General features: G+C 72.7%; 54 protein-coding genes, 1 pseudogene and 1 riboswitch (1 of these 56 only partly in view). Of the genes and pseudogenes, 31 read left to right on the top strand and 24 right to left on the bottom strand.

Annotated features, from left to right (window positions below; translation table 11 throughout):
* Nucleotides 1-103 precede the first annotated feature (103 nt).
* From AB0Q90_RS10465 to AB0Q90_RS10435, 7 genes are all read right to left on the bottom strand, one after another.
* Nucleotides 104-871 carry an urease accessory protein UreD gene (locus AB0Q90_RS10465; protein WP_363162248.1) on the bottom strand — a complete coding sequence of 256 codons (768 nt, stop codon included), beginning with the start codon at nucleotides 869-871 and terminating at the stop codon, nucleotides 104-106.
* A complete protein-coding gene (gene ureG, locus AB0Q90_RS10460; RefSeq protein ID WP_363162247.1) occupies nucleotides 859-1536 on the bottom strand; it encodes an urease accessory protein UreG in 678 nt (225 codons plus the stop codon). Before ureG ends, AB0Q90_RS10465 begins: the two co-directional genes overlap by 13 nt.
* Nucleotides 1537-1678: 142 nt before the next feature.
* Nucleotides 1679-2353 carry an urease accessory UreF family protein gene (locus AB0Q90_RS10455; protein WP_363162246.1) on the bottom strand — a complete coding sequence of 225 codons (675 nt, stop codon included), beginning with the start codon at nucleotides 2351-2353 and terminating at the stop codon, nucleotides 1679-1681.
* Nucleotides 2353-4074, bottom strand: coding sequence for an urease subunit alpha (locus AB0Q90_RS10450; protein WP_363162245.1), 1722 nt, complete (start codon nucleotides 4072-4074; stop codon nucleotides 2353-2355). The genes AB0Q90_RS10455 and AB0Q90_RS10450 overlap by 1 nt, the downstream gene beginning before the upstream one ends.
* A complete protein-coding gene (locus AB0Q90_RS10445) occupies nucleotides 4067-4378 on the bottom strand; it encodes an urease subunit beta (RefSeq protein ID WP_266580711.1) in 312 nt (103 codons plus the stop codon). Before AB0Q90_RS10445 ends, AB0Q90_RS10450 begins: the two co-directional genes overlap by 8 nt.
* Before the next feature lie 9 nt (nucleotides 4379-4387).
* The gene (locus tag AB0Q90_RS10440; protein WP_010988499.1) at nucleotides 4388-4690 is read right to left on the bottom strand and encodes an urease subunit gamma; all 303 of its coding nucleotides are present in this window, start codon (nucleotides 4688-4690) and stop codon (nucleotides 4388-4390) included.
* A gap of 130 nt (nucleotides 4691-4820) precedes the next feature.
* The gene (locus AB0Q90_RS10435) at nucleotides 4821-5450 is read right to left on the bottom strand and encodes a TetR/AcrR family transcriptional regulator (protein WP_363162244.1); all 630 of its coding nucleotides are present in this window, start codon (nucleotides 5448-5450) and stop codon (nucleotides 4821-4823) included.
* Nucleotides 5451-5586: 136 nt separating this feature from the next.
* Here AB0Q90_RS10435 and AB0Q90_RS10430 point away from each other — a divergent pair, with 136 nt between their 5' ends.
* On the top strand, nucleotides 5587-6618 hold the full coding sequence (locus AB0Q90_RS10430) for an ABC transporter permease (RefSeq protein ID WP_363162243.1): 1032 nt from the start codon (nucleotides 5587-5589) through the stop codon (nucleotides 6616-6618).
* A 75-nt stretch (nucleotides 6619-6693) separates the two neighbouring features.
* Here AB0Q90_RS10430 and AB0Q90_RS10425 read toward each other — a convergent pair whose 3' ends face one another.
* Nucleotides 6694-6972, bottom strand: coding sequence for a type II toxin-antitoxin system Phd/YefM family antitoxin (locus AB0Q90_RS10425; RefSeq protein WP_363162242.1), 279 nt, complete (start codon nucleotides 6970-6972; stop codon nucleotides 6694-6696).
* A gap of 83 nt (nucleotides 6973-7055) precedes the next feature.
* Here AB0Q90_RS10425 and AB0Q90_RS10420 point away from each other — a divergent pair, with 83 nt between their 5' ends.
* From AB0Q90_RS10420 to AB0Q90_RS10410, 3 genes are all read left to right on the top strand, one after another.
* Nucleotides 7056-7709, top strand: a complete 654-nt coding sequence (locus AB0Q90_RS10420; RefSeq protein ID WP_363162241.1) for an ATP-dependent Clp protease proteolytic subunit — start codon at nucleotides 7056-7058, stop codon at nucleotides 7707-7709.
* A 7-nt stretch (nucleotides 7710-7716) separates the two neighbouring features.
* A complete protein-coding gene (locus AB0Q90_RS10415; protein WP_363162240.1) occupies nucleotides 7717-8025 on the top strand; it encodes a hypothetical protein in 309 nt (102 codons plus the stop codon).
* A 364-nt stretch (nucleotides 8026-8389) separates the two neighbouring features.
* A riboswitch (cyclic di-AMP (ydaO/yuaA leader) is annotated at nucleotides 8390-8576 on the top strand.
* Nucleotides 8577-8579: 3 nt separating this feature from the next.
* The gene (locus AB0Q90_RS10410) at nucleotides 8580-9053 is read left to right on the top strand and encodes a C40 family peptidase (RefSeq protein ID WP_363162239.1); all 474 of its coding nucleotides are present in this window, start codon (nucleotides 8580-8582) and stop codon (nucleotides 9051-9053) included.
* 52 nt (nucleotides 9054-9105) lie between these two features.
* Here AB0Q90_RS10410 and AB0Q90_RS10405 read toward each other — a convergent pair whose 3' ends face one another.
* Nucleotides 9106-9720 (bottom strand): LysE family translocator, encoded by a 615-nt coding sequence (locus AB0Q90_RS10405; RefSeq protein WP_363162238.1) that lies wholly within the window; start codon nucleotides 9718-9720, stop codon nucleotides 9106-9108.
* 84 nt (nucleotides 9721-9804) lie between these two features.
* Between AB0Q90_RS10405 and AB0Q90_RS10400 the strand changes: the two genes are divergently transcribed.
* Nucleotides 9805-10713, top strand: a complete 909-nt coding sequence (locus tag AB0Q90_RS10400; RefSeq protein WP_363162237.1) for a LysR family transcriptional regulator — start codon at nucleotides 9805-9807, stop codon at nucleotides 10711-10713.
* A 4-nt stretch (nucleotides 10714-10717) separates the two neighbouring features.
* Here the strand turns inward: AB0Q90_RS10400 and AB0Q90_RS10395 are convergent, their stop codons facing one another.
* Nucleotides 10718-11176 (bottom strand): ATP-binding protein, encoded by a 459-nt coding sequence (locus AB0Q90_RS10395; RefSeq protein WP_363162236.1) that lies wholly within the window; start codon nucleotides 11174-11176, stop codon nucleotides 10718-10720.
* 212 nt (nucleotides 11177-11388) lie between these two features.
* Between AB0Q90_RS10395 and AB0Q90_RS10390 the strand changes: the two genes are divergently transcribed.
* The gene (locus tag AB0Q90_RS10390) at nucleotides 11389-12255 is read left to right on the top strand and encodes a helix-turn-helix transcriptional regulator (RefSeq protein WP_363162235.1); all 867 of its coding nucleotides are present in this window, start codon (nucleotides 11389-11391) and stop codon (nucleotides 12253-12255) included.
* Nucleotides 12256-12264: 9 nt separating this feature from the next.
* The gene (locus tag AB0Q90_RS10385) at nucleotides 12265-12495 is read left to right on the top strand and encodes a DUF397 domain-containing protein (protein WP_363162234.1); all 231 of its coding nucleotides are present in this window, start codon (nucleotides 12265-12267) and stop codon (nucleotides 12493-12495) included.
* Nucleotides 12496-12536: 41 nt separating this feature from the next.
* Here the strand turns inward: AB0Q90_RS10385 and AB0Q90_RS10380 are convergent, their stop codons facing one another.
* On the bottom strand, nucleotides 12537-13664 hold the full coding sequence (locus AB0Q90_RS10380; protein WP_363162233.1) for an 8-amino-7-oxononanoate synthase: 1128 nt from the start codon (nucleotides 13662-13664) through the stop codon (nucleotides 12537-12539).
* A 147-nt stretch (nucleotides 13665-13811) separates the two neighbouring features.
* On the opposite strand from AB0Q90_RS10380, the gene bioB reads away from it, so the two are divergent.
* From bioB to bioD, 3 genes are read left to right on the top strand one after another with little or no spacing between them, the layout of a single operon-like run.
* Nucleotides 13812-14981, top strand: coding sequence for a biotin synthase BioB (gene bioB, locus AB0Q90_RS10375; protein ID WP_363162232.1), 1170 nt, complete (start codon nucleotides 13812-13814; stop codon nucleotides 14979-14981).
* A complete protein-coding gene (locus tag AB0Q90_RS10370; protein WP_363162231.1) occupies nucleotides 14974-16254 on the top strand; it encodes an adenosylmethionine--8-amino-7-oxononanoate transaminase in 1281 nt (426 codons plus the stop codon). Before bioB ends, AB0Q90_RS10370 begins: the two co-directional genes overlap by 8 nt.
* A gap of 1 nt (nucleotide 16255) precedes the next feature.
* Nucleotides 16256-16972, top strand: coding sequence for a dethiobiotin synthase (bioD, locus tag AB0Q90_RS10365; RefSeq protein WP_363162230.1), 717 nt, complete (start codon nucleotides 16256-16258; stop codon nucleotides 16970-16972).
* Nucleotides 16973-16976: 4 nt separating this feature from the next.
* Here the strand turns inward: bioD and AB0Q90_RS10360 are convergent, their stop codons facing one another.
* Complete coding sequence (locus tag AB0Q90_RS10360; protein WP_363162229.1) at nucleotides 16977-17471, bottom strand: hypothetical protein; 495 nt, start codon at nucleotides 17469-17471, stop codon at nucleotides 16977-16979.
* Nucleotides 17468-19801 carry a helix-turn-helix transcriptional regulator gene (locus AB0Q90_RS10355; protein WP_363162302.1) on the bottom strand — a complete coding sequence of 778 codons (2334 nt, stop codon included), beginning with the start codon at nucleotides 19799-19801 and terminating at the stop codon, nucleotides 17468-17470. The genes AB0Q90_RS10360 and AB0Q90_RS10355 overlap by 4 nt, the downstream gene beginning before the upstream one ends.
* A 118-nt stretch (nucleotides 19802-19919) precedes the next feature.
* Here AB0Q90_RS10355 and AB0Q90_RS10350 point away from each other — a divergent pair, with 118 nt between their 5' ends.
* Together AB0Q90_RS10350 and AB0Q90_RS10345 are read left to right on the top strand one after the other, a co-directional pair.
* Nucleotides 19920-20606, top strand: coding sequence for an alpha/beta fold hydrolase (locus AB0Q90_RS10350; protein ID WP_363162228.1), 687 nt, complete (start codon nucleotides 19920-19922; stop codon nucleotides 20604-20606).
* A gap of 112 nt (nucleotides 20607-20718) precedes the next feature.
* Nucleotides 20719-21405: a class I SAM-dependent methyltransferase gene (locus AB0Q90_RS10345; protein ID WP_363162227.1), complete on the top strand. Its 687-nt coding sequence runs from the start codon at nucleotides 20719-20721 to the stop codon at nucleotides 21403-21405.
* On the opposite strand, the gene AB0Q90_RS10340 is transcribed toward AB0Q90_RS10345, so the two are convergent.
* Nucleotides 21406-21780 (bottom strand): fic family toxin-antitoxin system, toxin component, encoded by a 375-nt coding sequence (locus AB0Q90_RS10340; RefSeq protein ID WP_363162226.1) that lies wholly within the window; start codon nucleotides 21778-21780, stop codon nucleotides 21406-21408.
* A 4-nt stretch (nucleotides 21781-21784) separates the two neighbouring features.
* A complete protein-coding gene (locus AB0Q90_RS10335; protein ID WP_363162225.1) occupies nucleotides 21785-22033 on the bottom strand; it encodes a toxin-antitoxin system HicB family antitoxin in 249 nt (82 codons plus the stop codon).
* Between the two features lie 174 nt (nucleotides 22034-22207).
* On the opposite strand from AB0Q90_RS10335, the gene AB0Q90_RS10330 reads away from it, so the two are divergent.
* The 8 genes from AB0Q90_RS10330 (at nucleotide 22208) to mug (ending at nucleotide 31549) form a co-directional block, all read left to right on the top strand.
* A complete protein-coding gene (locus AB0Q90_RS10330; RefSeq protein WP_363162224.1) occupies nucleotides 22208-23035 on the top strand; it encodes an ABC transporter ATP-binding protein in 828 nt (275 codons plus the stop codon).
* Nucleotides 23036-23039: 4 nt separating this feature from the next.
* Nucleotides 23040-25607, top strand: coding sequence for an ABC transporter permease (locus AB0Q90_RS10325; RefSeq protein ID WP_363162223.1), 2568 nt, complete (start codon nucleotides 23040-23042; stop codon nucleotides 25605-25607).
* A gap of 65 nt (nucleotides 25608-25672) precedes the next feature.
* Nucleotides 25673-26098 carry a GNAT family N-acetyltransferase gene (locus tag AB0Q90_RS10320; protein ID WP_363162222.1) on the top strand — a complete coding sequence of 142 codons (426 nt, stop codon included), beginning with the start codon at nucleotides 25673-25675 and terminating at the stop codon, nucleotides 26096-26098.
* Nucleotides 26099-26243: 145 nt separating this feature from the next.
* Nucleotides 26244-27593 carry a hemolysin family protein gene (locus AB0Q90_RS10315; RefSeq protein WP_363162221.1) on the top strand — a complete coding sequence of 450 codons (1350 nt, stop codon included), beginning with the start codon at nucleotides 26244-26246 and terminating at the stop codon, nucleotides 27591-27593.
* Nucleotides 27590-28603, top strand: coding sequence for a hemolysin family protein (locus AB0Q90_RS10310; protein WP_363162220.1), 1014 nt, complete (start codon nucleotides 27590-27592; stop codon nucleotides 28601-28603). Before AB0Q90_RS10315 ends, AB0Q90_RS10310 begins: the two co-directional genes overlap by 4 nt.
* Nucleotides 28604-28682: 79 nt before the next feature.
* The gene (locus AB0Q90_RS10305) at nucleotides 28683-29459 is read left to right on the top strand and encodes an SGNH/GDSL hydrolase family protein (protein ID WP_363162219.1); all 777 of its coding nucleotides are present in this window, start codon (nucleotides 28683-28685) and stop codon (nucleotides 29457-29459) included.
* 73 nt (nucleotides 29460-29532) lie between these two features.
* Nucleotides 29533-30975: an adenylosuccinate lyase gene (gene purB / locus AB0Q90_RS10300; RefSeq protein ID WP_363162218.1), complete on the top strand. Its 1443-nt coding sequence runs from the start codon at nucleotides 29533-29535 to the stop codon at nucleotides 30973-30975.
* 13 nt (nucleotides 30976-30988) lie between these two features.
* Complete coding sequence (gene mug, locus AB0Q90_RS10295; RefSeq protein WP_363162217.1) at nucleotides 30989-31549, top strand: G/U mismatch-specific DNA glycosylase; 561 nt, start codon at nucleotides 30989-30991, stop codon at nucleotides 31547-31549.
* Between the two features lie 40 nt (nucleotides 31550-31589).
* Here mug and AB0Q90_RS10290 read toward each other — a convergent pair whose 3' ends face one another.
* Genes AB0Q90_RS10290 through AB0Q90_RS10280 form a run of 3 tightly spaced genes read right to left on the bottom strand, consistent with a single transcriptional unit; the run spans nucleotide 31590 to nucleotide 33666 of the window.
* On the bottom strand, nucleotides 31590-31973 hold the full coding sequence (locus AB0Q90_RS10290; protein ID WP_363162216.1) for a hypothetical protein: 384 nt from the start codon (nucleotides 31971-31973) through the stop codon (nucleotides 31590-31592).
* A gap of 41 nt (nucleotides 31974-32014) precedes the next feature.
* Nucleotides 32015-32743, bottom strand: a complete 729-nt coding sequence (locus tag AB0Q90_RS10285) for an ABC transporter permease (protein WP_363162215.1) — start codon at nucleotides 32741-32743, stop codon at nucleotides 32015-32017.
* A gap of 2 nt (nucleotides 32744-32745) precedes the next feature.
* Complete coding sequence (locus AB0Q90_RS10280) at nucleotides 32746-33666, bottom strand: ABC transporter ATP-binding protein (protein WP_363162214.1); 921 nt, start codon at nucleotides 33664-33666, stop codon at nucleotides 32746-32748.
* A gap of 108 nt (nucleotides 33667-33774) precedes the next feature.
* On the opposite strand from AB0Q90_RS10280, the gene AB0Q90_RS10275 reads away from it, so the two are divergent.
* From AB0Q90_RS10275 to AB0Q90_RS10265, 3 genes are all read left to right on the top strand, one after another.
* Entirely contained in the window at nucleotides 33775-34941 is a 1167-nt protein-coding gene (locus tag AB0Q90_RS10275; RefSeq protein ID WP_363162213.1) for a histidine kinase, read from the top strand.
* A gap of 14 nt (nucleotides 34942-34955) precedes the next feature.
* A complete protein-coding gene (locus tag AB0Q90_RS10270; RefSeq protein ID WP_363162212.1) occupies nucleotides 34956-35618 on the top strand; it encodes a response regulator transcription factor in 663 nt (220 codons plus the stop codon).
* 121 nt (nucleotides 35619-35739) lie between these two features.
* The gene (locus AB0Q90_RS10265; protein ID WP_363162211.1) at nucleotides 35740-36897 is read left to right on the top strand and encodes an ROK family transcriptional regulator; all 1158 of its coding nucleotides are present in this window, start codon (nucleotides 35740-35742) and stop codon (nucleotides 36895-36897) included.
* A 55-nt stretch (nucleotides 36898-36952) separates the two neighbouring features.
* Here the strand turns inward: AB0Q90_RS10265 and AB0Q90_RS10260 are convergent, their stop codons facing one another.
* Nucleotides 36953-37714, bottom strand: a complete 762-nt coding sequence (locus AB0Q90_RS10260; protein WP_363162210.1) for a GntR family transcriptional regulator — start codon at nucleotides 37712-37714, stop codon at nucleotides 36953-36955.
* A 244-nt stretch (nucleotides 37715-37958) separates the two neighbouring features.
* Complete coding sequence (locus AB0Q90_RS10255) at nucleotides 37959-38843, bottom strand: RNA polymerase sigma-70 factor (protein WP_363162209.1); 885 nt, start codon at nucleotides 38841-38843, stop codon at nucleotides 37959-37961.
* Between the two features lie 130 nt (nucleotides 38844-38973).
* On the opposite strand from AB0Q90_RS10255, the gene AB0Q90_RS10250 reads away from it, so the two are divergent.
* On the top strand, nucleotides 38974-39804 hold the full coding sequence (locus AB0Q90_RS10250) for an alpha/beta fold hydrolase (RefSeq protein WP_363162208.1): 831 nt from the start codon (nucleotides 38974-38976) through the stop codon (nucleotides 39802-39804).
* Between the two features lie 45 nt (nucleotides 39805-39849).
* On the opposite strand, the pseudogene AB0Q90_RS10245 reads toward AB0Q90_RS10250, so the two are convergent.
* A pseudogene (locus AB0Q90_RS10245) lies at nucleotides 39850-40686 on the bottom strand (DMT family transporter); the annotation flags it as partial.
* Nucleotides 40687-40733: 47 nt separating this feature from the next.
* Between AB0Q90_RS10245 and AB0Q90_RS10240 the strand changes: the two are divergent.
* The 5 genes from AB0Q90_RS10240 (at nucleotide 40734) to AB0Q90_RS10220 (ending at nucleotide 50008) form a co-directional block, all read left to right on the top strand.
* Nucleotides 40734-42176: a PLP-dependent aminotransferase family protein gene (locus AB0Q90_RS10240; protein ID WP_363162207.1), complete on the top strand. Its 1443-nt coding sequence runs from the start codon at nucleotides 40734-40736 to the stop codon at nucleotides 42174-42176.
* 438 nt (nucleotides 42177-42614) lie between these two features.
* Nucleotides 42615-44189, top strand: a complete 1575-nt coding sequence (locus AB0Q90_RS10235; RefSeq protein ID WP_363162206.1) for an alkaline phosphatase D family protein — start codon at nucleotides 42615-42617, stop codon at nucleotides 44187-44189.
* A 128-nt stretch (nucleotides 44190-44317) separates the two neighbouring features.
* A complete protein-coding gene (locus AB0Q90_RS10230; RefSeq protein WP_363162205.1) occupies nucleotides 44318-45724 on the top strand; it encodes an SWIM zinc finger family protein in 1407 nt (468 codons plus the stop codon).
* Nucleotides 45721-48384, top strand: coding sequence for a DUF6493 family protein (locus AB0Q90_RS10225; protein ID WP_363162204.1), 2664 nt, complete (start codon nucleotides 45721-45723; stop codon nucleotides 48382-48384). The genes AB0Q90_RS10230 and AB0Q90_RS10225 overlap by 4 nt, the downstream gene beginning before the upstream one ends.
* Before the next feature lie 199 nt (nucleotides 48385-48583).
* The gene (locus AB0Q90_RS10220; protein ID WP_363162203.1) at nucleotides 48584-50008 is read left to right on the top strand and encodes a GNAT family N-acetyltransferase; all 1425 of its coding nucleotides are present in this window, start codon (nucleotides 48584-48586) and stop codon (nucleotides 50006-50008) included.
* Nucleotides 50009-50011: 3 nt separating this feature from the next.
* Here the strand turns inward: AB0Q90_RS10220 and AB0Q90_RS10215 are convergent, their stop codons facing one another.
* Entirely contained in the window at nucleotides 50012-51199 is a 1188-nt protein-coding gene (locus AB0Q90_RS10215) for a PLP-dependent transferase (protein ID WP_363162202.1), read from the bottom strand.
* A gap of 60 nt (nucleotides 51200-51259) precedes the next feature.
* Between AB0Q90_RS10215 and AB0Q90_RS10210 the strand changes: the two genes are divergently transcribed.
* Both AB0Q90_RS10210 and AB0Q90_RS10205 read left to right on the top strand, forming a co-directional pair.
* Nucleotides 51260-51751: an Lrp/AsnC family transcriptional regulator gene (locus AB0Q90_RS10210; RefSeq protein ID WP_363162201.1), complete on the top strand. Its 492-nt coding sequence runs from the start codon at nucleotides 51260-51262 to the stop codon at nucleotides 51749-51751.
* A gap of 32 nt (nucleotides 51752-51783) precedes the next feature.
* Nucleotides 51784-53472, top strand: coding sequence for a DUF885 domain-containing protein (locus AB0Q90_RS10205; RefSeq protein ID WP_363162200.1), 1689 nt, complete (start codon nucleotides 51784-51786; stop codon nucleotides 53470-53472).
* A gap of 40 nt (nucleotides 53473-53512) precedes the next feature.
* Here AB0Q90_RS10205 and AB0Q90_RS10200 read toward each other — a convergent pair whose 3' ends face one another.
* Both AB0Q90_RS10200 and AB0Q90_RS10195 read right to left on the bottom strand, forming a co-directional pair.
* A complete protein-coding gene (locus tag AB0Q90_RS10200) occupies nucleotides 53513-54346 on the bottom strand; it encodes an SDR family oxidoreductase (RefSeq protein WP_363162199.1) in 834 nt (277 codons plus the stop codon).
* A gap of 54 nt (nucleotides 54347-54400) precedes the next feature.
* On the bottom strand, nucleotides 54401-54692 hold the 3' portion of the coding sequence (locus tag AB0Q90_RS10195) for an immunity 21 family protein (RefSeq protein ID WP_363162198.1). It continues 218 nt past the right edge of the window; 292 of the gene's 510 nt are visible here — the last part of the coding sequence; its start codon lies beyond the right edge, outside the window; the stop codon is at nucleotides 54401-54403.

Raw genomic sequence — 54692 nt, 5'->3', positions numbered from 1 at the left:
GAGGCCGGCGGGGGCGTCCCAGCCGCCGGGGGCGCCGGGCCGCAGGGCCACCGCGTGAAGGCCAGGGGACGAGCTCCAGCCGCTCGGCCGAAGCGGGCGGAGGCTATCCGAGCGAAGCGAGTGCCTCGTCCAGTAGGTGGCGTAGCACCAGGGCGTTCGGGGCCACGGCCGTTACCAGGGCGGCGGGGCCGGGCAGGGGGACGAGGGTGGCGTGCTCCGTGAGGACGCGGGCCGGCACCGGGTGGGTGGCGAACTCCGGGCGGGCGATGACGAGTTGGCCGACGGCCCGGTGTCCGGCGAGGCCGGCGGGGCCGTCCCAGCCGCCGGGGGCGCCGGGGCCGCAGGCCAGCTCCTGGTCGAGGACGGGCCGTCCGGCGATCCGCAGCGTCAGCCGGCTGGTGAGCCGTCCGGGTTGTTCGCCGGCGCGGCCGAGCACCTGCTCCTCGCGCAGCACGAGCCGGGCCGTCGCGCCGAGGTCGACGCGTGTCGTGACGTACAGATCGCTGCCCTGCGCGGAGATCAACTGCTCGGGGAGCCAGTGCAGTTCGCCCCCGTCCGCCACGTCGAGCCGCACGTCGTAGTGGGCCTCGCCCTTGGCCTGCCCCGGCAGCGCGATGGTCGCGGCGGCCGATCCGACGCGCAGCCTGGCCCCCTCGGCCACGTCGGCCTCCACCGCGAAGCGGTCACCACCGAGCGGCCCGCTCATCGCGCCGACGAGCATGACCCGCGCCTCGGCGCCGCTGCCCCGCGTGCGCCGCAGCGCCAGCGGCCCGTCGCCCTCCAGCACCGGAAGGGACGTACCGCCCCGGCCGTCGGCGCGCGCGCCGATTCGCGCGGTGGCGGCGACCCCGGTCGCGATCACGCCGACCACGCGGCGAGCTGCGCGCGCACCCAGTCGGCGACGTCCCCGACCCCGTCCTCGGTCCGCAACGACTGGAAGACGACCGGGAGTTCGGCGCGCTGCGCCTTGGCGTCGGCCGCCATCCGGCCGAGGTCGGAGCCGACGTAGGGAGCGAGGTCGGTCTTGTTGACCACGAGCAGGTCGGCGGTGGTGACACCGGGACCGCCCTTGCGCGGGATGTCGTCCCCGCCCGCGACGTCGATCACGAAGATCTGCGCGTCCACGAGCCCCTTGGAGAAGGTCGCGGTGAGGTTGTCCCCGCCGGACTCCACCAGGATCAGATCCAGCGGCCCGACCTCGTCCTCCAGGTCCTCCACCGCTTCGAGGTTGGCGGAGATGTCGTCCCGGATCGCGGTGTGCGGACAGGCTCCCGTCTCCACGGCGGTGATCCGCTCGGGCGGCAGCACGGCCTCGCGCAGCAGGAACTCGGCGTCCTCGCGCGTGTAGATGTCGTTGGTGACGACGGCGAGCGACAGCTCGTCGCGCAGCGCCCGGCACAGCGCCGCCACGGTGGCGGTCTTCCCGGACCCGACGGGCCCCCCGAGCCCGATCCGCAGGGCCCGGCGGGCCCCGTCGGGACGGTGGGCATCGGCGCTGACGGCGGCGGGACCGTCGTGGGAGTGGTCGAGGTGCATGACTACGGCTCCTATGTCAGGCGGGGGCTGCAATATCCAGCCCGTCCGGCGTTTGAGGACGAGGCCGTTCAGGCCGAAGCGGGGGTCTGGGGGCGGCAGCCCCCAGGGTCGGGAACGGGAAGGGGCGGCGGGGGCGAAGAACTCACGAAGCGAACAGCCGCACAGGCCACGCGGCATGCACCTCCGCCGAGATCTCCAGCAATGGAGCAGACGCAGCGGGCAGAGCACCGACCCCGTCGTCGGCAACCCTCCGCGCCGCCTCCACCGCGGCGTCCGCGACAAGGTCCACCTCCGGCGCCAACCGAGCCAGCACCGCCGTGGCGTCGAACGGATCGAGACTCAGCAACCGCACGGTCGCCGACGCGGGCCCGCTCACACTCTCGTACGCCGCGCAGTACGCCGCGTCCAGAGCTCCCAGCCCCGCGGCCCGAGCCGCAAGCCCCAACACCACGGGCTGATGGGCCCCCTTGGGGAACTCCCGCATCAGCGCGTCGAGTTCCGCCGACGGCCACGTCGCCCGCGCGGCCCGCATCAACTGCCGCCCCAGCTTCCGCGCGGCGACCCGCAGGGCCGGCGACGGCGTCCGCGCGTCCGCCGCCGCGTCCAACTCCACGGGATCCGCCCCGAGTACGGCCGCCGCGGCCAGCGCGGCAGCGACCCGCCCCGCCGTGTGCAGCCGCCCCCGGCAGAACTCCTCCAGGCTCGCGGCCCCGGTGATCCGCCCGGCCTTGACGGCCGCCTCCGCCCCGCCGGAGTGCGCATGCCCTCCGGCGGGAAAGCGGCCGTCGGCCAGGACGAGTAGCGCTGCCCTGGACATCAGAAGAGGAAGTACCGCTGGGCCATGGGCAGTTCGGCGGCCGGGGTGGCCTCCACCAGCTCCCCGTCGATGTGCACGGCGAAGCTGTCGGGATCGACCCGCACCTCCGGACGGGCGTCGTTCTCCCGCATGTCGGCCTTGGTGACACCGCGCGTGGACTCGATGGCGACGAACTTCTTCCTGAGCCCGAGCCGCTCCGGCAGCCCGTCCTCGATGGCGAGGGGTGCCACGAAGTTCACGGAGTTCGAGCCCGGCGCCCGCCCGATCGCGCCGAACATCGGCCGCGGCAGGATCGGCTGCGGGGTGGGAATGGAGGCGTTGGCGTCGCCCATCTGCGCGTACGCGATCTGCCCGCCCTTGACGACGAGGTGCGGCTTGACGCCGAAGAACGCCGGCTCCCACAGCACCAGGTCGGCGAGCTTGCCGGTCTCCACGGAGCCGATCTCGCCCGCGAGTCCCTGCGCGAGCGCGGGGTTGATCGTGTACTTGGCGACATACCGCCGTACCCGCAGGTTGTCCGCGCGCCCGTCCCCCGGCAGTGCCCCCCGGCGCCGCTTCATCACATGGGCGGTCTGCCAGGTCCGCATGATGACCTCGCCGACCCGTCCCATCGCCTGCGCGTCGGAGGAGATGATCGAGATGGCGCCGAGGTCGTGCAGTATGTCCTCGGCCCCGATGGTGGAGGGCCGGATCCGGGACTCGGCGAAGGCGAGGTCCTCGGGGACCGCGGGGTTGAGGTGGTGGCACACCATCAGCATGTCGAGGTGTTCCTCGGCGGTGTTGACGGTGAACGGCCGCGTCGGGTTGGTGGAACTCGGCAGCACATGCGGCTCGGAGACCACGGTCATGATGTCCGGCGCGTGTCCGCCGCCCGCGCCCTCGGTGTGGTAGGCGTGGATGCCGCGTCCGGCGATCGCGGCGAGCGTGTCACCGACGAACCCGGCCTCGTTCAACGTGTCCGTGTGGATGGCGATCTGAATGCCCGTCCGGTCCGCCACGGTCAGCGAGGCGTCGATGACGGCCGGCGTCGACCCCCAGTCCTCGTGCAACTTCAGCCCCAGCGCACCGCCGCGGATCTGGGAGAGCATCGCCTCGTGCGAGACGGTGTTGCCCTTGCCCAACAGGCCGAAGTTGACGGGGTGTTCCTCCATCGCCTCCAGCATCCGGGCCAGGTGCCAGGGGCCGGGCGTGACGGTGGTGGCCTTGGAGCCCTCGGCCGGTCCGGTGCCGCCGCCGATGATCGTGGTGACGCCCGCGGCGAGCGCCTCGTCGGCGATCTGCGGGCAGATGAAGTGGACGTGGGCGTCGACGGCGCCGGCGGTCAGGATGCGCCCGTTGCCGGCGATGACCTCGGTCTCCGGTCCGATGACCAGGTCGGGGTGCACCCCGTCCATCGTGTCGGGGTTGCCGGCCTTGCCTATGCCGGTGATCCGGCCGTCGCGGATGCCGACGTCGGCCTTGACGATGCCCCAGTGGTCGATGATCACGGCGCCCGTGATGACCGTGTCGGGGGTGCCGTCTGCGCGCGTAGCACGCGACTGGCCCATGGACTCGCGGATGACCTTGCCACCGCCGAACACGGCCTCGTCACCGGCGAGTCCGGGGCCGCCGGAGCGGTCCTCCTCGATCTCCACAAGCAGGTCGGTGTCGGCGAGCCGGATGCGGTCACCGGTGGTCGGGCCGAACAGGTCGGCGTAGGCGGCACGCGATATCTCAGGCATCGAGGGCACCTCCGGTCTCCCCGCGCAGACCGGGCACGACACGGGCGCCGGCGAGCGGGACGAGTTCGACGTCGACGGGGATCCCGGGCTCGAAGCGCACGGCGGTGCCGGCGGCGACGTTCAGCCGCTTGCCGCGGGCGGCGGCGCGGTCGAAGTCCAGGCCGGGGTTGGCCTCGGCGAAGTGGTAGTGGGAGCCGACCTGGACGGGCCGGTCGGCGGCGTTGAGGACGGTCAGCCGGGTGACCTCACGGCCCTCGTTGAAGGCGACGGGGCCGTCGGCGAACAGGATCTCTCCGGGAATCATCGCGGCCCCTCAGACGATCGGGTCGTGGACGGTGACGAGCTTGGTGCCGTCCGGGAAGGTCGCCTCGACCTGGACGTCGTGGATCATCTCGGGGATGCCTTCCATGACGTCGTCACGGGTGAGCAGCTTGCGTCCGGAGGACATCAGCTCGGCGACGGTGCGGCCGTCCCGGGCGCCTTCGAGGATGTGCGACGTGATGAGGGCGACCGCTTCGGGGTGGTTGAGCTTCAGTCCGCGGGCCCGGCGCTTCTCGGCCACGTCGGCCGCCACGTGGATCAGCAGCCTCTCTTGCTCGTGCGGGGTCAGTTGCACGTCCCACCTCACAGTCCTCGCTCCGGACCGTGCGGGGTCCGGTTGCCTCAGCCACGGGCAAAGTCCCTGGTGGCGTGGAGGGAGGCTAGTTGGACCGAGTTTCAAGCAAGTTAACCGAGCTGTGATCCGGTCAGGCGCCGGGCCGCGGCTCCCCCATGCTCATCAACGCGCGCAGACCGTCCTGGAGAGCCTCGACGGGGGCCGGCCCGAACAGGGACTGCTGGGCGATGAACCCCTGCACGACGGCGATCACGGTCCGGGCGACATGGTCGGCGGGGACGTCCGACCGCATCATCCCGGCCTCCTGGTAGGCCTCCACGACCGCCACCCAGGCCTGGCGGACCACGGCGTATCCCTCCTGCAGGACGGCCGCCAGTTCGCGGTTGCGTACGGTCTCCGCCCAGACCTGCATGATCAACTGTGGGAAGACGGGCTCGCCGTCGACGGACAGCGTCGCCCAGATGCCGAGGGTGCGGCCGAGCACCTTGCCGACGAGCAGGTCCGGGGGCGGCGGCGGGCTGTGCCGGGTGACCTCCTCGAAGGCGTCGCGGACCTCGCTCAGCACTTCGTTGGCGATCGCGGCGATCAGTTCGTCCTTGCTGCTGAAGTAGCGGTAGACCGCTCCGGCGGAGAGGTCGACCTCCTTCAGCACGTCCTGCATGGAGGTGGCATGGAAGCCGTTGCGGGCGAAACAGCGGGCGGCGCCGTCGAGGATCTGCCGGCGGCGGGCGTCGAGGTGCTCCTGGGATACGCGGGCCATGCCTTCAAAAGTAAAACGAACGTTCCTTCTTGACAAGAGGCACTGATCGCAGGACGGTGGTGGCTCAACAAAAACGAATGATCCTTCTCTTTAACGCCTCAGCGCCCGAGGCCATGAACCACGCAAGGGGAACGTCATGTCCACCGCCTCCGCAGCAGCTGCCCGAGGCCCGGCCGCACGCCCGACCACCACCCCGCGTCACCTGATCGCGGTCATCGTCGTCGTCCCGATCATCGCCGCCCTGGCCCTGTGGGCCTTCGCCTGGCCCGCCGCCCGCACCGCACCCCGTGACCTGCCGCTCGGCGTGGCAGGCCCGGCCACCGCCACGGCCCAGCTGGAGCAGCGGCTGGACCGGCACGAGGGGGCGTTCGAACTCCACCACTACGCCGACGAGGCCGCCGCCCGGGACGCCGTCGAGGACCGGACCGTATACGGCGCGGTCGTCGTCACCCCCGAGGGCACGCGGCTGCTGACCGCGACGGCGGCGAGCCCGCTCGTCGCCCAGCTGCTCCAGCAGCAGGTGGCCGGCCAGGCCGCGGCCGAGGGCACCCCGGTCACGACCGTCGACGTCGTGGCCGCACCCGCGAACGACCCGCGCGGCGCGGCCCTCAGCGCGAGCGTGCTGCCGCTCGCCCTGGCCGGCATCGCCGCCGGCGCGGTGGTGACGCTGCTCGGACTGCGCGGCACCCGGGCAGTGGTCGCGCTGCTGGGTTCCGCCGCGCTGGTCGGCCTCGCGGCGACCGCGGTCGCGCACAGCTGGCTTGAGGTCATCGCGGGCAACTGGTGGGCGGAGGCCGGGGTGTTCGCGCTGGCGACGCTCGCGGTCGGCGCGGCGGTCGCCGGTCTGGCCGCCCTCGTCGGGACCGCCGGCGTGGGGATCACGGCAGGCATCGTGATGCTGTTCGGCAACCCGTTCTCCGGCGCGGCCTCGGCGCCGGAGATGCTGCCCGAGCCGGTCGGCGCCCTCGGCCAGTGGCTGCCGCCGGGCGCGGGCGCGAGCCTGCTGCGTTCGACGGCCTTCTTCGACGGCGCCGCGGCGACCGGCCCCGCCCTGACGCTGGCTTGGTGGGCGGCGCTCGGCCTGGGAGCCGTCGTGCTGGGCGCCCTGCTGAAGCAGCGTGCGCAGAGCGAGCCGGCGCCGGAGAGGGAACTGACCCCGGTCGGCTGACCGGCACCACGACTCGAAGGACCGTGCGCCGACGGCGGCGCACGGTCCTTCGTCATGCAACTGCGGGCTGCGGGCCTAAGAAGCGCCCGGCCCCCGATGCTCCGCCGCAATCCCGAAGCGCTGCTGCTCGCGGGGCGCGGCGGCGACTTCGCGGACGGTGGACACCGCGCTGATCACCTGCTCGTCCGCGGGATCCGGGAGCTGTTCGAGCCGTTCGAGGTCGGCTGCGGAGACAAGGGCGACGAGGGGCTTGCCGTGCCGCGTCACGACGACGCGCTCACCGCCGTACACCACCCGGTTGATCAGGTCGGCGAGCTCAGCCCTGGCTTGCGTCACCGGAATCTCGTAGGCCATACCCCCATCATAACGTCATGTACGTCCTGTACATTTTTTACAGAGACAGCTCTGTCAGCTCTGTCGCGAGGAGGGGGTTCCCCATGACCCGACCGTCCGCACCGTCCGCACCGTCCGCCCGCTACGTCCTGCCCGAGTTCACGGAACGCACCAGCTACGGGAGCCGGACGATGGATCCGTACTCGAAGCTGCTGGAGGAGCGGATCGTCTTCCTCGGGACGCAGGTCGACGACGCCTCGGCGAACGACGTGATGGCGCAGTTCATGTATCTGGAGCACAAGGACCCGGACCGGGAGATCTCCCTGTACGTCAACTCTCCCGGCGGCTCGTTCAGCGCCATGTCCGCGATCTACGACACCATGCAGTACGTCGCCTGCGACGTGGAGACGATCCTGCTGGGGCAGGCCGGGCCGACCGCCGCGGTGCTGCTGGCCGCGGGCACTCCGGGCAAGCGGTACGCGCTGCCCGACGCGCGCGTGGTGATCAGCCAGCCCGCGCTGCCGGAGCCGGTGCAGGGTCAGGCGAGCGACCTGGCCATCCAGGCGGACGAACTGACGCGCATCCGGACCCGCCTGGAGGAGATGCTCGTACGCCACACCGGGCGCAGCCCGGAGCAGGTGAGCGCGGACATCGAGCGGGACAAGGTGCTGAACGCGCAAGAGGCGCTGGAGTACGGGCTCGTGGACGGCATCATCCCCAGCCGCAAGGCCTCCCGCCCCGCCCCCGGCGCGAGGTGAGCCGCGGATGCTGCCACCGGAGCTGCCGCCCCTGCCCGCACTCACGCGCGCGGAGGGCGAGTTGATCGACCGTTACCTCGATGTGGTCGACCTGCTCGGCAGGATCAACCCCGCGCACCACGGGGACACCTACCGCGGACTGCGCGCCGCCCAGGCCCTGGTGAGCAGGGCGGCCGAGCTGCGGGACGCGCTGACGCTGATGCACCAGCGCGGCGAGACCGAGCTGCACGCCCCCACGCTGGCGCGTGCGCTGCGGGTGCTGGACGGCGAGCGCCGCACCGCTCGCGTCACCGTGCCCCCACGCCCCGACAGTTGACGGGGCGCGACTCCGGTCCGGAGCGTCCGGCGAGCTGACGAGACGTCCGGACCGGAGTCGAAACGGACCAAAAGAGGTACCCCCTTTCGGCGTAGTCGCCCGTCCTCTTGCAGGCCCGTCAAGGTTGCGCAACGCGCGTAGCCCCGCGGCGGAATTGGTCGTTCCGGTGCTGGTCCGGGCATCCCCAGCACCCTCGACAGTCATTCGAACAGCCCAGTGTCCACCCGAACGGGTGAGTGGTGACTAACACCACAAATCCTCGGTTCTGTTGGGCTTTTCGGACATCCGTGAGTCAAGATCCCTGTCTGACGACAAGCCCCCGCCGCAGCGGCGGGGCGGTCCGGGCGGACGCCGAGTCCTGCCGCCGCCCGGATGACCGAGTCGACAGGAGTGGATCGGCAGGAGTGGAGGACCCAAGCATGACGGGTCGCCGGCACGGACGACTGTCCGGACCGAGCAGCCCTTGGGGTGAAGCCGCGGCAACGCGGCCGGGCCACTTCGCCAGCCCGAATCCGACAGGTCATCCTTCACAGGCGGCTGACGAAGGGTTGCGCATGACTGCGCTCAATCGTGTCCCGTCGCTGATGGCCCGGGCCGGTACGGCCTCGGCACTGACCATCGCCGCCGTGGGCGGCTCGATCGTGGCCCCCGGCTTCGCCGCCGAAGCAGAGGCGGCCACACCGGCGACGAAGGCACTCCAGGTCGCGGAGTCCAAGAAGGGCTCCCCCTACAAGTACGGCGCCACCGGTCCACGCCGCTTCGACTGCTCCGGGCTCACGCTGTACTCGTACAAGAAGGCGGGCAAGAGCCTGCCGCGCACAGCGGCCCAGCAGTACAACAAGACCCGCCACATCACCGCCAAGAACCGCAAGGCCGGCGACCTGGTGTTCTTCCACTCGGGATCGAACGTCTACCACGTCGGTATCTACGCCGGGAAGGGGAAGATCTGGCACGCCCCCAAGACCGGGGATGTGGTGCGTCTGCAGAAGATCTGGACCAGCAGCGTCTGGTACGGCCGGGTGAGCTGACCGGCGCCCGAGGGACGGCGGCGACCTGACCCGCCGCCGTCCCGACGGGCCCTCATACCACCGTCTCCAGGAGCAGCGCCGCCCCCAGAGCCGTCAGCGCGGTGCCCGTGACGGCCTCGACGACCCGGGCGGCACGCGGCCGGCGCAGCCACCGGCCCAGCCGGTCCACCAGCAGGGCCACCGCCGGGAACCACAGCAGGGCGAACACCACCACGATCAGTGCCAGCAGCAGCGTCCGGGGCAGCGCGGGAGCGCCCGCGGGCACGAACTGCGGCAGCAGGCTCAGGAAGGTGATCGGCGCCTTGGGGTTCAGGGCGTTGGTGACGAACCCCTGCCGCAACGGACGCGCGGCCGGCGGCGCCTCGTCGGGTGCGATGGTCCGCGGCCGGCGCAGATCCAGCAGGGTCCGGGCGCCCAGGTACAACACATAGGCGCCGCCGAGCAGTTGGAGCGTCCGGAACAGCGCGGGCACGGCGGTCAGCACGGCGGCGACCCCGGCCACCGCCAGTGCCGTGTGCAGCAGCAGCCCGCCCGCGATGCCGAGCGCGCAGGCGATGCCGGCCCGGCGTGAGACCAGGGCGTTGCGTACGACGACGGTGAAGTCGGCGCCGGGCATGGCGACCATGCCGGCCGCGACCCCGGTGAAGGCGATGAGCTGTCCGTCCATGACGCCAGCCTGCCGCGCCGGAGCCTTCAGCAGGTATTACGAGTATTCTGGGTCTTCCTTAAGCAATGCTTTAGGCAGGACGCCATGTACGACCCCACACGGCTCGCCGCGCTGGTCGCCGTCGCGGAGGCCGGCTCCATCACCCGGGCCGCGGAACGCCTCGGCTACACCCCGCCCGCGCTCTCCCAGCAACTGGCCAAGCTGGAGCGGGAGGCGGGCACCACCCTGCTGGTCCGCCACCACCGCGGCACGCGGCTGACCGGGGCGGGCGAGCTGCTGGTGGCCCGGGCCCGCCGGGTGCTGGACGAGCTGGAGCAGGCGCGGCACGAACTGGCCCGGCTGACCGGGCTGTCCGGCGGCACGCTCCGGCTCGGCACCTTCCAGACCGCGGGCGTGCATCTGCTGCCGCCGGTGCTGAGCGCGTTCCGCCGGGCCCATCCGGACGTGGAACTGACCGTCGCCAACCATGAACCGCCGGCCGGGGTCGCCGCGGTGGCCGCCGGTGAGATCGATCTGGCGCTGACCCACACCTATGAGCCGGCCGAGCCGGTGCCGCTGCCGGCCTCCGTCACTCTGGAGCCGCTGCTGGTGGAGGAGTTGGTCCTGGTGACCGCCCCCGGCCATGTCCTCGCCTCGGGCGGCGCACGGCTCCCGCTGGCCGAGCTCGCCGGGCAGCCCCTGATCAGCATGGCGCCGGACCATCCGGCCCGGCAGGGCGTGGAGGCGGTGCTGGCGCGGGCCGGGGCGACGCCGTCGGTGCTGGTCGCGACGCCCGTGTACGCGCTGGTGTGCGCGCTGGTCAGCGCCGGCCTCGGGGTCGGGGTGGTACCGGAGATGGTGGCGCGGACCGCGGCCACGCCGGTGGGGGTGCGGCCGCTGGAAGGGGGCGGGTTGCGTCGTACGATCTCTCTCGCCCGTCGGACCGACACGACGTCACCGGCCGTGGACGCGTTCCGGGCGCTGCTGCGGGGGGCCTTCGGCCGGGCGCATTAGACCTTCACGGCTCCTGCTGTCCCGCCGCTGTCACCGGCTGCGCCGGTACCGTCCACGGCAGTTCGATGGAGACCGTCTTGCCGCCCTCGCGGGTGGGCCGGACTCTGAGTCTGCCGCCGCACTCGGCGGTCAGCCAGCGGATGATGACCAGGCCGCGGCCGTTGTCCTGCTGGACGGCGGCGGGCAGGCGCTTGGGGAAGCGCGGGTGGCTGTCGGTGACGCCGATGCGCAGCTGTTCGTCACGGTGCAGCTCGATGTCCACCGTGAAGGTGGGTGACTGGCCGAAGGTGTGCTGTACGGCGTTCGTGGCGAGTTCGGAGACGATCAGCCGGATGGTGTCGACGACTTCGGTGTCCCCCGCCAGGCCCCACTCCGCGAGGGTGCCGACGACATAGCCGCGGGCCGCGGAGACCGAGGCGGGATCGCTCGGCAGAGTGACGGATGCTTCCAGATGGTCTGCCATGGCGACGTCGTCCCTTTCCCACGGGACCGGAGTCCGACACGGAGCGGATGGTTCGAGTACGGTCCCGGACTGGTGCTTCTTCGCCAGACTGCCATTACCCCGCCGGTCACGGTGGCGATCCACCAAGATATGCATATATCTGTCGCTCGAAGCGGTGAACTCTGCTACGCGAGACCGTATTTGGGCGGCCCGGTTGGAGTAAGGAGTAGCGCATGCAGCACGGTCCCGCGGTGCGCCGCCGCAAGTTGGGCGCAGAACTGCGCGCGTTGCGCACCGGTGCGGGGCTCACCAGTGGCGAGGCGGCGCGGCTGGTGGGCTGGCACCAGTCGAAGGTGAGCCGGATCGAGACCGGCGCCAGCGGCGTGAAATCGGCCGATGTGCGGTTACTGCTGGACGCCTACGGCGTCGGCGACTCCCAACTGCGCGAGCTGCTTCTGGTGTTGGCGGGCGACGACGCGGGCGGCGGCCGGCACCACTGGTGGCATGCGTACCGCGGGGTGCTGCCGCCGACGTACCGGGACTTCATCAGCCTGGAGTCCCAGGCCAGCGCGATGCGCACCTTGGAGACCTCGGTGGTGCCGGGGCTGTTGCAGACTCCCGAGTACGCACGTGCCGTGACCAGGGCCGCGGTGGGCGGACTTGAGGACGCGGACGAGCGTCTGGACGCCCTGGTCGAGGTGCGGCTGGCCCGGCAGACGGTGCTGCGGGGCGCGCCGCCGCTGGAGCTGAGCGCGGTGCTGGACGAGGCGGTGCTGCACCGGGAGATCGGCGGTCCGGACGTCATGGCGCGACAGCTGGGACGGCTGGTGGAGGCGGGGCGGTTGCCGCAAGTGCGCCTGCAGGTCCTGCCGTTTGCGGCCGGTGCGCACGTCGGCATCACCGGGCCTTTCGTTATCTTCTCATTTTCGCGCACTTCTGATCTGGACGTGGTTGTTCTCGACCATTTGACGAGTAGCCTCTACCTCGAACGGAAAGAAGACCTCCGGGCCTATACGGAGGCGTTCAACACCCTTCAGATCCACGCCCTTTCGCCCGAGGACTCGTTGGATTACATCGCCGGGATAGCTGACGGCGCGTAAGGAGGCACCATGTCTGCACTGCCTCGGAACGTACCTTCCAGTACCGATCTGCACGGCGTGCGGTGGCTGCGCAGCAGCTACAGCACGGGAGCGAACAACTGCGTCGAGACCGCTCGGCCCCTGACCGGCCCGTGGGCCGGACTGCTCGCCGTACGCGACTCCAAGGACCAGGCCGGACCCGCGCTGCTCTTCTCCCCCGAGAGCTGGGCGGAGTTCACGGCCGCGGCCCACCAGGTCTGATCAGTCCCGCAGCCCGCGAGCCACGGCCGTGTCACGCCGACTCATGGTCGTGTTTCGCCGATCACCCGTACAGCGCGTTCGATCTGCCCCTCGGAGAGGTCCGCGCGGGCGGTCAGCCGCAGCCGGGAAATGCCGTCGGGAACGGAAGGAGGACGGAAGCAGCCCACGGCAAGACCCGCGCCCCGGCAGTCCGCCGCCCACCGCACGGCGCTCTCCGGGGACGGCGCGCGCACCGAGACCACCGCGGCGTCCGGCCGCACCGCCTGATGGCCCGCGGCCGTCAGCCGGGCGTGCAGTTCGCCCGCCACCGCGCGCGCCCGCGCCGCCCGCTCCGGCTCGCGGCGCAGCAGCCGCAGTGCCGCCAGGGCCGCCCCCGCAGCCGCGGGGGCGAGTCCGGTGTCGAAGATGAACGTCCGGGCCGCGTTGACCAGGTGCTCGATCACCCGGGCCGGGCCGAGCACGGCTCCGCCCTGGCTGCCCAGCGACTTGGACAGGGTGACCGTGACGACCACGTCCTCGGCGCCCGCGAGACCCGCCGCGTGCGGGGCGCCGCGTCCGCCGTCGCCGAGCACGCCCAGGCCGTGCGCGTCGTCGACGACCAGTCCCGCGCCGTGCTCCCGGCACGCCGCGGCGAGCGCGGCCAGCGGGGCGGCGTCGCCGTCGACCGAGAAGACCGTGTCGGAGACCGCGACGGCCGGCCCGTCGTGCGTCTGGAGGGCCTTACGCACGGCGTCCGGTTCGGCGTGCGCCACCACCTGCGTGGTGCCGCGCGCCAGTCGGCAGCCGTCGATCAGCGAGGCGTGGTTGCCCGCGTCGGAGACGATCAGTGACCCGTGCGGTCCGAGCGCGGTGACCGCGGCGAGGTTGGCCGCGTAACCGGAGGAGAAGACCAGGGCCGCCTCGAACCCGCAGAAGTCCGCCAGCTCGCGTTCGAGCTCGGTGTGCAGCTCGATCGTGCCGGTGACGAGCCGGGAGCCGGTCGCGCCGCCGCCCCAGGTCCGCGCGGCGCGGGCCGCCGCCTCGGTGACCTCCCGGTGGTGGGCCAGGCCCAGGTAGTCGTTGCTCGCGAGGTCCAGCAGCGGCGAGTCGGCGGGGCGGGGGCGCAGGGTCCGTACGAGTCCGGCGCTGCGGCGCAGCTCCGCCTCCTCGTCGATCCAGCCGAACGCCATGGGTCCTCCGGGGATTTTGTAGGCAGTGGACAGACACTAGCGGGACGACCAGCCGCCCAGGGTGTGGCAATACCCACACCTCAAAGCGCCGGTGTTGTGCGAACTCTCCTTGGCCAGGGACCCCTCCGTAGGACAGGATCAGCTCTCATGGACCTGCTGAACACGCTGGTGGACAAGGGGCTGCGGCGCGAGCTGCCGACCCGCGAGGAAGCCCTGGCCGTCCTCGCCACTTCCGACGACGACCTGCTCGATGTGGTGGCCGCGGCCGGCAAGGTGCGCCGGCAGTGGTTCGGCCGCCGGGTGAAACTGAACTACCTCGTCAACCTCAAGTCGGGCTTGTGCCCGGAGGACTGCTCCTACTGCTCCCAGCGGCTCGGCTCCACGGCCGGGATCCTGAAGTACACCTGGCTCAAGCCGGACGAGGCCTCCCAGGCCGCCGCGGCCGGCCTCGCGGGCGGCGCCAAGCGCGTCTGCCTGGTGGCGAGCGGGCGCGGTCCGACCGACCGGGACGTGGACCGGGTGTCGGACACCATCAAGGCGATCAAGGAGCAGAACGAGGAGGTCGAGGTCTGCGCCTGCCTCGGTCTGCTCTCCGACGGCCAGGCCGAGCGACTGCGCGAGGCGGGCGCGGACGCCTACAACCACAACCTGAACACCTCCGAGTCCACCTACGGCGAGATCACCACCACCCACACCTACGCCGACCGGGTGGACACGGTGCAGAAGGCGCACGCGGCCGGTCTGTCCGCCTGCTCCGGGCTGATCGCGGGCATGGGCGAGAGCGACGAGGACCTGGTCGACGTCGTCTTCTCACTGCGTGAGCTGGACCCGGACTCGGTGCCGGTCAACTTCCTGATCCCGTTCGAGGGCACCCCGCTGGCCAAGGAGTGGAACCTCACCCCGCAGCGCTGTCTGCGGATCCTGGCGATGGTGCGGTTCGTCTGCCCGGACGTCGAGGTCCGCATCGCCGGCGGCCGCGAGGTCCATCTGCGCACCATGCAGCCCCTCGCCCTGCACCTGGCCAACTCGATCTTCCTCGGCGACTACCTCACCAGTGAGGGCCAGGCCGGCAAGGCCGACCTGGAGATGATCGCGGACGCGGGCTTCGAGGTGGAGGGCGCCGACCAGGTGACCCTGCCGGAGCACCGGGTCGCGGGCGGCGGATGCGGTTCCCACGAGAGCGCCTGCGGCTCGGGCGAGGGCGGCGGCGTCTGCGGTTCCGCACCGGCCGCGCAGACGGAGCCCGGCGAGGTCCGCAGCGACCTGGTCGCCGTACGCCGTCGAGGCGCCGGAACGGATCTCGCGCCCAATGCCTGACCTGGGCGTGCCCGAGCTGCTGGAGCTCGACCGCAGGCATGTGTGGCATCCCTACGGGCCCATGCCGGGCCGGCAGGAGCCGCTGGTCGTGGAGTCGGCGAGCGGGGTGCGGCTCAGCCTGGCCGACGGCTCGGGCGAGCTGGTGGACGGGATGTCGTCCTGGTGGTCGGCCATCCACGGCTACAACCACCCGGTACTCAACGAGGCCGCCCGCGACCAGCTCGGCCGGATGAGCCATGTGATGTTCGGCGGGCTCACCCACGAGCCCGCCGTACGCCTCGCGAAGCTCCTTGTCGACATGTCGCCCGAAGGTCTGGAGCATGTCTTCCTGGCCGACTCGGGGTCGGTGTCCGTCGAGGTCGCCGTCAAGATGTGCCTGCAGTACTGGCGCTCGCTCGGCCGTCCCGGCAAACAGCGGCTGCTGACCTGGCGCGGCGGCTACCACGGCGACACCTGGCAGCCGATGTCGGTGTGCGACCCCGAGGGCGGGATGCACGAGCTGTGGGCCGGCGCGCTCCAGCGCCAGGTGTTCGCCGACCCGCCGCCCGCGGAGTACGAGGAGTCCTACGCCGACCATCTGCGGTCGATGATCGAGCGGCACGCGGACGAACTGGCGGCGGTGATCGTCGAGCCGGTGGTGCAGGGCGCGGGCGGGATGCGGTTCCACTCCCCCGCGTATCTGCGGGTGCTGCGCGAGGCGTGCGACGCGCACGACGTGCTGCTGGTGTTCGACGAGATCGCGACCGGGTTCGGGCGGACGGGCGCGCTGTTCGCGGCGGACCACGCGGCGGTGACGCCGGACGTGATGTGCGTGGGCAAGGCGCTGACCGGCGGCTATCTGACGATGGCCGCCACGCTGTGCACGGCACGGGTGGCGGAGGGGATCTCGCGGGGCGAGGTGCCGGTACTCGCGCACGGGCCGACGTTCATGGGCAATCCGCTGGCGGCCTCGGTGGCCTGCGCCTCGATCGAGCTGCTGCTGGGCCAGGACTGGCTCGCGCAGGTCAAGCGGATCGAGACGGGGCTTCGAGAGGGTCTGGCGCCCGCCCTTGAGCTGCCGGGCGTGCGGGACGTACGCGTCCTGGGCGCCATCGGGGTGGTCCAGCTGGACCACCCGGTGGACATGGCCGCGGCGACGGCGGCGGCCGTGCGCGAAGGCGTGTGGCTGCGGCCGTTCCGGGACCTGGTGTACACGATGCCGCCGTACGTCACGCAGGACGCGGACGTGGCGCGGATCGCGCGTGCGGTGTGCGCGGCGGCGCGGGAGGGTTGAGATGACGGTTCTGGTGATCACGGGCACCGGCACGGAGATCGGCAAGACGGTCACGACCGCCGCCGTCGCCGCCACGGCGCTCGCCTCCGGCCGCACGGTGGCCGTACTGAAGGCCGCCCAGACGGGGCTACGGCCGCAGGAGCGCGGGGACGCCGAGGAGTGCGCGCGGCTCGCGGGCGCCGTGACCACCGCCGAACTCGCCCGCTACCCCGACCCGTTGGCGCCGGCCACGGCGGCCCGCCGGGCAGGCCGTGCGCCGGTGCGGCCGCACGAGATCGCCGAGGCCGCCGCCAAGCTCGCCACCGAGCACGACCTGGTCCTGGTGGAGGGGGCGGGCGGCCTGCTCGTCCGCTTCGACGCGCAGGGCGGCACACTCGCGGACGCGGCCGAACTCCTGGGGGCACCGGTCGTGGTGGTGGCCCCGGCGGGTCTTGGCACGCTGAACTCCACGGAGCTGACGGCCCGTGAACTCCGCTCCCGTGGCCTGACCTTGGCGGGCGTGGTGATCGGCAGCTGGCCCGACTCGCCCGATCTGGCGTCGCGTTGCAATCTGGCGGACCTGCCGGAGGTGGCCGACGCGCCGCTCCTGGGCGCGCTGCCGGCCGGGGCGGGGTCACTGTCACCGGCCGACTTCCGTGCGGCGGCGCCGGGTTGGCTGGGGCCGCGGCTGGGCGGGACGTGGGACGCCGAGGAGTTCCGGGGCCGGGAAGCGGCCTGAGCCGCTACTCCTCCATACGGTCGGCGTCGGCCGGGACCCAGGGGAAGGGCACGTCCGGCCGGCGGGCGGCGGCCCAGGCGTCGACGTCCACGGCCATGACGGCGTCGACGAAGACCTGGGGCGGCCGGTAGCCGTGCGCTCCGACGTAGTGGCCGATCAGCGCCGGGGCGGCATAGGCGGTCCCCGGCTCGCCCGGGATGCGGATCTCGCCGTTGCCCTCGGGGGCCTCGCCCTCGGGGCACAGGTCGCAAGGGTGCACCCCCAGGCAGACGTTCATCCACTGGGCCGCCCGGACAGCTTTCAGTTTCTCGACGAACGCCGTGGGGGCCGGGCCGGTCGGATACGGCCGACCCGCCTCCAGCCGGCCGACGGCCAGCCGGGCGTACACAGGTCGGTAGCTGAGGCCGTGGAGGCCCGACTCCCGGTCGATGAACGACTCCTCGTCCAGGTAGTCGTACGCGGCGAGATCCTCGTAGAACACCCGCGCATCTTCCCTCACACCGGGTCCCGTTCGGCGAGCAGGCGTACCAGTTCGATCCGGGAGCGGATGCCCAGGCGGTTGAAGACGCCACGCAGGTGGTGGTCGATCGTGCGGGGGCTGAGGGCGAGGCGGGCGGCGATCTCGCGGTTGGTGGCGCCGTCGGCCGCCATGCGGGCCACCAGGAGCTGCTGGGCGGTGAGGCGTGCCGTGGGGTCGTCGGGGCCGGACGGTGCGGGGGCGGCCGGGGCTCCGAGGGCCCGGAGTTCGGCGCGGGCCTGCGCCGCGCCGTGCGGGGAGCCGAAGCACTCGAAGGACTCCAGGGCGCTGTGCAGCCGGTCGCGGGCCTCCGTACGCCGTCGCAGCCTGCGCAGCGCACTGCCGAACAGCAGCTCGGTGCGGGCGCGTTCGAAGTCGCGGGTGCCGCGTCCGTGCAGGTCGAGGGCTGTGCGGTAGTGCTCCACGGCGTCGGCGCCGGACGCGAACAGGGCGCGGCAGCGGGCGCTGAGGGCCAGGTCGTCCGGGCTGCCCACGGTGCTCGCCCAGCGGTGGTAGTCGGCGTGGGCGACCCGGGCGATCCGGGTGTCACCGGTGCGGACGGCGGCCTCGACGTAGTGCGGGGTGGCCAGATGGCGGATGGCCCGGTGGCCGTGGCCCGGACCGAATCCGGCCAGCGCGCGCAGCCGGGCCGCGGCGGCGGCGAACCGGCCACTGCCGAGGTCGAGCACCGCGAGCGCCCACTGCGCGAGCGCGGCGGGCAGGCCCAGGCCGCGGGCGAGGGCGTACGACCGTGCCGTCGTGGCGCGTTCGCGGCAGACGTCCGCGTCACCGGTGAGCGCAGCGAACATGGCGAGGGCGGCCTGGAGATGACACGCCCCGTTGTCCTGTCCGGTGGCGTGGGCCTGCCACAGCGCGTCGATCGCGGCGGCCTCGCCGGCCCGGGGACGGCCGGTCCAGAAGTCCGCGTAGGCTCGGAACTCCATCGCCTGCGCGATCACGGCCGTAGTACCCCGGGCCCGGGCGGAGGCGGCCGCGCGGAGCGTGGCGGTGGTGGCCCGGGAGTGATCGCCGAGCAGGAGGGCGGCGATGCCCGCGTGCACGAGAAGGGTGGGGTCTCCCCCGGGTCCGCAGCCTCCGGCCGCCGCCTCCAGCAGGTCCCGGGCCTCCCCGTACCGCCCCTCGAAGGCCGCCGCCAGCCCGCCGAGCGTGCCCGGCACTCCGGCCCCCATCCGCCCGGCAACCCGTGCCGCCTCCCGGAAATGCCGCAGGTCACCGGTGTAGATGGCGGCTTCGGTGGCGCGGGCGAGGAGGTGGGTGGCGGGGTCGGGGGCGGCCACCACCGCAGGCGCCGTCGGCGTGGAGCGCGCCGCCGCCCGCCCGGTCCCCTGCGCCGCTGTCAGCAGCGGGTCGAACGCCTCCGTCGCATTCCCGGTGCGCAGGGCGAGGAGGTGGGTGGCGGGGACGGCAGCCACCGCCGTCGGCGTGGCGCGTGCCGCCCGCCCGGTCTCCTGCGCCGCCGTCAGCAGGGCGTCGAACGCCTCCGTCGCGTTCCCGGTGCGCAGGGCGAGGATGCCGGTCAGGGTGTTGTCGGTGGTTGTGCCGGCCAGGTGGCGGGCGTGGTCGCCGTCGCCGGAGTGCCAGGCGTAGGTGGCGGCTTCGGTGCGCAGGCGGGTCTGCTCGGGCGGGTCGGGGCTGAGTGCGGCGGCGCGTTCGGCGAGGGCGCGGGCGAGGCCGAGCAGCCCGGCCTCGCCGACGATCCGTGCGGCGTCGCCCAGTTCCGCCGCGAGCCGCCCGCTCGGGCCGAGCGCGCCCGCACCCCGGTGCCAGGACCGCCGTGGCGTCTCCCCCTCGCCGCGCAGCACGCGCGCGAGCAGCCGGTGGACGTCGCGCCGGTCCGCGGGGCTTCCGGTCTCGTACGCGGCGATCCTGGTCCACGCGTCGCGGAAGACGACCCCGCCCGCCCCGGCATGCGCGACGCCCGCCGCTTCGGCGGCGTCCATCGGCCGAGTGTCGAGGCGGGCGGCCGTGACGGCGCGCAGGAAGGCATGGGTGGCGACCGGGTACTGGTCGGCCGCCGCCAGCAGCAACAGCAGGCGTGTGTCGTCCGGCAGGGCGTGGATCTCCGCGCGGTGCGCGCGCAGCAACGCGGGTGCGAGGGCGGCGGGTTCGGCCGGGAGCGGGTCGAGGCCGGACGCCTGACGTGCGGTCAGCCGCGGTACGAGTTCGGCGGCGGCGCGCTGATTCCCGTACACGGCGCGCAGCACCCGCACCCGGACGCCCTCGGGGAGTTCGGAGAGCGTGCGCTGCGGTGGCGAAGTGCGTTCGAGGGGCGGGGGGTTCACCGGAGTCACCACGCCAACGACGTTACTGGCGAGTTAATTGAACCGTAAAGACCGGCGATTTCGCCGATGCGGCGCGCGTAGACCCCGGTTGACACTCCTGGCGACCCCACATGCTTCAGGAGGCACCATGCAGCGCCACAAGCGTCGTATCGCGACGGCCGTCTCGGCCGTTGCCGCATCGCTCCTTCTGTCCCTCTCCTTCGCCCCCACACCCGCCCACGCGGCGACCCACAACCCCGTGGTCTTCGTACACGGTCTGAGCAGTTCGGCCAGTAGCTGGGACGACTGGATCGCCGACTTCAAGGCCGACGGGTACACGTCCTCGGAGCTGTACGCGATCTCCTACGACTGGTCCCAGTCGAACGTCACCACCGCGCGTCAGCTGGCCACGTACATCAACACCGTGCGCACCCAGACCGGCGCCGAGAAGGTCGACGTGGTCGTGCACTCGATGGGCGCGCTCAGCTCCCGCTACTACCTGAAGAACCTCGGCGGGACGGCGTACGTGGACGACTTCGTCTCGACGGCCGGCACGAACCACGGGACGAGCACCGCGTCCTGGTGCGCCTGGCTGTACACCTCGTGCGCCGAGATGAACACCGGCAGCTCCTTCCTCACCTCGCTGAACTCCGGCGACGAGACACCGGGCAGCGTCGCGTACGCCAGCTACTGGTCGAACTGCGACGACGCGCTCACCCCGGACACCACCGCGATCCTGAGCGGGGCGACGAACGTCGAGGTCGGCTGCATCTCGCACACCGACATGAACAACGACTACGGCGTGTACCAGCAGGTACGGGACTTCATCGCCTGATCCGCCCCCGATCCGCCCTCGATCCGAGCCCGATCGGGGGCGGACAGCGGGGGTGCGCGGGGCGCGTTCGGGGGACAATCGGGGTACGGCCCGTCCTGCCCCGGAGGTCCCCATGCCGCTTCGGTCCGCCGGCACCCGCGCGGTGCCGCGGGATGCCGTGCACCACCCGCTGTTCGCCCGCTGCTACGCCCGTGTGAGCGTGAACGCCGAGACCCGTCTGGGCATGGGTGCCGTGCGCGAACGGCTGCTGACCGGTCTGTCCGGGCGCGTGATCGAGATCGGCGCGGGCAACGGACTGAACTTCGCGCACTACCCGCGCGCCGTCTCGGAGGTCGTGGCGATCGAACCGGAGCGCCTGCTGCGGCAGTTGGCCGTGGACGCGGCCCTGCACGCCGAGGTGCCCGTCGATGTCGTGCCGGGCGCGGCGGAGGCCCTGCCCGTCAAGAGCGAGGCGTTCGACGCGGTGGTGCTCTCCCTGGTGCTGTGCAGCGTCCGTGACGTGCCGCGCGCCCTGTCGGAGGTACGGCGGGTGCTGCGGCCCGGCGGTGTCGTGCGGTTCTTCGAGCACGGGCGGGGCGGCGGGCGCGCGATGACCCTCACCCAGCAGGCCCTGGACCGCACGGTGTGGCCGCTGCTGAGCGGCGGCTGCCACACGGCCCGGGAGCCGGTCGCGTCCCTCAGGGACGCCGGGTTCGAACTCGGCCCCTACCGGCGGGTGTTCATGCCGGAGCACGGGCCGAAGCTGCCCACCTCCTACTGCGTGCTCGGCACCGCGTGGCGGCCGGCGGCGGAGGAGTGATCACAGGCTCCACTGCCGCAGTTCCTGCGCGATGTCCTGCACCGAGGCCTCGCCGCTCTTGACGAGCCGGGCCAGTTCGCGGACCTGTTCGGGCGAGGTGACGACCTTCAGGCCGCTGGCGACGAGGTAGGCGTAGGCGACGGCGGAGGCGAACAGGGCGTTGGAGCGCTCCAACGCCGGGACGTGGATGAGGAGTTGCAGCAGCGCGGCGGCGCGGGCGTGCGGGCTGTCGTAGACGGGGACGTCGAATATCTCGGCCTCGTGGCGTGCGACGGCGGCGACCAGGGCGCCCCAGTCGGTGACCTGCGGGTCACCCGGGGTGTGCTGTTCGGCGAGCATCAGCAGCCAGGCGAGGTCGATCCTGAGGTTGCTCAACGGATCAACGACGACCTTCGCGCGTGCGCTCCGACGGAACACCGTCGGCGCCGAACTCCTCGGCGAAGACGGCCTCGTACTGCTTCATGAAGTCGGCGGCGGCCTCCACGAAGGTGTGGCCGACCTCGCCGGTGTCCTGTCTGACCAGTTCCTCGATGTAGCGGTTGACGCTCATGCCGCGGGCCAGGGCGCGTTCGCGGGCCGCGCGGGCGGTGCCTTCGTCGACGCGGACGTTCAGCTGGGTCTTCGCCATATGTCGAAGCTAGCGCCGAGGCGCTAGCAGGAGCAAGGGGGCTTTCGGCACGACGGAACGTGCCCCTTACACCGGTATCAGGGGCACACCCTGGGGTGGAGGTCGCCTCGACCCCAGGGGGGATACAGGTGTGCGCCGCGTCACATTAGGCTCGGCCCTGACAAGGAAGTCGCGATGTCAACGATCGAGGAGGCAGCCTTGTCCACTCCTGCTGCGGAGCACGCCTCGGCCGACGGGATCGCGGCCCGCGCCCGCGGTCTGACCAAGGCCTACGGCTCCGGCGAGACGACCGTGCTCGCCCTGGACTCCGTCGACGTCGACATCGCGCGCGGACGCTTCACCGCCGTCATGGGGCCTTCGGGCTCGGGCAAGTCCACCCTGATGCACTGCCTGGCGGGGCTCGACAACGTCTCGGCCGGACAGGTGTGGCTCGGCGACACCGAGATCACGGGGCTCAAGGACCGCGAGCTGACCCGCCTGCGCCGGGACCGGATCGGGTTCATGTTCCAGTCGTTCAACCTGATCCCGACCCTGAACGCCGCCGAGAACATCACCCTGCCGATGGACATCGCGGGCAAGAAGCCCGACGAGAAGTGGCTGGACCAGGTCATCGACACGCTAGGCCTGCGCGACCGGCTGAGGCACCGGCCCGCGCAGCTCTCCGGCGGCCAGCAGCAGCGCGTGGCCTGCGCCCGCGCCCTCGCCTCCCGCCCCGAGCTGATCTTCGCGGACGAGCCCACCGGCAACCTGGACTCACGGGCCGGTCTTGAGGTGCTCGGCTTCCTGCGCGACGCGGTGGACGAACTGGGCCAGACCGTCGTCATGGTCACCCACGACCCGGGCGCCGCCGCCCACTCCGACCTGGTGCTCTTCCTCGGCGACGGCCGGATCGTGGACGCCATGGAGCGGCCCACGGCGGAGGCGGTGCTGGAGCGGATGAAGCGGTTCGACGTGATCCGCAGCCAGGCGGACGGTGCCGTCGACACCGCCAAGGAGGACTGACCCGGTGCTCAAGGCGACCCTGCGCAGTTTCCTCGCCCACAAGGGGCGGCTGCTGCTCTCCGCTCTCGCCGTGATCCTTTCCGTGGCGTTCGTCGCGGGCAGCCTGATCTTCTCGGACACCGTCAGCCGCACCTTCGACCGGCTGTTCGCCTCTACCGCCGCCGATGTCACGGTCAGCCCGCGGGAGAACCTCGACGAGGCCGTGCCCTCCGGCTTCACCCCCACCCTGCCGGCCTCCCTCGCGGAGCGCGTGGCCCAGGTGGACGGGGTCGCGGCCGCCCGCGCGGACGTCGACGTGGACACCATCACCGTCGCCGACGAGGACAACGAACCCGTGGGCCCGACCACCGGCGCCCCCACGATCGGCGTGAACTGGAACCCCACCGAGCGCAGCCCGGTCGAGCTGACCTCCGGTCACGCTCCCGAGGGTGCGGGACAGGTGCTGATCGACTCCGAGACGGCCGACCGCAAGGACGTGGCGATCGGGGACACGCTCAACGTCATCGCCCGGCCGGGCTCGTTCAAGGTCGAGGTCGTCGGCATCGTCACCTTCACCACCACCAACCCCGGTGCCGCGCTGGTCTTCTTCGACACCCCGACCGCACAGGCCCGGCTGCTGGGCGATCCGCAGGGCGCGACCAGCATCTCCGTGGACGCCGAGGACGGGGTCAGCGACCCGGAGCTCAAGCGGCGCGTGACCGCCGCGCTCGGCTCGGGCACCTACGACTTCCGCACCGCCGACGAGCAGGCCGAGTCGGACGTCGAGGAGCTGGGCGGATTCCTCGACGTCATCAAGTACGTCATGCTCGGCTTCGCCGGGATCGCCACGCTCGTCGGTGTGTTCCTGATCGTCAACACGTTCTCGATGCTGATCGCCCAGCGCACCCGGGAGCTGGGCCTGCTGCGCGCCCTGGGCGCCGACCGGCGGCAGGTCCGCCGCTCGGTGCTCACCGAGGCCCTGCTGCTCGGCCTGGTGGGCTCCACGCTGGGTCTGGCCACGGGCGTCGGGCTGGCCGTCGGGCTCATCGAGCTGCTGGGCCTGCTCGGCATGAACATCAGGTCCGCCGACATGGTGATCGGCTGGGCCACCCCCGTCTCGGCCTACGTCGTCGGCGTCGGCGTCACCTTCGTGGCCGCGTATCTGCCGGCGCGGCGCGCGGCCGGCGTCTCGCCGATGGCGGCGCTCGCGGACGCCGAGATCGCCGGGATCGGCCGGCCGCTGCGCACGCGCGCGGTGGTGGGCTCGATCGTCGGCGCGGCGGGTGCGGCGGCCCTGGTGGGGTGCGTCGCCTCGGCCGACACCTCGACGTCCGCCTCCCTGCTGGGCCTCGGCGTGGTCCTGACGCTCATCGCGACCGTGATCGCCGGTCCGCTCCTCGTGCGGCCCGTGATCCGGGTCCTGGGGGCGGCCTTCCCCGCGCTGTTCGGCTCGATCGGCCGGATGAGCCAGCGCAACGCGCTGCGCAACCCGCGGCGGACCGGGGCCACCGCGGCCGCCCTGATGGTCGGGCTCGCGCTGGTCGGCGGGATGTCGGTGGCGAGCGCCTCGATGACGAAATCGTTCGACGAGCAGATCGACAAAACCCTCGGCGCCGACTTCGTCGTCCAGAACACCAACTTCCTGGCCTTCCCGCAGGAGGTCACCGACAAGGTGCGCGACACCGAGGGCGTGGGGCTGGTCGTGCGCTCGCGGTTCACGCCGATCGCCGCCACCCTCCCGGACGGCGACCGCGTGGAGACGACCGCCGCGGCCTACGACCCGCAGCTCGACGACGTCGCCACCATCACCTACGCGCAGGGCGGCAGCGCTGACGCCCTCGCCGACGGGCGGATGGCGATGGACCGCGACTTCGCCCGTGACCACGGCGTCCGCGTCGGCTCCACGGTCGGTGTCGAGTTCCAGGGCGGAGGCAGGACCGAACTCACCGTCGGCGCGCTGACCGACCAGGAGGGGGCCGAGGGGTTCGGCACCCAGGGAGGCATGTTCTTCGGCCTGGCCACGCTCGACAAGTACGCGCCGGGCGGTCAGGAGTCCGCGCTGTACGTCAACGCGGACTCGGGCACCGGCGCCGACGAACTGCGCGCGAACCTGGAGCAGACGCTCGACCCGTACCCCCAGGTGCAGGTCCGGGACCTGGCCGACTACAAGGAGCTGGTGCGCGACCAGATCGCCGTCCTGCTGTACCTGGTGTACGCGCTGCTCGGCCTCGCGATCGTCATCGCGGTGCTCGGTGTGGTCAACACCCTCGCCCTGTCGGTGGTGGAGCGGACCCGGGAGATCGGGCTGCTGCGGGCCATCGGCCTCTCGCGGGTCCAGCTGCGCCGCATGATCCGGCTGGAGTCGGTGGTGATCGCGGTGTTCGGCGCGGTGCTGGGGCTCGGTCTCGGCCTGGTGTGGGGGGTGTGCACCCAGCAGGTCCTGGCCCTCCAGGGCATGACGGCCCTGGCGATCCCGTGGGGCACGATCGTCGCGGTAGTGGTGGGCTCGGCGGTGGTGGGCATCGTGGCGGCCCTGCTGCCGGCGCTGCGCGCCTCCCGGATGAACGTGCTGGCGGCCATCGCGCACGAGTGAGGGCGCCTCGGTCCGCATACCGGAATTCCGGGTGCCCGGCGCTGCGCGCGTGGTGGGATCGCCGCATGACTGATCTGCGGATACGAGCCGCCGGGCCCGAGGACCTCGACACCGTGCTGGCCTTCTGGAAGACGGCCGCCGAGGGGACGAGCATCAGCGACGACCGGGCCGGGGTGGAGCGGCTGGTCGCCCGCGACCCCGAGGCGCTCGTCCTGGCCGAGCGCAATGGCGAGCTGGTCGGCACGGTGATCGCCGGTTTCGACGGCTGGCGCTGCCATCTGTACCGGCTCGCGGTCCACCCCGACCGGCGCCGCCAGGGCATCGGCTCGGCCCTGCTCACCGCGGCCGAGGAACGCTTCGTGGCGCTCGGCGGGCGGCGCGGCGACGCGATGGTGCTCCAGCGCAACGAGCTGGCGCACCACGCGTGGCATGCGGCCGGCTACGCGCCTCAGGAGGAGTGGCGGCGCTGGGTCAAGCCGCTCACCGACTGACACCTTTTGCCCGTCCTTTACCCTTGGGGGACCACTCGGTCCTCCAATGAAAGGTGTGTGAGCGTCCGCCCATGGGCGAGCCTCCCAGTACGCGACATCGCGCGCTCCTTGCCACCCTGTCCGACCATGGGACGGAGGTGACCCGATGACCGAAGTGCTCCTGCTGCTGGTGGCGATCCTGCTCTCGGTGGCCTGCGGCGCCTTCGTCGCCGCGGAGTTCTCGCTGACCACGGTCGAGCGCGGCGACCTCGAACAGGCCGTGGAACGCGGCGAGCGGGGTGCCGCCGGCGCCCTGAAGGCCGTACGGAACCTGACCTTCCAGCTTTCCGGGGCGCAGCTCGGCATCACCGTCACCAACCTGGTGGTCGGCATGCTCGCCGAGCCGTCGATCGCGCGGCTGCTCGCGGGCCCCCTGGAGTCGCTCGGCGCCTCGCCCTCCACGGCGAGCTCGATCGCCCTGGTGATCGGTACTGCCCTGTCCACCGTGGTCCTGATGGTCGTCGGCGAGCTGGTGCCGAAGAACTGGGCGATCTCCTCGCCGCTGGCTGTGGCCAAGAGCGTGGGCAACGCGCAGCGCTGGTTCAGCGCCGCCTTCCGCCCCTTCATCACGCACCTGAACAACTCGGCCAACCGCATAGTGCGCCGTCTGGGCGTGGAGCCCGCCGAGGAACTGGCCTCCGCGCGCGGACCGCAGGAGCTGGCGGCGCTCGCCCGGCACTCGGCGAAGCAGGGCGCCCTGGAGGCGGACACCGCCGAGCTGTTCGTCCGGACCCTGAACCTCGCGGACCTCACCGCGGAGAACGTGATGACACCGCGCGTGCAGGTCATCGCCCTGGACGCGCAGGCCACCTGCGAGGACGTGGCGAACGCGACGCGCGCGACCGGACTGTCCCGGTTCCCGGTCTACCGCGGCAACCTCGACTCGGTCGTGGGCACCGCCCACATCAAGGACATCCTGGCCGTCCCCGCCGAGCGCCGGACCCGGGTCCCCGTCTCCGAGCTGATGCGCGAGCCGCTGCTGGTCCCGGAGACCCTCACGGTCGACCGGCTGCTGGACCGGCTCTCCGGCAAGCGCACGATGGCCGTCGTGATCGACGAGTACGGCGGCACGGCGGGCGTGGCCACGCTGGAGGACATCGTCGAGGAGGTCGTCGGCGAGGTGCGGGACGAGCACGACCCGCACGAGACACCGGACCTGGCCTCCGCGGGCAGCGACGACAGCGGCCGGGCCCTGTACTCGGCCGACGGCTCGGCCCGTATCGACCAGCTCGCGCGCGTGGGGCTCAGGGCGCCGGACGGGCCCTACGAGACGCTGGCCGGGCTGGTCGCGGCCGAGCTCGGCCGGATTCCCGAGGTGGGTGACACCGTGCGGGTCGCCGGGTGGCAGCTGGACGTCACCGACGCCTCGGGCCGCCGTGCCGCGCGCGTGCTGCTGCACGAGCCCCTCGCCGATGACCCCGACACCGCCCACGACGACAAGGAGGAGAAGCTGTGACCGTGATCCAGTTGCTGATCGGTCTGGCGACCCTCGTCGTCAACGCCTTCTTCGTGGGCGCCGAGTTCGCGCTGATCTCGGTGCGCCGCAGCCAGATCGAGCCCTACGCCGAGCAGGGCGACCGGCGCGCGAAGAGCGTGCTGTGGGGCCTGGAGCACGTGTCCGCGCTGATGGCCGCGGCCCAGCTCGGCATCACGCTGTGCACGCTGATCCTGGGCATCGTCGCCGAACCGGCGATCGAGCATCTGCTGGAGCCGGTGTTCCACGCCATCGGCGTGCCGGAGGGTGCGGGACACGCGGTGTCCTTCGTGATCGCGCTGACCCTGGCGACGTATCTGCACATGCTCCTCGGCGAGATGGTGCCGAAGAACGTCGCGCTCGCGGAACCGGTGCGCAGCGCGCTGCTGCTCGGCCCGCCGCTGGTGACCCTCTCCCGGGCGCTGCGTCCGGTGATCTTCACCATCAACGCCTTCGCGAACGCCCTGCTGAAGCTGCTGCGCGTGGAGACCAAGGACGAGGTCACCGCGACCTTCTCGGACGCCGAGCTGGCACGGCTCGTACGGGACTCCGGAGAGGCGGGACTGATCGACGAGCGGGCCCGCGAGCGCCTGCACGACGCGCTGGAGCTGGGCCGCAGGCCCGTGCGCGACGTGGTGCTCCCGCTGGAACGCGTCGTCTACGCGCGCGTGGGCGTCACTCCGGAGGAGCTGGAGGGCCTGTCGGCCGAGTCCGGCTTCTCCCGCTTCCCGGTGGTGGACGAGGGGCGCCGCATCGTCGGCTATCTCCATGTGAAGGACGCCCTGGACGCCTCCCCGAAGGACCTGCCGTTCCGGGTGCCGGACATACGCCCCATCGCGCAGGTACGGGAGAGCACCCCGCAGGACGACGTGCTCACCGCGATGCGGGGCAGCCGTACCCACCTGGCGGCCGTGCTCGGGGACGACGGGCGGCTGTCGGGGCTGGTGACGATGGAGGACGTGCTGCGGGAGCTGTTCGGCCGCCGGGTGTGACGGGTGTCGTGTGGCGGATCGGTGGATCCCGGGGTGACCGACCAATGGGTATGCGCCTCGGGATACCATTTGCCCCGCCATGCAGACGAACCCCGCACACACCAGCCTTGTCGCCGTCGGCGACTCCTTCACCGAAGGCATGTCGGACCTGCTCCCGGACGGTTCCTACCGGGGCTGGGCCGATGTCCTCGCCGGACGGATGGCCGCCCGGTCGCCCGGTTTCCGGTACGCCAACCTCGCGGTGCGGGGGAAGCTGATCAGCCAGATCGTCGAGGAGCAGGTCGGGGTGGCGGCGGCCATGGAGGCCGACGTGGTGACCCTGGTCGGCGGCCTGAACGACACCCTGCGGCCCAAGTGCGACATGGGACGGGTGACCGGGCTGCTGGAGGAGGCCGTGGAACGGCTGGCCCCCTCGTGCAAGCAGCTCGTGCTCATGCGCAGCCCGGGCCGCCAGGGCCCCGTGCTGGAGCGGTTCCGGCCGCGCATGGAGGAGCTGTTCACCTGCGTCGAGGAGCTGGCCCAACGGCACGGCGCACTGGTCGTCGACCTGTACGGCGCCGCCTCGCTCAGCGATCCGCGGCTGTGGGACGTGGACCGGCTGCACCTGACCGCCGAGGGCCACCGCCGGGTCGCGGAAGGGGTGTGGCAGACGCTCGGCTACGAGCCCGAGGACCCCGAGTGGCGCACCCCGCTGCCGGCCGCACTGCCGCCGGGCTGGGTCACCCGGCGGGTCGCGGACGCGCGGTTCGCCCGGCAGCACCTGCTGCCGTGGATCGGCCGCCGCCTCACCGGCCGCTCCTCGGGCGACGGCCTGCCGGCGAAGCGGCCCGAGCTCCTGCCGTACGAGGGTCAGTGACCCGCGTCTCGTAGGTTCCGCCGAACGGGCCCGTGGCATTGGCCTGCACAAACCGCCAGTAGAATCTGGACACGTGACTTCAGCGCCCGCCAAGCCCCGCATCCCGAACGTCCTCGCCGGACGCTACGCCTCCACCGAGCTCGCCACGCTCTGGTCGCCCGAGCAGAAGGTGAAGCTGGAGCGTCAGCTCTGGCTCGCCGTGCTGCGGGCCCAGAAGGACCTCGGGATCGAGGTGCCGGACGAGGCGCTCGCCGACTACGAGCGTGTCCTCGACACCGTCGACCTGGCCTCCATCGCCGAGCGCGAGAAGGTCACCCGGCACGACGTGAAGGCGCGGATCGAGGAGTTCAACGACCTCGCCGGGCACGAGCACGTGCACAAGGGCATGACCTCCCGTGACCTGACCGAGAACGTCGAGCAGCTCCAGATCCGGCTCTCCCTTGAGCTGATGCGCGACCGCACGGTGGCCGTGCTGGCGCGCCTGGGCAAGCTGGCCGGCGAGTACGGCGAGCTGGTCATGGCCGGCCGCTCCCACAACGTCGCCGCGCAGGCCACCACCCTGGGCAAGCGCTTCGCGACCGCCACCGACGAGCTGCTCGTCGCCTACGGCCGGGTCGAGGAGCTGCTGGGCCGCTACCCGCTGCGCGGCATCAAGGGCCCGGTCGGCACCGCCCAGGACATGCTGGACCTGCTCGGCGGGGACGCCTCGAAGCTGGCGGACCTGGAGCACCGGATCGCCGCGCACCTCGGCTTCTCGCAGGCCTTCACCTCGGTCGGCCAGGTCTACCCGCGCTCGCTGGACTACGAGGTCGTCACCGCGCTGGTGCAGCTGGCGGCGGCGCCGTCCTCGCTGGCGAAGACGATCCGGCTGATGGCCGGGCACGAGCTGGTGACCGAGGGCTTCAAGCCGGGCCAGGTCGGCTCCTCCGCGATGCCGCACAAGATGAACACCCGCTCCTGCGAGCGCGTCAACGGCCTGATGGTCATCCTGCGCGGCTACGCCTCGATGACCGGCGAGCTGGCCGGCGACCAGTGGAACGAGGGCGACGTGTCCTGCTCGGTGGTGCGCCGGGTCGCGCTGCCGGACGCGTTCTTCGCGCTGGACGGCCTGCTGGAGACGTTCCTGACGGTGCTCGACGAGTTCGGTGCCTTCCCGGCGGTCGTGGCCCGGGAGCTGGACCGCTACCTGCCGTTCCTGGCCACCACCAAGGTGCTGATGGGCGCGGTGCGCGCGGGCGTGGGCCGTGAGGTCGCGCACGAGGCGATCAAGGAGAACGCCGTCGCCTCCGCCCTCGCGATGCGTGAGCAGGGTGCCGAGCGCAACGAGCTGCTCGACAAGCTGGCCGCCGACGAGCGCATCCCGCTCGACCGTGCCCAGCTGGACGCGCTGATGGCCGACAAGCTGTCCTTCACGGGCGCCGCGGCCGACCAGGTGGCCGCCGTCGTCGCTCGTGTCGAGGAGATCGTCAAGCAGCACCCGGCGGCCGCGGGCTACACGCCCGGGGCGATCCTCTGACGCACCCCACCGCATGGCGCGCTTGACTCCCGAGGAGTTGGAGGCCGCCCGCGACCGTCTGGTACCGGACGTGGTCGCGGACGGCCTCCGCGTGCTGTTCTGCGGTATCAACCCCGGTCTGATGACCGCAGCCACGGGCCACCACTTCGCCCGTCCCGGCAACCGCTTCTGGCCGGTGCTGCATCTGTCCGGGTTCACACCGAGGCTCATGAAGCCGTCGGAGCAGCAGGAGTTGCTGTCGTACGGGCTCGGGATCACGAACGTCGTGGCGCGGGCGAGCGCCCGGGCCGACGAGCTGAGCGCCGAGGAGTACCGCGAGGGCGGGCGGCTGCTGGCCGCGAAGGTGGCGCGGCTGCGGCCGCGCTGGCTGGCCGTGGTCGGGGTGACCGCGTACCGGGCGGCCTTCGACGACAAGAAGGCCCAGGTGGGTCCGCAGGAGCGGCTGATCGGGGACACGCGCGTGTGGGTGCTGCCGAATCCGAGCGGGCTGAACGCGCACTGGACGGCGGCGACGATGGCGCAGGAGTACGGGCGACTGCGGGTGGCGGCGGAGCAGCCGGTCACCGGGGTGTAGCCGGTCACGGCGGAGTGGCCGGTTACGGCGGAGTGGCCTGTCACGGCGGGTCCAGGTCGGTGACGCCGACGACCAGTTGTGCCTGTTCGTCGGCGTCGCGGTCGGCGACCGCCAGGGTGACCGTGCGGCCGGTTTCGCCCGCCTGCCAGACGCGCAGTTCGTACGCCAGGGCGCTCAGCATGGCCCAGGGCTCGGGTATCTCCTCGCCGCGCGCGATGCGCTCCGCCCAGGTGACGGTCCCCCGACGTGCCGCCTCCCCCCAGCGGGCGGTCAGCCGGTCGGCGACGGCCAGCTCGTAGGCGTAGCAGTCGTCCGGGTCCTCCCACTCGACGGGCCCTAACCGGACCAGGAAGTGGCGCTGCGCCTCGGAGAAGTCCCGGGCGCACAGCCTGTCGATCAGGGCCAGGTCACTCGCGATGTCCATGTGATCCAGTAAACCGGCCGCCACTGACAATTGGCGGGGCGTCAGGCGTCCCGGCGTCGTACGCGCCACGCCCCGGCGAGGAGCGCGGCCGCCGTCCACAGTGCCGTCACCCCCAGCCCCGACCATGCGCCCAGGGTTCCCTCGGGCGTCTCGTGCAGGATGCTCTGTCCGGCCCGGTCGGGCAGGAAGTCGGCGGCGGTGCCCGCCGCGTCACCGATCACGAACGACACCACGAGGATGAACGGGATCAGCACGGACAGCGCGCCGACTCCGCTGCGCAGCAGGGCGGCCAGGCCGGCCGCGAACAGGGCCATCAGCATCAGGTAGATCCCGCAGCCCAGGACACCGCGCGTCTGCTCGGCCGCGCTGAGCCCGTTCGCCGCGTCGCCGAGCCCCGCCCGCGCCGCGAGCAGGGCGGCGAAGGCGGTGAACACCCCCACGGCCAGGGCCGGTACGCCGATCGCGGTCATCTTGGCCGCGAACCACCGTCCGCGCCGCGGAACCGCCGCGAGCGACAGCCGGAGCGCACCCCCGTGGTACTCCGAGGACACGGCCATGGCGCCGAAGGAGATCGCGGCGATCTGGCCCGGCAGAACCCCGGACAGGGCCGTGAACAGGGCGTCGAAGTCCGGCTCGGAGGGCTCGGAGGCGCCGGCCACCGCGGAGAACAGCGTGGACACGGCGAACAGGGCCAGCAGCGCGCCCGGGAGGGAGCGCAGCGTGCGGATCTTGAGCCACTCGGCGCGGAGCACGGGTGCGAAGGTTGTCATGGTCAGGCCTCCAGCGGCTGTGCGGCGAACTCGGCCTCGGTGGCCGTCAGATCGAGGTATGCCTGCTCCAACGTGCCCTCCTCGGCTGCGAGTTCGAGGATGGGCACCCCCGCCTGCGAGGTGAGGCGGCCGATGTCGTGCACGTGCGCGTGGTGCACGGTCCAGTGCCCGTCCTCGTGCGGGACGGCGTCGTGGCCGTGCGGCGCGAGGGCGGCGACGAGTGCGGTGGCGTCAGTGGTGCGGATCCGGACACGGGGCTGCACACGCGCGTGGATGAACTCCCGCATCGGGGTGTCGGCCAGCAGACGTCCCCGGCCGAGGACCACGAGGTGGTCGGCGAAGGAGGCGGTCTCGTTCATCAGGTGGCTGGAGACGAGGACCGTGCGCCCCTCCCCCGCGAGCCGGCGCAGCAACTCGCGGATCCAGATGATGCCTTCGGGGTCGAGGCCGTTGGAGGGCTCGTCGAGGACTACGACCTCGGGGTCGCCGAGGAGCGCGGCGGCGATGCCCAGGCGCTGGCGCATGCCCAGGGAGTACGTCTTCACCCGGCGGCGCGCCACCGACGCGAGACCCGTCTCCTGCAGCACCTCGTCCACGCGGCGGTCCGGGATGCGGTTGCTCGCTGCCAGGACGCGCAGATGGTCGCGGCCGGTGCGGGATCCGTGGGCGGCCTGCGGGTCGAGCAACGCGCCCACGTGGCGCAGGGGTTCGGGGAGCGTCGCGTAGGCGCGGCCGCCGATCGTGGCGGTTCCGGAGGTCGGCCGGTCGAGGCCGAGCACGAGTCGCATGGTGGTCGACTTCCCGGCGCCGTTGGGGCCGAGGAAGCCCGTGACGCGGCCGGGCACGACCTGGAACGTGAGCTGGTCCACGGCCCGGCGGGTGCCGTACTCCTTGGTGAGGTTCTGGACGTCGATGCTGGTCATGGCAGTAGCGTCGCGTCCGGCCAGGGGGCGGGGCCTCCCCCGCCGGGGGAGATCGTCTCCCCCGTGCGAGGGAGGGCCGTTGTCAGTGGTGGCTGGCACGATGACGGAATGGTCCGCTTGCTGCGCCCGTTCGGCCGGGCGGTGACGTACACACGACTGCTGCATCTGTTCATCGCCGTCGTGTGGCCGTCCATGTTGCTGTTCGTCAAGGAGTCGTGGTGGACCTGGGTGGTGGCGGCCGCGGTGCTCGCCCCGGCCGGACTGGTGCCCGCGATGCGTACCGTGGAGGGCCTGCAGGCCAGGCTGCTGCTGACCGGTCACCGGCACGACAGCGAGAGCGCCGGCATCGTCGTCGCGCCGTCCGCGTCCTGGGGCGACCGGGGTCGGCTCGTGGTGTGGCTGGAGGCGCGGCTGCTGCTCGGCTGCGCGACCTCGATGCTCACCGTCCAACTGCTCCTGGCTACGGTGGACCTGGTGTCGGCGGCGTTCGGTCAGGACACCGAAGCGGGTCTGGTTCCGCTCGACGGCCATCAGTGGTGGCACGCCCTGCTCGCACCACTGCCGCTGGTCGCCATGGCGGTGACCGTCGTGTCCTCGGGCCGGCTCATCACCGCACTCGCCCTCCGGCTGCTCGGCCCGTCCCCCGCCGAGCGCCTCGCCGCCCTGGAGGAGCGCACCGAGCAGCTGCTTGAGCGCACCCGCATCGCCCGGGAGCTGCACGACTCGATCGGCCACGCGCTGACCGTCGCCGTGGTGCAGGCGGGCGCCGCGCGGGCGGCCGGGGATCCGGCGTTCACGGACCGGGCCCTGGCCGCCATCGAGGACACCGGCCGGGCGGCGCTGGAGGACCTGGAACGGGTGCTGGGCATCCTGCGGGAGTCGGACCGGCCGGTGAGCAGCCGGCCCACGCTCGCCGACGCCGACCGGCTGCTGGACTCCGCCCGCGCCTCCGGGGCGAAACTCGACGCCGAAGTGACAGGCGCCGTGGACACCGTTCCCGGGCCCGTCTCGCGCGAGGGCTACCGCATCCTCCAGGAGTCGCTGACCAACGTGCTGCGGCACGCCGGGGCCGTGCCCGTCCAGGTGCGCATCGATGTCACGGACGGCCGCCTCGCCCTGGAGGTGCGCAATCCACTGACGGCGGCGATATCAGGCCCGGGCTCGGGCAGCGGGCTGCGCGGCATTCGCGAGCGCGCGGCCCTGCTCGGCGGGCGGGCGCTGACCGGCCCCGACGAGGGCGACTGGCAGGTACATGTGGAGCTGCCGCTGAGTTGATCTACGCTGGCCGGATGCCGGTCACCGTTCTCCTCGTCGACGACGAGCCCCTCGTCCGCGCGGGCCTGCGGGCCGTGCTGGAGGCCCAGCCCGACATCGAGGTCGTCGGGGAGGCCGCCGACGGGGCCGCGGTGATCCCGCTGGTGCGGCAGCTGCGGCCGGACGTGGTCGCCATGGACGTACGGATGCCGCTGCTGGACGGGATCGAGGCCACGCGCGCGGTGCTGCGGACGGTCGACGCGCCGCCGAAGATCCTCGTGGTGACGACGTTCGAGAACGACGAGTACGTGTACGAGGCGCTGCGGGCCGGTGCCGACGGGTTCCTGCTCAAGCGGGCCCGGCCCGCCGAGATCGTGCACGCGGTCCGGCTGGTCGCCGAGGGCGAGTCGCTGCTGTTCCCAGCTTCGGTACGACAGCTGGCTGCCCAGTACGGCGACGACGGCGGGAACCGTTCGGCCCGTGCCGCGATGGAGCGGGCCCAGCTGACCGAGCGGGAGGCCGAGGTGCTGCGCCTGATGGCGCGCGGGCTGTCCAACGCGGAGATCGCCGCCCGGCTGGTCGTCGGGACGGAGACGGTGAAGTCGCATGTCAGCGCCGTGCTGGCGAAGCTGGGGGCGCGGGACCGTACGCAGGCCGTGATCGCGGCCTACGAGTCGGGGTTCGTGTCCCCGGGCTGAGCCGGGGGCGGGAGGGGCCCGGACGGACCGGTCGGTAGGCCGGTGGCGGCCCGGCACTCGCCGGGGTCCGCCGGGCCGAGTACGATCCGCCCAACACGCGCACGAGCTGGGAGGACGGACGGTGGGTCGGCTGACCGGCGGGGATCCCTCGCTGCTGCGAAGGATCAATTCCGCTGTGGTGCTGCACGCACTGCGTGCCACGGACTGCGCGACGCTCACCGAGATCACCCGGGTGACCGGCCTGTCCCGGCCGACCGTCGAGGGCGTCGTCGAGGGGCTCATCGAGGCGGGCTACGTCGTCGAGAAGGCCGCCGACGAGAGCGGCGTGCGGCGCCAGGGGCGGCCCGCGCGGCGGTTCCGGTTCCGGGCCGAGGCCGGACATCTGCTGGGCCTGGAGATCGGGCCGCACCGCGTCGCCGCGCTCCTGGCCGACCTGGACGGCCGGGTGCTCGGCGCCATCGCCAAGGACGTCGAGGAGACGGCCACGGCCGACGAGCGCCTGGAGCGGCTGCGCACGGCGGTCGCCGAGCTGCTGCGCCGGGCCGGTGTCTCCCGCGGCTCCCTGCGGGCCGTGGGCGCCGCCACGCCCGGCATCGTGGAGGCGGACGGAACGGTGCGGCTGAGCACGGCGCTGCCGGAATGGACAGGGCTCAGGCTGGGCGAGCGGCTGAGCCGTTCCTTCAAGTGCCCCGTGCTGATCGAGAACGACGCCAACGCCGCCGCCGTCGCCGAGCACTGGAAGGGCGCCGCCACCGAGTCCGACGACATCGTGTTCGTCCTGGCCGGGCTGAGCCCGGGCGCCGGCTCGCTCATCGGCGGGCGGCTGCACCGCGGGTACGGCGGGGCGGCCGGGGAGATCGGCGCGCTGCATCTGCTGGGCCGCGAGGTGACGCCGGAGACCCTGCTGTCCACCACGGACGAGCCGTTGCACCCCCTCGACGAGCAGGCGGTCGCCAAGGTGTTCGCCAAGGCCCGCGAGGGCGACCAGCGGGCCCTCGCGGCCGTCGAGCGGTTCATCCAGCGCCTCGTCCACGACGTGGCTGCGCTGGTGCTCGCCCTCGACCCCGAACTCGTCGTCGTCGGCGGCTGGGCGGCCGGCCTGGACGGCGTACTGGAGCCCCTGCGGCGGGAGTTGGCCCGCTACTGCCTCCGGCCGCCGAAGGTCACCCTGTCACTCCTCGGCGAGGCAGCCGTCGCAACGGGGGCGCTGCGGCTGGCACTGGACCATGTGGAGGAGCAACTGTTCGCGGTGGAGGGCACGGTGACGGCCCGCCGCTGAAGCGGCGCGCGCCCCGGAGGGAATCCGGGGCGCACATACAGGTCCAGGTGCGGGCTCAGGACGCCTGGCGTTCGGGGCTTTCGTGGATCTCCACGCCGCCGGAGTCGCCGAAGGTGAGGCGGCAGGTGTCGGCGCGGTAGGTGGCGACGGAGAGCGCCGAGGTGCGGCCCTCGGCGAAGAAGCGTGTGGTGACGACGAGGACGGGCGCGCCCGGGAGGCGGTCCAGCTGCTTGGCGTCGTCCGCGCGGGCCGAGCCGAGCTCGACCGCGCTCTCCTGGCTCTCCAGCTGAAGCCGGTGCAGCTCGCGCAGCACCGCACGCGCGCGTGCCGCGCCGGACGGCGCGTCGATGGCGGACAGGTCGGGCACCGAGGATCCCGGGACGTAGAGCAGCTCGGCGGCGACGGGCTGGCCGTGCGTCGTACGGAAGCGGCGGACCACGTGCACCGGCTCGTCGTGGGCGGTTTCCAGGGCCGCGGCGACGGACGCGGGCGGGACCTCCAGCGTGCTGTCGGCCGGCTGCCAGGTGTCGCCGGCCGAGCCCGGCCAGACGTGCTGTTCGGCGCCGACCGCGACCCCCACGCGCGGCGGCGCCACCGTCGTACCCACGCCCCGGCGGCGCTGGAGGCGGCCTTCCAGTTCGAGCTGTTCCAGGGCCTGGCGGAGCGTGGCGCGGGCCACGCCGAAGCGGGCGGCCAGATCACGTTCGTTGGGCAGGATCTCGCCCACCGAGAACTCGGAGTCCAGCGCCTCGCTGAGCACGGTCTTGAGATGCCAGTACTTCGGTTCCGGTACCGGTTCCAGTTGCGTGGTCCCCACCCTGTCCTCCGCAATCGCCGTGTTCCGGCGGCGTTTTAGCGCCCTTGTTTATTAAAGGTTGTTGCACTTCTCTGCGACCATAGGGCGGCCCCCACCCTTGGTCAAGACCAATCCTCGATCCACCACGCGCCCTGTGTGCACGGTGCAGCAGAGCGTTCATGGGGCGTTCGCACAGGGGGATCTTCGTGACATCACGGCAAAGCCCCCGCCGCAAGGACGGGGGCCTGCCGGGGCGCAACCGGTGTCAGCCGGCCAAGGAGCGCAGCTTGTCGGGGTTGCGGATGACGTAGATGGACTGAACGCGCCCGTCCAGGACGTCCAACTGGAAGACGCTGTCGAGCTTGTCGCCCGCCATGACCAGCAGCGCGGGGCCGCCGTTGAGCTCCCGGAAGCGGAAGGACACGTCCGGCACATCGCCCTTGGCCGCGGCGCCGACCATGAAGCGGCCCACCTTGTCGGCGGTCTCCACCACCCGCAGGGGCGCCCTGGCCTTGCCGCCGCTGTCGCCGACGAGCCGCACGTCCGGGGCGAGCAGCGACATCAGCCCCTCCAGGTCGCCGCCCGCGGCGGCGGCGAGGAACCGCTCGGTCAGGTCGCGCCGCTCGACGGGATCGACGTCGTAGCGGGGCCGCCGTTCATCTACGTGTCGGCGGGCCCGTCCGGCCAGTTGGCGGACCGCGGCCTCACCACGGTCGAGCATCGCGGCGATGTCGGCGTACGGGTAGCCGAAGGCCTCCCGGAGCACGAACACCGCCCGCTCCAGCGGCGACAGCGATTCGAGCACGACGAGGACGGCCAGGGAGACGGAGTCGGCCAGCACGGCCCGCTCGGCGGTGTCCGGCACGGTGTCGCCGAAGTCGGTGGCGTACGGCTCGGGCAGCCAAGGGCCGACGTACGCCTCGTTGCGCGCCTTGACCTGGCGCAGCCGGTCGATGGCCAGCCGCGTGGTGATGCGCACGAGATAGCCGCGCGGTTCGCGCACCTCGCTGCGGTCGGCGCCCGTCCAGCGCAGCCAGGCCTCCTGGACCACGTCCTCCGCGTCGGCCACCCGGCCCAGCATGCGGTAGGCGACGCCCAGCAGGACGGGCCGGTGCTCTTCGAAGACATCGGTCACGGTGTCGGTGGTCACGAGTCCATCCCAGCCGAAGCGTCCGGATGTGTCCAGCCGAAGGTCTACCCGCCAGTAGCAATTGCTGACAAGCTGTCTACGGCGTACGCCGACGAGCCCCAGCCGACAAGCCCCTGACGAGGAGCACCCCTTGTCCGACACCGTCTCCTTCGAGGTCCCCTCGCCCCGGGGCCCCCAGTCCGTGACCCTCTCCTACGCGCGCGTGGGCGTCGGCGAACCGCTGCTCCTGCTGCACGGCATCGGCCACCACCGGCAGGCCTGGGACCCGGTGGTGGACATCCTCGCCACCGAACGCGACGTGATCGCCGTGGACCTGCCCGGCTTCGGAGCCTCCCCCTCCCTGCCCGACGCGCTCCCGCACGACCTGCCCACGATGACCGCCGCGCTCGGCGCCCTGTGCGAGGCGCTGGACCTGGACCGGCCGCACGTCGCCGGCAACTCCCTGGGCGGTCTGCTCGCCCTGGAGCTGGGCCGCGACAAGCTCGTACGCTCCGTCACCGCCCTGTCCCCCGCCGGATTCTGGACCCAGGCCGAACGCCGCTACGCCTTCGGTGTCCTGCTGGCGATGCGGCGGATAGCGCGCGGAATGCCCCTGCCGCTGGTCGAGCGGCTGTCCCGTACGGCGGCCGGCCGCACGGCCCTGACGAGCACCATCTACGCCCGGCCGGGCCGCCGTTCACCCGAGGCCGTGGTCGCCGAGACGCTCGCCCTGGCGAACGCCACGGGCTTCACCGAAACCCTCCGGGCCGGCAGCGCCGTCCGGTTCACCGACGACATCTCCGGCCTCCCGGTCACCGTCGCCTGGGGCAGCAAGGACCGGCTGCTGGTGCGCCGCCAGGGGGTCCGCGCCAAGCAGATCATCCCCCGCGCGCGTCTGGTGCGTCTGCCCGGCTGCGGTCACGTCCCGATGAACGACGACCCCGCGCTGGTCGCGCGCGTCCTGCTCGACGGCAGCCGCTGACCGGCGCCGCACCGCGGTCAACGCGCCCGACCCCAGGGCGACTCCGGCGCCGACCAGGGCACTGCCCGCGGCCTGCGCGGCACCGTAGGAGCCCGTTCCGACGAGCGGCGCGGTACAGGCGGCGGCGACGGGGATGAGGCCGGAGAACAGCGTGGCGCGCTCCGCGCCGATCCGCTGCATGCCGATGTACCAGCACACGAAGCCGATCACGGTGACGATCACGGCCTGCCACAGCAGCGCCGCCGCCTCCGTGCCGTCCGGGCGCCGCAGCCACCCGCTGCCGTCCGCGAGCAGTCCGGCCGCCGCGGACTCGACGGCGGCGATGCCGCACACCGTGGCGGACAGCAGACGCGGCCCCAGGGGGCGCAGCACGGGTACGGCCAGGACGGCGAACCCGACCTCGCCCGCCAGCGCGCACACCGAGAACGCGATGCCCGCGCCGTCCGTACGCCCCCACCCCTGGACCGTGAAGGCGCCGACGGCCACCAGCGACGCCCCGTACAGGACGACCCGTTGGGGCCGACGGCCCTCCAGGAGCGGCACCAGGACGGCCACGACCACGGGCGCACAGCCCACGAAGACACCCGGCACGGCCGGCTCCGCGGTGCGTTCCGCGGCAATGACGGCCAGGTTGAAGCCGACCATGCCGACGGCGGCGAGCAGGGCGAGGCGGACCCACTGACGGGCCGTGAGCGCCTTCAGACGGGCCGTCGCGCCCCGGCCCGCCAGGGGCACGAGCAGCAGACAGGCCAGGCCGTAGCGCAGGAACTGGCCGCCCGCGTACGGGTAGGCGCCGAGGACGCTGTTGGCGGTGAAGGACCCTCCGACGAGGACGCAGGCGAGCGCGGCGAGCAGGGCTCCGCGCGTGGTGGTGGCGTTCATGGGTGCGACGCTAGGAAGCACGGCGGCCCGGTTTAAGGTCCATTCTCATGACGGCATCGGAGACCAATCGGAACGGGAGCCCCGGACCCCGCGGAGGTTCGCCCGCATGGGAGGTGCTGCTGCCGGCCGCCGCGGCACCGGCACGCACGCGTGGCCGCTCGCTGCAGACGGCACTGCGTGAGGCGGTGCGCTCGGGGCGGCTCGCTCCCGGCACCCGGCTGCCGTCCAGCCGCGACCTCGCCGCCGACCTGGGCGTGTCACGCGGGCTGATCACCGAGGCGTACGAGCAGCTCACCGCGGAGGGCTATCTGCGCAGCGGCCGGGGCGCGGGCACCTGGGTGGGCGGCGCCGTACGCGCGGCCGACACACACGCGCGTGACCTTGCGCCGCGCTCCCCGGGCACGCGGGCCGACTTCGTGCCCGGCACCCCTGACCTGTCGCTGTTCCCGCGCGCCGCCTGGGCCGCGGCACAGCGCGGAGTCCTGGCGGAACTGCCGCACCAGGACCTCGGGTATCCCGATCCGCGCGGGCTGCCCCAGCTCCGCACGGCCCTGGCCGAGCTCCTGGCCCGCCGCCGGGGTGTGGTCGCCGACCCCGAGCGGCTCGTGGTCGTCTCCGGGGTGGCCCAGGCGACGACGCTGCTCGGCTTCGTGCTGCACGCGCGCGGGTTGCGCACCGTCGGCGTCGAGGACCCCGGAAGCCCGCAGCACGACGCCCTCTACGCCGCCGCCGGCGTCACCACCGTGCCCCTGCCCCTGGACGAGGAGGGGCTCGCCGTCGACCCGCTGCGGGCCTCGGGCGTACGGGCGGTCGTGACGACGCCCACGCACCAGTACCCGAGCGGCATCGCCTACTCCGCGCGGCGCCGCGCCGAACTCCTCGACTGGGCCCGGTCGGTGGACGGCTTCGTCCTGGAGGACGACTACGACGGAGACTTCCGCTACGACCGCGCCCCCGTGGGCGCGCTCCAGGGCCTCGACCCGGAGCGCGTGGCCTACACCGGCTCGGTCAGCAAGTCGCTTGCCCCCGGGCTGCGCCTGGGCTGGCTGCTCGTCCCGGAGTCGCTGGCCCACGACGTCGTCGAGCGCAAACGAACGATGGATCTCGGCCACCCCACACTGGACCAGGCCCTGTTCGCCCGATTCGTCGAGCGCGGCGACTACGACCGCCAGCTCCGCCGCTGCCAGCGCGCATACCGAGAGCGGCGCGACGCCCTGGTCGCCGCGCTGGCAGAGCACTTCCCCGGTTCCCGGGTGTCGGGCATCGCCGCCGGTCTCCACGTCATCGCCGTACTGCCCGAGCGGTTCGGGCCCGAGGATCACTTCCTCGCGCGCGTGACCGCAGCTGGGGTGGCGGTACGCCCACTCGCGGACTGCACACACGCGCGTACCGAGCACGCTGACGTACGGCTGGTACTGGGATACGCGCATTTGACGCCGACACGGATCCGGGAGGGGGTGCGGATCATGGCGGAGGCGGTCGCGATGTGACGTGCGCGGCGGCGCATGGCGGGGGCGGTCGCAGTGCGACCTGCGTAGCGGAGCCCGGCGGAGGCCGTCCGCGGCATGACCTGCACAGCAGAGCATGGCGGAGGTGGGCCGCGGTACGACCTGGCAGCGAATGCTGACGGAGGCGAGTCGCAGCGCGACCTGCGCGGAGCATCATCGCGGAGGCAGTGTCCGCATGTGCGCCGCGCGCCCAACCACCCCGGAGTCGAGCCACCATCCAACCCGCGCGCCAAACCACCCGGAGTCGAGCCGCCACCTGACCCGCACCCCAAACCATCCAGAGACAGGCCGCCATCCAACCCCCGCGCCCGTTCCCTTGCTCCGGCGGTCAGTTGTTCACTTGTGGTTTCCGTGTGCGCTGCGGCGCACCAGTAGTTGTGGCACTGCACACTGGCCGGATCCCGTCCTGGAGGCGCATCCATGTCACACCGCCCGTTCCCCGGACGCCGCAGCGTTCTGCGCGGCTCGCTCGCCGCGTCGGCGGCCCTGACTCTGCCCACCGCGCTCGGCGCGGCCCCCGCGTTCGCCCTGTCGGGGCGGCCCAAGGCGGAGTGGGGCGTGCAGACGGGAGACGTGACGACCGACTCCGGCCTGGTGTGGGTGCGTTCCGACCGCCCGGCCCGGATGGTCGTCGAGACGTCCGCCACCGAGTCGTTCCGCAACCCGCGCAGATGGGACGGACCGCTCCTCGACTCCGGCACCGACTTCACGGGCACGACCCGGCTGCGCGGGCTGCCGCCGGGCGAGCAGATCCACTACCGCGTCCTGCTCGCCGACCCCGACGACCCGCGCCGCACGGGCGAGCCCGTCACGGGCACCTTCCGCACGGCGTCCGTGAAGCGGCGCGACGGCGTGCGCTTCGTCTGGTCCGGCGACCTCGCCGGTCAGGGCTGGGGCATCAACCCCGACCTCGGCGGCTTCCGGATCTACGACACCATGGCCGCCCTCGACCCGGACTTCTTCCTCTGCAGCGGCGACAACATCTACGCCGACGGCCCCATCGCCTCGACCGTCACCCTGCCCGACGGCCGGACCTGGCGGAACGTCACCACCGAGGAGAAGGCCAAGGTCGCCGAGACGCTGGCGGAGTTCCGCGGCAACTTCCGCTACAACCTGCTGGACGAGAACCTGCGCGCCTTCAACGCCCAGGTCCCCTCGATCATCCAGTGGGACGACCACGAGGTCACCAACAACTGGTACCCGGGCGAGATCCTCGGCGACGCCCGGTACACCGAGAAGAACGTCGACGTGCTCGCCGCCCGGGCCCGCCAGGCATTCTCGGAGTACTTCCCGATCTCGACCCTGCGCCGGCCCGACGGCCGGGTGCACCGGGTGCAGCGCTACGGTCCGCTGCTGGACGTCTTCGTCCTGGACATGCGCACCTACCGCAACGCCAACTCGCCGGACACCCAGACCATCGACGAACAGGGCATCCTCGGCCGCGAGCAGCTGGAGTGGCTCAAGCGGGAGCTGTCCCGCTCCCGCGCCGTGTGGAAGGTGATCGCCGCCGACATGCCGATCGGGCTCGTCGTGCCGGACACCGGGGACGGCAAGCCCCACATCGAGGCGGTCGCGCAGGGCGACCCGGGCGCTCCTCTCGGCCGTGAGCTCCAGATCGCCGAACTGCTGCGGTACATCAAGCACCGGCGGATCACCGGCACGGTGTGGCTGACCGCCGACGTGCACTACACCTCGGCCCAGCACTACCAGCCCTCGCGGGCCGCGTTCACCGACTTCGAGCCGTTCTGGGAGTTCGTCTCCGGTCCGCTGAACGCCGGTGCGTTCCCGGCCAACACGCTCGATGGCACCTTCGGCCCGGAGCGGGTGTTCCTCAAGGCGCCGACCCGCGCCAACGTCTCCCCCGCGGAGGGCTACCAGTTCTTCGGCGAGGTGGACATCAACGGCGACAGCGGGGAGCTGACGGTGCGGCTGCGCGAGCAGGACGGCACCGTGCTGTTCACGCAGGTGTTGCAGCCGGGTCTGGTCGGCCAGTAGGTCCCGTAGCCTGGAGGCGTGTCGCGCACCGGCGTCATCCCCCGGCGCGCGGCACGCTCAACTCACCCCGCCTCAGACCTTTTTCGCAGGTCAGAGCGATTGTCAGTGGTCGCCTCTACGGTTTTTCCATGACGCGATCTCTACAGGCCGTGGCCTATCGCCGACCTTCCGCGCTGAAGTCCTCAGCGGACGGAGGGCGCCTGGGGCTGGAGACTTCACGGGGTGCGACTCCCTCGGGGAGCGTGGACCACCCGCGCTTCTTCGCGGGCTTCCTGACGGCCCCTCAGGCGGCCTCCGCCGGGCTGCTGGCGGTGGCCGACGTGGCGGCCGCCCGCTATTTCCGACGGCAGCTGACCGCCTCCCTCGACCCGGTCGTGACGGGCAACGGCGACCGACTGCGCTTCGAGTCGTTCTCCGGCTGCGGCGGGGTGTACGCACGGCTGGACGTGCTGACCCCGGGCCTCGACGGCAGCGACGTCGGGCACGGTACGACGAACGTCGACGTCAACAACCCCCTGCGCGAGGCCCTGTCGAGGATCGGCACGGACGATCCGCTCCACATGCGGGTCGGCCCCGAGGAGCTGGCCGTGACCACGCTCGACGGTCCCGTGGTGGAGAAGAAGGTGCCCCTGCCCGACCGGTGGCTGCGCGGGTTCGCCGAGTCCCAGGTGATCACGGCGGGCTTCGACCTGCGCGCCGACCTGCCCGCCGCCGAGGCGGTGCGGTTCCTGCGCGGCCTGCCGCGCGCCGGGGTGCGCGGAGCCGCGGGAGGACCGCGCTGGCTGGTGCCCGCGGGCGGCGGACTGCGTCCCGCCTTCCGGGCGCAGCCCGGGGCGGTGTGCCTGCCCGGCCCGGAGCGGCTGGTCGCGCTCCAGCGGGCGCTGCGGCACGCCACGGCCCTGCGGGTGTACGGGCCGGCGGTCACCGTGGGTACGGCGGCGACGGCCAGTGCCTGGGAGCTGGTCCTGCCGGGCATGCGGCTCACCCTGACGCTGTCGCCCGACGCCTCCCGGGGCTTCTCCGGCGAGGGTGGTGTCCTCGACGCGCTCGCCACCGAGGAGGCCGCCGAGGACGCGGAGCTGATCTCGGTGCTCCTCGCGTGGGAGCCCCGCATCGACATCACCGACCTGGCCGCCGCCTCGGGCCTGACGGCCGACCGGATCCGTGCCGCCCTGGTCCGCCTGGGCACCTCGGGCCGGGTCGGCTACGACACGGCGGAGTCGGCCTACTTCCACCGGGAGCTGCCCTACGACGCCACGCGCGTGGAGCGGCACAACCCCAGGCTGCGGTCCGCCCGGGCGCTGGTGGAAGCGGGCGCGGTCGTACTGGAGGGCACGCTCGGGACCGTGACGGCCGGGGACGGCCATGTGCACCGGGTGCGGGACGACTCGGGGGTGCTCAGCTGCACCTGTGAGTGGTGGGCGAAGTACCGGGGCGGGCGCGGGCCGTGCAAGCACGCGCTGGCGGTCCGGATGGTGCGGCGGGGCGCCGCTGTGGGGCAGGGGACGGCGAAGGTCGACGGGGGTGTGCGATGAATGCGCTGATGGACGCGGTACGGGCAGGGCGTGCGGCCGAGGTGGCGGGGCTGCTGGACGGGATGACGGACGCCGAGCGGCGGATCCACTTCCCCGAACTCAAAGCGCTGCGCGCGGAGTTGCGGCCGGAGCGGTGGGACGCGCAGGCGCGCCGGGCCCTGCCCGCCCTGCACATGGCCGGTGCCGCCTGCCAGACCGGCGCGGCGGCCGTGGCCAACTGGCTGGCCGCCGCCGACTTCCGCTGGTCGCAGGCATCGCCGACGCTGCTGATCGACATCCTCGCCGACCGTGACCTGGCCTGGCTCGCCGATGTGACGCACCGGCTGGCACAGCGTCCGGTCAGCGCGCGCGTGCCCTTCGCGTTGATGGCCGGCCTGGTGCGGCTGTCCGCGTGCGCGGCGCCCACGACGGAGGCGTATGTGCAGGGATGGCTGATGCACATCGGCAGCGCCTGGACTCGCTCGGACAGCATCGTGGACCGGCTCCGCCAGGAGCCGCATCTGACGGAGCTCGTGGCCGCGCTCTTCGAGATCGACGACATCGGCTCGGTGCTCGGGTGGGTGGCCGACGACGGGCCGAACACGTGGACCGGATCCCTGGCCCGCCTCACCGAGGAAGGTGTCCTGGAGCGGAAGTCGATGGTGGACGGGTGCGTGGCCCGCCTGCTGCGAGGCGGCCGGCCTGCCGATCACCGGGTGTTCCTGCGGCTGTTGAAAGCTCTGGCCCTCACCCGTGACGAGGAGCGGGAGCGGATGGCCGACTGGACGGCCCTCGCCTCGGACGCCGCCTCACCGGTGGCCACGCACGCCCAGTCGGTGCTCGCCGGGCTGGCCCTGGACGGCGAACTACCCCCGCGCCGACTGGCCGAGATGTCGGATGGGGTGCTGTTCCGCCCCGAGAAGAAGCTGGTACGGGCCCAGCTCGTGCTGCTGGGCAAGGTCCTCGCGCGGGACGCTTCCGCGGCCGACGTCCTGCTGCCCGCCGCGGCACAGGGCCTCGGGCACGCGGACTCCGAAGTGCAGGAGCGCGCGGTCAAGCTGGTGGAGCGGCACGCGGTGAAGATCGGCGACCCGGGGGTGCGCGAGGAACTCGCCGCTGCCGCCGGGCAGTTGACTCCCGTCCTGCGCGGCCGGGTCGCCGGGGCGCTGGGCGTGGAACCGGTGACGGCGCAGCCGGGGGCGTACGAGGAGCTGCTGCCGCCGGTGCCCGTGCCGACGCGGTTGGCGCCCGCGCCGGAGTCGGCCGGCGAACTGGCCGAAGAGGTGGGGGCGTTGCTGGCATCCGGCGACGAGGTGGCGGAATTCGAGCGTGCGCTCGACGGGCTCGTGCGCCACGGGTACCGCAACCGGGACGAGCTGCTGGAGGCCCTGGAGCCCGTCGTCGCGCGCCGCTGGTGGGGTGGCCGGGATCCCCAGCACGTCTTTCACGCCGACGACCCCTTCAGCGGGTACCGACGCGACGTACTCGGCGGACCGGACGGCCTCGACCTGCTCCTTGCGACGCTGCGGGGAAACGTACTGACCGCCACACTCCACGCGGCGGTCCAGACGACGCCCCAGGAGCAGGGCTGCATCCACAGCCCGCTCTTCCGGGCCTTCACTGCCCGCCTGTGGGAGGCAGCGTTCCGGATACGCACGGAGCCGGTTCCCTTCCTCCTCTCCACCCCCACCTGGACCACAGGCCTCCTCGACCCGGACGAGCTGGTGAACCGTCTCGACACCTACCGGGAGCTGGGCGCCCGGGTGGGACCGGCCGACTTCGCCACGGCACTGCTCCGCGTCGGCCGTGACGACCGCGCCGCGGCCGGGGCCGCCGCGGGGCGGGCGGCATCGCTCGGCACCCCGGAGGGAACGCAGCTGGCCCGGTGGCTCACCGCCGACGGCCCCGCCCTGCCGCCCGTGCGGCGGCGCACCGCGGGTCCTCGTGTCCTGCTGGAGTGCGGCGAACTCGACGAGTTGCAGCGGGACCTCCCCGCCGGCTTCCACCCGCTGGGCAGGCCGGTGACCGTCTACAGCGAACGTTGGCGCTGCTACCACTGGGACGCCGACCTGCGCCCGCACTGGCTGGCCCTGCTGCCCGAGCGGCGCGAGCTGGTGGCGGTCAGGCTGCTGCGGGACCTGTCCGCGACCGCCGTGGACGGCGCCCGCGGGACCGCGGCGATCCTGCCCCGGCTCGCCGAGTCGGGCGGTCAGGCGGGCGAGGCCGTGCACCTGTCCGTGGCGTACGCCCTGGGCGCACGGCATCCGGAGGACCGGCTCGCCGCGGTGGAGGCGCTGCTGGTGCTGGCGGCGCGCGGACAGCTCGACGCGGCCCGGCTGGGGGCAGACCTCGGGGAGCTGGTGCAGCGCGGGGCGGTGAAGCCGGCGCGGCTCGCCGAGTCGGTGCGGACGGCGGCGGCCACGGGGGCGAACGCGACGATCTGGGGGATGCTCCGGCACACGCTGCCCGCCCTGCTCGGCGGTCTGTCCGGTGACCGTTCGGCCAAGCCGGCGCCCGGGCTCGCCGATCTGCTGGCGGTGGCGGCGGAGTGCGCCGAGCGGTCCGAGGCACGCGGGCAGGTGCCGTACCTGGCGCAGACCGCGGAGCGGGGCGGCTCCTCCCGGCTGGTGTCCGAGGCCCGCCGGCTGCGCACGGCGCTGGGCGAGGAGGTGGCCGCATGACGTAGTCGCGTACGTCGGTTGCGGTCGACGGATCGCGGGTGCAGGGGGTCTGACCAGGCGTGTGACGCGACTGTCGGTCGCGTGCAATACAACCGTAAAAAGAACCACAAAACGCGCAGAAGCGATCTTTACCGCCCGGTCACAAAGCGTTCGTGATCACGCAACACCGTTCCTTCACAGTGACTGCATGAGTCGAGACATGTCTGATGTGACGCGTGCGAAGCACGGCCGTCCCGTCCACCACTGGCGGCGGGACGTCATCGAACTCGCCGCGCTCTTCACGGCGGTCGCGGTGGCGGACGCCGTGGCCAACCTGGTCGGGCACGGCCCCGACGGACCGGCCCTGCTGCTGGTGTCGGCGGTCGTCCTCGTCGCCACGGCGGGGTTCCACACATGGTGGGCACGCCGCCACGGTCACGCACCGCCGACGGACGATACCGGTGCCCGGCCGCCCGCAGCGGGGCGGCAGGCCGGGCCGTCGGACAACCCGTCGCAGGCGTCCGGAGCCGGTACCGCGGCCCGGGAGAGCGTGCTGTGGCGGATGCGGACGACCGTGAAGGACGAACCGGGCTCGCTGGCCGCGCTGTGCACGGTGCTGGCCGACCGGCGGGTGGACATCCTCAGCCTGCAGACGCATCCACTGGCCGAGGGCACGGTGGACGAGTTCCTGCTGCGCGCCCCGGGCGACCTCGCGGTGTCCGAGATCACCGCGGCCGTCTCCCGGGCCGGGGGCGCGGGCACGTGGATCGAGCGCGCCGACGCCCATGACCTGGTGGACGCACCGACCCGGGTGCTCGGCCTCGCTACCCGCACCGCCCTGGACGCGGCGGAACTGCCGCTGGCGCTGCGGCAGTTGCTGGGCCGGTGCACGATCCGCCAGCTGCCCGCGACGCCCATCGGCGGCGGCCGGGGTCCGGACGGAGTTCCCGTGGAAGGCGTTCTGGAGGACACCGTGATGCGCCTGCGGGCGCCCGAAGGCGGAGTGATCACCGTCGAGCGGCCGTATCTGCCGTTCACCCCGACGGAGTTCGCCCGGGCGCGGGCGCTGGTGGAGCTGGACGCGCGGCTCGGCCCCCGTGTGCCGCGCAGCCAGGACGTGCTCACGCTGCCGGAGGGCAGCGACATCACCGTGCGCCGGGCCGACACCGGCGACGTCGAGGCCGCGAAGGCGATGCACGAACGGTGCTCGGCGCGGACGCTGGGGCTGCGGTACCACGGGCCGGTGGGTGACGCCGACCGCTACCTGAACCACCTCCTCAGCCCCCGGTTCGGCCGGACGCTCGCCGTCCAGACGGCGTCGGGACGCATCGTCGGCCTCGGTCACCTGCTGTGGGACGGCGACGAGACGGAGGTCGCACTGCTCGTCGAGGACGCCTGGCAGCGGCGTGGCATCGGCGGCGAACTCCTTTCCCGGCTGGTGGCGATGGCCGGTGAGGCCGGCTGCGAGAGCGTGTACGCGGTGACGCAGGCGTCCAACACCGGCATGGTCGCCGCGATGCGTGGCCTGGGGCTCCCCCTCGACTATCAGATCGAGGAGGGGACCCTGGTCATCACCGCACGGATCGCTCCGCGGGTCGCGCCGGAAGGTGCGGTGGGAGTTCGCCGCGGGACCCAAGCGCCGTAGAAGCTAGACGCGGCCGGCCACTGCGGGTTCGTTGTGGCCGGCCGCGCGGTTCTCCGCGCCCCGGCCCAACGCCCCGTCCAGATCCGCCCACAGGTCCTCCACGTCCTCCAGCCCCACCGACATCCGCAGCAGCCGATCGCTCACCCCGGCCCCCCTCCGGTCGTCCGCGTCCACGATGCGGTGGCTGATGGAGGCCGGGTGCTGGATGAGGGTGTCGACGCTGCCGAGGCTGACCGCCGGGGTGATCAGGCGGACGGCGGCGATGACCTCGTGCGGGTCGCCGTGGACCTCGAAGGCGATCATCCCGCCGCCGATGCGCGGATAGTGGACGCGGGCCACGCGCGGGTCGGCGGCGAGGCGGCGGGCGAGTTCGGCGGCGTTCGCGGAGGCGGCCCGGACCCGCACCGGCAGCGTGGAGAGGCCGCGCAGCAGCAGGTAGCCGGCCAGCGGGTGCAGGACCCCGCCCGTGGCGAAGCGGATCTGACGCAGTTGCCCGGCCAGCTCCTCGTCGCAGGCCACCACGCCCGCCATCACGTCCCCGTGCCCGCCGAGGTACTTGGTGGCGCTGTGCAGCACCAGCCGCGCCCCCTGCTCCGCCGGACGCTGGAGCACAGGAGTGGCGAAGGTGTTGTCCGCGAGCAGCGGCACGGAGCCGCAGGCGTGGGCGACCGCACGCAGATCGACCTCGGCGAGCGTGGGGTTGGCCGGCGACTCGACTATCACCAGACCGGTGTCGGGCCGCAGTGCGTCCGTGATGCCGGCCGGGTCGGTCCAGGTCACCTCCGAGCCGAGCAGACCGGCGGTCAGGAGGTGGTCGCTGCACCCGTACAGGGGCCGTACGGCGACGACATGGCGCAGGCCCGCCGCCGCCCGTACCAGCAGGACGGCGCTGAGCGCGGCCATACCGCTGGCGAACGCCACCGCCGACTCGGTGCCCTCCAGCCGGGCGAGGGCGGTCTCGAAGCGGGCGACGGTCGGGTTGCCGAGGCGCCCGTAGACGGGCGGGCCGTCCGGTTCGGCGCCGGTCGCGGCGAACGCGTCGATACGGGCGGCCTCGCCGCGGCTGTCGTAGGAGGGGTAGGTCGTGGACAGGTCGATCGGCACGGCGTGCAGCCCCTGACCGGCGAGGTCGTCGCGGCCGGCGTGCACAGCTTCGGTGGCCAGTGCTCTGGCTCCTCCAGGCGTCTCCATGGGCGGAACAGTGAACGCCGACCGGGTCACAGTAATCGAACACCGTGCTACGTTCGGCCAGTGGCCGAATCTGTCGTACTGGATCCGGTGGATCTTCATCTGTTGCGGCTGTTGCAGAACGACGCCCGGACGACGTACCGGGATCTCGCGGCGCAGGTGGGGGTGGCACCGTCGACCTGCCTGGACCGGGTGACCCGGCTGCGGCGGGCCGGGGTGATTCTCGGCCATCAGCTGCGGCTGGACCCGGCGAAGCTCGGGCGTGGGCTTGAGGCGCTGCTGTCCGTGCAGGTCAGGCCGCATCGGCGGGAGCTGGTGGGGCCGTTCGTCGAGCGGATCCGGGCGCTGCCGGAGTCGCGGACCGTCTTCCATCTCACCGGCCCGGACGACTATCTGGTGCATGTCGCGGTCGCGGACATGGCCGATCTTCAGCGGCTGGTTCTGGACGAGTTCACCGCGCACCGGGAAGTGGCGCGCGTCGAGACCCGGCTGATCTTCCAGCAGTGGGATTGCGGGCCCCTGCTGCCTCCTACGCCCTCGGCTCAATCCGGGTGACGCGGCGGCCACGTCGTACCAGGATGGTCCGCATGTCGCAGACCAACAACCCGCTGCCCCGCGAGGTTGCCGACACCTACGTCGACGACCTCATCGCCCTCGACCCGATCATCGGCACCTATCTCGGCGTGAAGGAGAGTTCGAGCAAGCTGCCCGATACCTCGCCCGCGGGCCGGGAGGCGCTCGCGGAACTGGCCCGGACGACGCTGGCGCGGCTCGACGAGGCCGAGCGCCTGCCGGGGGCGGACAGTGACATCGAGCGCCGGTGCGCACGGCTGCTGCGCGAACGGCTGACCGCCGAACTCGCCGTGCTGGAGGCCGACGAGGGCCTGCGCTCGGTCGGCAACCTGCACACCATTGCCCACCAGGTGCGTGAGATCTTCACCGTCACCCCGGCCGACTCCGAGGAGGACTGGGCGGCAATCGCCGAGCGGCTGCGCGCGGTGCCGACCGCGCTGGCCGGCTACCGCGAGTCCCTCGCGCTCGGCCTGGAGCGCAAGCTGTACGCGGGCCCGCGCCCGACCGCGACCTTCCTGGAGCAGCTCACCGAGTGGTCCGACACGGGCGAGGGCCGGGGCTGGTTCGAGGACTTCGCCGCCGCCGGACCCGAGGCGCTGCGCACCGAGCTGGACAAGGCCGCCCGTGAGGCGACCGCGGCCGTGGTGGAGCTGCGGGACTGGATGCGCGACGTGTACGCGCCGGCGGTCGAGGGCGCCCCGAACACGGTCGGCCGGGAGCGCTACGCCCGCTGGTCGCGCTACTTCAACGGTACGGATCTCGATCTGGACGAGGCCTACGCGTACGGCTGGTCCGAGTTCCACCGCCTCCTCGGCGAGATGAAGCAGGAGGCGGAGAAGATCCTGCCCGGCGCGGAGACGCCGTGGGTGGCGCTCGCGCACCTCGACGAGCACGGCCGGCACATCGAGGGCGTCGACGAGGTCCGCGAGTGGCTGCAGGGCGTAATGGACCGGGCGATCGAGGCGCTCGACGGCACGCACTTCGAACTCGCCGAGCGGGTACGGAAGGTGGAGTCGTGCATCGCCCCGCCGGGCGGCGCCGCGGCCCCGTACTACACGGCCCCGACCGAGGACTTCTCCCGTCCGGGCCGCACCTGGCTGCCCACCATGGGGCTGACCCGCTTCCCGGTCTACGACCTGGTCTCCACCTGGTACCACGAGGGCGTGCCGGGCCATCACCTCCAGCTCGCGCAGTGGGCGCACGTGGCGGAGAACCTCTCCCGCTACCAGGCCACCGTCGGTCATGTCAGCGCCAACTGCGAGGGCTGGGCGCTGTACGCGGAGCGGCTGATGGACGAGCTCGGCTTCCTCGCCGACGCGGAGGAGCGGCTCGGCTATCTCGACGCGCAGATGATGCGGGCCGCCCGGGTCATCGTCGACATCGGCATGCACCTGGAGCTGGAGATCCCGGCGGACTCCCCGTTCCACCCGGGCGAGCGCTGGACGCCGGAGCTGGCCGAGGAGTTCTTCGGGGCGCACAGCAGCCGCCCGGCGGAGTTCGTGGAGAGCGAGCTGACGCGCTATCTGACGATCCCGGGCCAGGCGATCGGCTACAAGCTGGGCGAGCGCGCCTGGCTGCTGGGCCGGGAGAAGGCGCGCGAGCGGCACGGCGACGCCTTCGACCTCAAGGCCTGGCACATGGCCGCCCTCTCCCAGGGCTCCCTGGGCCTGGACGACCTGGTGGACGAGCTGTCCGTGCTGTGATCAGCACGGGAAGCCTGTGATCAGCTCCGACAGGATGTGATCAACGCCGGAAGCCGCCCTCGGAGTTGATGACCTCCCCGGTGATCCAGCCCGCCTCGTCCGTCGCCAGCCAGGCGATCAGGCGGGCCGGGTCGTCGGGCATGCCCCACCGGCCGGCGGGGAACATCGAGGCCACGGCGTCGTAGGCCTCGCCGGTCAGGTAATCCGTGTCCACGGGGCCGGGGTTGACGGTGTTCACGGTGATCGCCCGCTCGGCGAGCGTCGTCGCCAGGGAGCGGGTGATCGAGGCGAGGGCGCCCTTCTGGAGGGCGTAGGCGAGCTCGCCGGGCATGCCGCCGCCGAGGTCCTGGCCGGACGTCATCATGACGACGCGTCCGCCGCGGGGCCGGTGCGGCAGCCGGGCGAAGGCCTGGATCAGCAGCAGTACCGAGCGGGTGTCGACCGTCCAGTGCGCGTCGAGCATCGCGGCGTCGATCTCGTCGAGGGTGCCGTCGCAGCCGCTGAGGGCGTGGTTGGCGATCAGGATGTCGAGCCGTCCGCCGAGCGCCTCCGTCGCCGCGGCGATCAACTCGGCGGGCGCCGCGGGGACGGAGAGGTCCCCGGGTCCGGCGACGACACGGGCGTCGGGATCGCCGAGTGCGGCGCGTACGGAGGCGGCGACGTCCTCGGTCCGGTCGGCGCCCCAGGGCATGGCGGCGTCATGCGGCACGTGATGGTGCAGATACACGCTCGCCCCGTAGGCGGCGAGCCGCCGGGCCACGGCGTGTCCGATGCCGCCGCGTCTGCTGGCGCCGGTGACGAGGGCGGTGCGGCCGCGCATGGGCAGCGGGTCGCGGCGCAGCTCTTCGGGGGCGGGGTGCGGAAGTCGGGGCATGCCGATCATCTTCGGCGGGGTGCGCGTGGGGCGCACGCGATTATCGCCGCCGTATCAGCCGGTCGACCGCCGGAGTTGGACCAGTCCCAGCCAGGTCTCCGGGCCGGGCCGGACGTGGGCCGCGCGCACCGCGTACCGGCCCGGCTCCAGGGTCACCCGCAGATGGTCGGTGCGTTCCGTCTCGGTGCCCGGCCAGGCGGAGTCGAAGAGGAGGACGGGGCCGCGTACGGTCCAGTGCACCTCGTCCGCCCAGTCCGCCGCGGCCAGCGCCGCCGGAACGCTCGCCAGCAACGCCGCCTCGGAGTCGGCGGCGCACCACCGCACGAAGGTGCCGTGATCGGGCAGA

The organism is Streptomyces sp. NPDC079141 (assembly GCF_040686775.1).
Taxonomy (GTDB): domain Bacteria; phylum Actinomycetota; class Actinomycetes; order Streptomycetales; family Streptomycetaceae; genus Streptomyces.
Note: the sequence above shows the minus strand (reverse complement) of the source record. Positions and strands in the feature narration are given on the sequence as shown.

Excerpts from the sequence above, each read along its gene's own strand:
- AB0Q90_RS10350 (WP_363162228.1), top strand. The coding sequence starts at position 19,920 with ATGCAGCGCCACAAGCGTCGTATCGCGACGGCCGTCTCGGCCGTTGCC.
- AB0Q90_RS10335 (WP_363162225.1), bottom strand. The coding sequence starts at position 22,033 with ATGGCGAAGACCCAGCTGAACGTCCGCGTCGACGAAGGCACCGCCCGC.
- AB0Q90_RS10445 (WP_266580711.1), bottom strand. The coding sequence starts at position 4,378 with ATGATTCCCGGAGAGATCCTGTTCGCCGACGGCCCCGTCGCCTTCAAC.
- AB0Q90_RS10285 (WP_363162215.1), bottom strand. The coding sequence starts at position 32,743 with ATGACAACCTTCGCACCCGTGCTCCGCGCCGAGTGGCTCAAGATCCGC.
- AB0Q90_RS10215 (WP_363162202.1), bottom strand. The coding sequence starts at position 51,199 with ATGGAGACGCCTGGAGGAGCCAGAGCACTGGCCACCGAAGCTGTGCAC.
- AB0Q90_RS10240 (WP_363162207.1), top strand. The coding sequence starts at position 40,734 with ATGACGGCATCGGAGACCAATCGGAACGGGAGCCCCGGACCCCGCGGA.
- AB0Q90_RS10370 (WP_363162231.1), top strand. The coding sequence starts at position 14,974 with ATGCCTGACCTGGGCGTGCCCGAGCTGCTGGAGCTCGACCGCAGGCAT.
- AB0Q90_RS10400 (WP_363162237.1), top strand. The coding sequence starts at position 9,805 with ATGTACGACCCCACACGGCTCGCCGCGCTGGTCGCCGTCGCGGAGGCC.
- AB0Q90_RS10435 (WP_363162244.1), bottom strand. The coding sequence starts at position 5,450 with ATGGCCCGCGTATCCCAGGAGCACCTCGACGCCCGCCGCCGGCAGATC.
- AB0Q90_RS10200 (WP_363162199.1), bottom strand. The coding sequence starts at position 54,346 with ATGCCCCGACTTCCGCACCCCGCCCCCGAAGAGCTGCGCCGCGACCCG.
- bioB (WP_363162232.1), top strand. The coding sequence starts at position 13,812 with ATGGACCTGCTGAACACGCTGGTGGACAAGGGGCTGCGGCGCGAGCTG.
- AB0Q90_RS10395 (WP_363162236.1), bottom strand. The coding sequence starts at position 11,176 with ATGGCAGACCATCTGGAAGCATCCGTCACTCTGCCGAGCGATCCCGCC.
- AB0Q90_RS10410 (WP_363162239.1), top strand. The coding sequence starts at position 8,580 with ATGACTGCGCTCAATCGTGTCCCGTCGCTGATGGCCCGGGCCGGTACG.
- AB0Q90_RS10385 (WP_363162234.1), top strand. The coding sequence starts at position 12,265 with ATGTCTGCACTGCCTCGGAACGTACCTTCCAGTACCGATCTGCACGGC.
- AB0Q90_RS10270 (WP_363162212.1), top strand. The coding sequence starts at position 34,956 with ATGCCGGTCACCGTTCTCCTCGTCGACGACGAGCCCCTCGTCCGCGCG.
- AB0Q90_RS10280 (WP_363162214.1), bottom strand. The coding sequence starts at position 33,666 with ATGACCAGCATCGACGTCCAGAACCTCACCAAGGAGTACGGCACCCGC.
- AB0Q90_RS10315 (WP_363162221.1), top strand. The coding sequence starts at position 26,244 with ATGACCGAAGTGCTCCTGCTGCTGGTGGCGATCCTGCTCTCGGTGGCC.
- AB0Q90_RS10220 (WP_363162203.1), top strand. The coding sequence starts at position 48,584 with ATGTCTGATGTGACGCGTGCGAAGCACGGCCGTCCCGTCCACCACTGG.
- AB0Q90_RS10430 (WP_363162243.1), top strand. The coding sequence starts at position 5,587 with ATGTCCACCGCCTCCGCAGCAGCTGCCCGAGGCCCGGCCGCACGCCCG.
- AB0Q90_RS10205 (WP_363162200.1), top strand. The coding sequence starts at position 51,784 with ATGTCGCAGACCAACAACCCGCTGCCCCGCGAGGTTGCCGACACCTAC.
- AB0Q90_RS10275 (WP_363162213.1), top strand. The coding sequence starts at position 33,775 with ATGGTCCGCTTGCTGCGCCCGTTCGGCCGGGCGGTGACGTACACACGA.
- bioD (WP_363162230.1), top strand. The coding sequence starts at position 16,256 with ATGACGGTTCTGGTGATCACGGGCACCGGCACGGAGATCGGCAAGACG.
- mug (WP_363162217.1), top strand. The coding sequence starts at position 30,989 with ATGGCGCGCTTGACTCCCGAGGAGTTGGAGGCCGCCCGCGACCGTCTG.
- AB0Q90_RS10225 (WP_363162204.1), top strand. The coding sequence starts at position 45,721 with ATGAATGCGCTGATGGACGCGGTACGGGCAGGGCGTGCGGCCGAGGTG.
- AB0Q90_RS10320 (WP_363162222.1), top strand. The coding sequence starts at position 25,673 with ATGACTGATCTGCGGATACGAGCCGCCGGGCCCGAGGACCTCGACACC.
- AB0Q90_RS10305 (WP_363162219.1), top strand. The coding sequence starts at position 28,683 with ATGCAGACGAACCCCGCACACACCAGCCTTGTCGCCGTCGGCGACTCC.
- AB0Q90_RS10390 (WP_363162235.1), top strand. The coding sequence starts at position 11,389 with ATGCAGCACGGTCCCGCGGTGCGCCGCCGCAAGTTGGGCGCAGAACTG.
- AB0Q90_RS10290 (WP_363162216.1), bottom strand. The coding sequence starts at position 31,973 with ATGGACATCGCGAGTGACCTGGCCCTGATCGACAGGCTGTGCGCCCGG.
- AB0Q90_RS10415 (WP_363162240.1), top strand. The coding sequence starts at position 7,717 with ATGCTGCCACCGGAGCTGCCGCCCCTGCCCGCACTCACGCGCGCGGAG.
- AB0Q90_RS10380 (WP_363162233.1), bottom strand. The coding sequence starts at position 13,664 with ATGGCGTTCGGCTGGATCGACGAGGAGGCGGAGCTGCGCCGCAGCGCC.
- AB0Q90_RS10230 (WP_363162205.1), top strand. The coding sequence starts at position 44,318 with ATGACGCGATCTCTACAGGCCGTGGCCTATCGCCGACCTTCCGCGCTG.
- AB0Q90_RS10405 (WP_363162238.1), bottom strand. The coding sequence starts at position 9,720 with ATGGACGGACAGCTCATCGCCTTCACCGGGGTCGCGGCCGGCATGGTC.
- AB0Q90_RS10330 (WP_363162224.1), top strand. The coding sequence starts at position 22,208 with ATGTCAACGATCGAGGAGGCAGCCTTGTCCACTCCTGCTGCGGAGCAC.
- AB0Q90_RS10455 (WP_363162246.1), bottom strand. The coding sequence starts at position 2,353 with ATGTCCAGGGCAGCGCTACTCGTCCTGGCCGACGGCCGCTTTCCCGCC.
- AB0Q90_RS10420 (WP_363162241.1), top strand. The coding sequence starts at position 7,056 with ATGACCCGACCGTCCGCACCGTCCGCACCGTCCGCCCGCTACGTCCTG.
- AB0Q90_RS10235 (WP_363162206.1), top strand. The coding sequence starts at position 42,615 with ATGTCACACCGCCCGTTCCCCGGACGCCGCAGCGTTCTGCGCGGCTCG.
- AB0Q90_RS10425 (WP_363162242.1), bottom strand. The coding sequence starts at position 6,972 with ATGGCCTACGAGATTCCGGTGACGCAAGCCAGGGCTGAGCTCGCCGAC.
- AB0Q90_RS10450 (WP_363162245.1), bottom strand. The coding sequence starts at position 4,074 with ATGCCTGAGATATCGCGTGCCGCCTACGCCGACCTGTTCGGCCCGACC.
- ureG (WP_363162247.1), bottom strand. The coding sequence starts at position 1,536 with ATGCACCTCGACCACTCCCACGACGGTCCCGCCGCCGTCAGCGCCGAT.
- AB0Q90_RS10345 (WP_363162227.1), top strand. The coding sequence starts at position 20,719 with ATGCCGCTTCGGTCCGCCGGCACCCGCGCGGTGCCGCGGGATGCCGTG.